The following is a 55,637-nucleotide window of genomic DNA, read 5'->3' as shown; positions in this document are numbered from 1 at the left end:
AAGCAGCTGTTCATCTCTGAGAACACCGTGAAGAACCACGTACGCAACATCCTGGACAAACTGCAGCTGCACTCGCGCATGGAAGCCGTCGTCTACGCGGTGCGCGAGCGCATGCTGGAGATCACCTGAGGCATCCGGGCCGCCTCCACCCGGGCAGGAAGTAGGGCCCCAGGCGGGCGCACCCCCTGGCGGCCGGGCACGACACCGGTGGAGGCGGCAGGGCCGCACGCGACCCGGGCCCCTCCACCCGCGCCCCGGCCCGAGGAGCCCCATGCCCGCCTGCCCCCGCCCCGCCGCTTCCCTCAGGCCCGAGGTTTCGGCCTGTGGAGCCGTTGCGCCCGTGCCGGCCCTTCCCGCCCGAGCCGCCGTGGTGGAGGCCGCTGCGGTCGCCCTGGTGGTTCCTGTGGCGGCCGCTCTGGTGGCCCTCACCGGCTGCTCCGCCGCCAACCCTCCGGCCCCGACCTCGGAGTCGGCGGGGTCGTCCGGTGCCACCGTGCAGGGTGGCGGCCCCGTCCGTTCCTCGGGGGAGAACCGCAGTCTGTCCGGTACGGCCGCGGACGGGCATGAGCTGGCCGCTTGCCGGGACGGGGAGTGCGAGGTCGTGGTGAAGGCCGGGGACGCCCTCGACCTGGACGGGCGGCACGGCGTGGACCAGCTCACCGTCGCATCCCTGGATGGAGACGGAGACGGCAACGGACACGGTGACGGCAACGGACACGGTGACGGCAACGGACACGGTGACGGCGACGGCGGGGTGCGGATCGAGTTGCGCGGGTCGTCGGGGTCGCTGAGCGTGCAGGGCACGGGCGTCAGCCTGAGCAGCGTCTGCGACGGCGGGCAGTGCCGCGACGTGGGCGCGCTGACCGTACGGCCGGACGCGCCCGCCAGGATCAACGGCCTGCGGCTGCGCCTGGGCGCCCGGACCGCCGACGGCGCGGTTCTCGTGCTGTCGCCGCGCTGACGGCCGCCGTCATGGCAGGGTCGGGAAGCGGCCCGAGAGGCCGGAGACGCGCAGCAGCCGCGTCATGAACGGGCGCAGCCCGGTCAGGGTGAGCGTGATGCCACGGGCCTTGGCGCGGCTCTGCGTGCCGATGAGCACGGCGAGCCCGCCGGCGTCGCAGAAGGTCACCTGTGACATGTCGAGGACGAGCACGCCGGTGCTGTGGTCGAGCGCGTTGAACAGGCGCTGACGCAGCGCCGGGCTGGTGAACAGGTCGATCTCACCGGACAGACGCAGGACGGTGGGAGCGGACGAGCCGACGCCGTTGATGGGGGCTGTGTTGATCGGGGTCGTGTTGATCGATGCTGTTTCGAGAAGCTGCATGGTGTCTCCGTTCGGAGATGCGAGATGGGATGAGCTGCCGGGAGCCGGAGAGCGGTTCGTCGCCCGGTCGGGCGATGCGCTCCATCCGGCTCTGAGGACGGCGCGGGCCTTCGTGGTGGCCCCTCAGCGGGCGGGCCGGTGAAACCCTGGTCTGCCGCAGCGAGTGGGACAGTCGTGGCGACGGCGTGCGCCGAGGTCCGGCGCGGGATGAGAAGTGAGCGTCGGCGTCATGCTCGCCTGCCCTGTCCGATCCCGCGGGGCGGGACCGATCGCGGTGCTTCGCCGGGGGCCTCGCCGACCTGGGTGCCAACGCGCGAGATGTCCTCGGTGCCTCCAGACTATCCCACGGTTCGGGAACCGGCCATTTCCGGGCGCCGGCGGCCCCGATCAGGCGCCGCCGGTCATCGTCAGCAGCGGGGCGAGCTCCGGGGGGTCGGTGCGCTCGACGCGGACGGCGTCGCAGCCCACCCATTCGGCCGCCGACCACAGGGCGTCGCGCAGCGCGTCGACCCACTTGGCGCTGGTCAGGCCGGGCTCCAGGCTGAGCTGGCGGGCGACCAGGGTGGAGCCTTCGCGGGCGGGGTCGACCCGGCCGATCAGGCGGCCCCCGGCCAGCACCGGCATGGTGAAGTAGCCGTGCACCCGCTTGTGCTTGGGCACGTACAGCTCCAGCTGGTAGTTGAAGCCGAAGACGCGCTCGGTGCGGCCCCGGTGCCAGATGAGCGAGTCGAACGGAGACACGAGCGTGGTGCGGTGGCGGCCACGGGTCTCGGACTCCAGGAGGGCGGGGTCGGCCCAGGCGTTGGGGGACCCGGCGGCCTTGGGGGCGGCGGGCCAGCCCGCGACGCGTACGGGGACCAGGCCGGCGGCGCCGCTGCGCAGGGCCTCGTCGAGGATGGCGCTGTGGCGGCCGGTGAGGCGGAGGAAGTCGATCAGGTCGCCGCGGGTCGCGACGCCGAGCGAGCGGCCGGCGACGGCGGCCAGGCGGGTGATGCACTCTTCGTCGGTGAGGTCCTGGTCGAGGAGCTCGGCGGGGACGACGCGCTCGGCGACGTCGTAGACGCGGCGCCAGCCGACCCGGCGGGCGCAGACTAGCTCGCCGATGTCGAGCAGCCACTCCAGGCCGATCTTGGACTCGGACCAGTCCCACCAGGGGCCGCCGTTCTTGGCGCCGCCGACGTCGCTGGTGGTCAGCGGGCCGGAGTCGCGGGCCTGCTGGAGCAGCTTGTCGACGTGGTCGGGCACCTCGTGCCAGCGGAAGCGGCGCTCACGGTAGGCGCGGCGGCGGAACGCGAACAGCGGCCAGTGCTCGATGGGCAGGATGCACGCGGCATGGCACCAGTATTCGAAGCTCTGGGCGGGATTGTGCCAGTAGGCCCGCTCGACGGTCTGCCGGCCGACCGCGCCGAGGCGGGCGTAGGCGACCAGCTCGTGGGAGCGGGCGAGCACCGAGATCGTGTCGAGCTGGATGGCGCCGAGCCGCCGCAGCATCGCGTGCGGCCCGCCCCGGCGCGCGTCCGCGCCCACGAAGCCCTGGGCACGCAGGATGAGCCGGCGCGCCTCGTCGGGGGTCAAGGCGGTCATCGGGGCGATTCCGTACGGCGAAGCATGCCGGAATGCTAGCGAGGGGCACCGACAGAAAGTTCGATGCCCGGTGCGGGGACGGATCGGCCCGAGGGAGGGGCCTCGGGCGTCAGCGGTGGTCTTCGGCGCGCATGCCCACCCGGGGGGCGTCGATCACGACGTCGGTGAAGATGTCGAACACCAGGGCGAGGATGCCTCCCACCACGAAGAGCCCGACGCCGACCCACACGATCGGCCAGTTGGCGGCGGTGAGACCGAAGCCGCCCACGATGGTGCCCACGAGCATCACCGTCACGGCGAGCCACGAGGACGCGCGGCCGCCGTGGCTGCCGAGGTTCTCCGTGTGCTCCGACTTCTTCCCCTCAACCATGACAAATCCTTCCTTTGCCGGAAATCCCGTTAATCGGTGCGAACCGGCTGTCAACCGGCATACTCTCTGCCTGACCCCCATTCTCCCAGACGTGGTCCGCGCCCTTGTCGTCACGGTGGCTGTGTCTGGTTGCAGAACCGCCTACGATGGCAACCGGGGAAGTTTGTCTCGGCCTCTCCTCCTGGCGGCGCCGCCGGGGTAGACCTGCGAGGAGCTTTACATAAAGTGGCAGCCATTCTCGACAAGATCCTACGTGCCGGCGAGGGCAAGACTCTGCGCAAGCTCAAGCGGATCGCAGACCAGGTCAACTCCATCGAGGACGACTTCACGAGCCTGTCCGACGCGGAGTTGCGCGCGATGACGGACGAGTTCAAGCAGCGCTACGCCGAGGGCGAGTCCCTTGACGATCTGCTTCCCGAAGCGTTCGCGACCGTACGCGAGGCGGCCCGCCGCGTGCTCGGTCAGCGGCACTTCGACGTGCAGATCATGGGCGGCGCTGCCCTGCACATGGGCAACATCTCCGAGATGAAGACGGGTGAGGGCAAGACCCTGACCTGTACTCTGCCCGCCTATCTCAACGCCATCTCCGGCAAAGGCGTGCACGTCATCACGGTCAACGACTACCTGGTCAAGGTCGGCGCCGAGAACATGGGGCGCGTCTACCGCTTCCTCGGCCTCGAGGTCGGCATGATCCTCTCCGGCCAGCAGCCCGACGAGCGCCGCAAGCAGTACCAGGCGGACATCACGTACGGCACCAACAACGAGTTCGGCTTCGACTACCTGCGCGACAACATGGCCTGGTCGCTCGACGAGTGCGTCCAGCGCGGCCACAACTACGCGATCGTCGACGAGGTCGACTCCATCCTCATCGACGAGGCCCGTACGCCGCTGATCATCTCCGGCCCCGGCGAGCAGTCCGGCAAGTGGTACGCCGAGTTCGCCAAGATCGTTCCGCGCCTCCGCAAGGGCGTCGAGGCCAAGAACCCCGGCGAGGAGAGCACCGGCGACTACATCGTCGACGAGAAGAAGCGCACCGTCGGCGTGCTGGAGGACGGCGTCGCCAAGGTCGAGGACTGGCTCGGCATCGACAACCTCTACAAGCCCGAGCACACCCACCTCGTCGGCTTCCTCAACAACGCGCTCAAGGCCAAAGAGCTCTTCAAGAAGGACAAGGACTACATCGTCTCCGACGGCGAGGTCCTGATCGTCGACGAGTTCACCGGCCGCATCCTGCACGGCCGCCGCTACAACGAGGGCATGCACCAGGCCATCGAGGCCAAGGAAGGCGTCAAGGTCAAGGACGAGAACCAGACCCTGGCGACCGTCACCCTGCAGAACTACTTCCGCCTGTACGACAAGCTCGCCGGCATGACGGGCACCGCCGTCACCGAGGCCAACGAGTTCCACCAGACGTACAAGCTCGGCGTGGTGCCCATCCCCACCAACCGGCCGATGATCCGCAAGGACCAGCCGGACGTCGTCTACAAGACCGAGGACGCCAAGTTCAACGCGGTCGTCGACGACATCAAGGAGCGCCACGAGGCCGGCCAGCCCGTCCTCGTCGGCACCACCTCCGTCGAGAAGTCCGAGCGGCTGTCCAAGGCGCTCAAGCGCCGCGGCGTCCCGCACGAGGTCCTCAACGCCAAGAACCACGCGCGTGAGGCCGCGATCGTCGCCGAGGCCGGCCGCAAGGGCGCCGTCACCGTCGCCACCAACATGGCCGGTCGAGGCACCGACATCATGCTCGGCGGCAACCCCGAGTTCCGCGCCGACGCCGAGCTGCGCCAGCGCGGCCTCGACCCGCTCGAAACCCCCGAGGAATACGAGAAGGCCTGGCCCGAGGCGCTGGAGAAGGCCAAGGCCCAGGTCAAGGCCGAGCACGACGAGGTCAGCGAGCTCGGCGGCCTGTACGTGCTCGGCACCGAACGCCACGAGTCGCGCCGCATCGACAACCAGCTCCGCGGCCGCTCCGGCCGCCAGGGCGACCCCGGCGAGTCGCGCTTCTACCTGTCGCTCGGCGACGACCTGATGCGCCTGTTCAACTCGGCCCGGGTCGAGATGATCATGACGCGCCTCAACATCCCTGACGACCAGCCGATCGAGTCCGGCATCGTCTCCAAGGCCATCGCCTCCGCCCAGCACCAGGTCGAGCAGCAGAACTTCGAGATCCGCAAGGAAGTTCTCAAGTACGACGAGGTGATGAACCGGCAGCGCAAGGTCATCTACGCCGAGCGCCACCGCGTCCTCGAAGGCGCCGACCTGCACGAGCAGGTGCGCGGCTTCATCGGCGACGTCATCGACGGCTACGTCGCCGGCGCCACCGCCGAGGGCTTCGCCGAGGAGTGGGACCTCGACAAGCTGTGGAAGGCCTTCGCCGGCCTCTACCCGGTCTCGCTCAAGCTCGAGGACCTGGTCGAGGAGGTCGGCTCCCGCGAGGAGCTCACCGCCGACATCATCAGCGAGCGGATCAAGGCCGACGCGCTGGAGGCGTACGCCAGGCGCGAGGAGGAGTGGGGCGCCGAGGCGACCCGCGACCTGGAGCGCCGCGTCATCCTCTCCGTCCTCGACCGCAAGTGGCGCGAGCACCTCTACGAGATGGACTACCTGCGCGAAGGCATCGGCATGCGGGCCTACGCGCAGAAGGACCCGCAGATCGAGTATCAGCGCGAGGGCTTCGAGATGTTCGCCGCGATGCTCGAAGGCATCAAGGAGGACTCGGTCGGGTTCCTGTTCAACCTTGAGGTGGAGGTTCAGGAGAACCCCATCGTCGAGGAGGTCGAGGACCCGATGATGACCGAGACCCGGTCCATCATCGCCCGCGGGCTCCGCGGCCCCGAGCGTCCGGCCGAGCTGGAGTACACGGCGCCGGGCGAGCAGGGTGACGTCGAGCGCACCCGGGTCAGCACCGCCGCCGAGCGCGCCGCCTACGGCAACGTCGAGCGCAACGCGCCGTGCCCGTGCGGGTCCGGCAAGAAGTACAAGCGCTGCCACGGCGACCCGAAGAACGCCGCCTGACGCACGACCTCGAGCAGCCCCCGCCCCTCCCGGGCGGGGGCTGCTCCGCGTCCGGGCCCACCCCGAAAGGCCGACGCCACCCCGGCCCGGGCCCGAGGCGTCCGAGCCCCGTGTCCCGGCCACGGGGCGGGGTTCGGGGGTGAGGGTCCGGAGGGTGGGGCTCCCTGGGGCGGGAGTTCCCACGAGCCGGATCCTGCGGGCGGTCCCCTTCAGGCGCCACCTGCGGGCCGGGCCCGTGGGCGCTCCCCCGTGGGTCGGGACCGGAGGGGAGCGCCCGCCTCTGGTTCGGAGAGGTGGGACGCGGTGGCTCAGGGGCAGTGCGGTCGCAGGCTGCCCCGGGGCGCCGGGTGGGGTCAGGCGGTTTCGAAGTCGGTGCAGAGCCATTGGACACCGCGGCGTTCCAGGCGGAGGGCCAGGACGCGGGCGCGGTCGCCGCAGTGGACGAGCAGGCACATCTCGATGGCCCCGTCCCGGGGCTCCTTGACGTGGGGGACGCCGACGAACGGCGGCCGGGGGGAGTCGATCATGCGGCCGGCCCGGACCAGTTCGCGGTAGGCGCGGTCGGTGAGGCGGTCGATGAGGGTCTCGGGCGGCCGGCGGCCGGCGAGGACCTCGGCGAGGGCCTGGCCGAGCTGCCGGAGCCGCCGCTCGTCGGGCAGGGCGCCGGGGGCGCCCCAGACCAGGGTGGTGAGGGCGAGCGATCCGTGGGTGTCGTGCGAGGGCATGGGTCCTCCATCAAGGGGGGCGACAGATCGGTACTAGGAGGTTTCGGCGCGGGCGGCAGATACATCGGCCGCCAACTTGTCCGGAGCGTGTCCGGGTATGGGGCGGCGGGCGTAGAAGGTCGCGGGAAGCTGGAGCGGTGCCGCAGCCTTTCGGGTCAGGCCGGGGGCCGGTCGGGGGTGTCCTCAACTTCGCGGCCGGGGGTGGGGAGCGACAGGGCGCGGATGAGGAAGGTGAACAGCGCGTAGTAGACGACGGCGTAGGCGAGCCCGGCCAGGATGATCAGGTCGATCCGGTGCGTGTTGGACTTGCTGGCGTTCAGGAGCAGGTCGATGGCGCCGCCGGAGAAGGTGAAGCCGAGGCGGGCGCCGAGTTCGGCCATGAGGGCCATCGACAGGCCGGTGAGTACGGCGTGCACGGCGAACAGGGCGGGCGCGACGAAGATGAACGCGAATTCCAGGGGTTCGGTGATGCCGGTGATGAACGAGGTGAGCCCGGCGGAGAGCATGATGCCGCCGACGGCCGCGCGGCGGTGGGGGAGGGCGGCGCGCCACATGGCGATGGCGGCGCCGAGCAGGCCGAACATCATGATGGGGAAGAAGCCGGTCATGAAGATGCCGGCGCCCTGCTCCCCGGCGAAGTAGCAGTTCAGGTCGCCTGCCGCGTCGCGGGTGGCGCCGTGCTGGCCGGCGCGGCATTCGGGGAGCGTGAACCAGACGATGGTGTTGAGCACGTGGTGCAGGCCGAAGGGGATGAGCAGCCGGTTGGCGAGGCCGTAGATGCCGGCTCCGGCGGTGCCGTGGGCGGAGAGCCAGTCGCCGGCGACGGCCAGCCAGTCGGCGACGGGCCGCCACAGGATGCCGAGGACGACGCCGAGCAGGAGGGCGGCGAGGGCGGTGATGATGGGGACGAACCGGCGCCCGCCGAAGAAGGCCAGCCAGGAGGGGAGCTTGATGCGGTAGAACCGCTCCCACAGGAGGGCGGCGGCCAGGCCGATGAGGATGCCGCCGAGGACGCCGGTGGGGTTGGCGGCGGCCAGGTCGAGGGCGGGGGCGGTGGCGCCGTCGCGCACGGTGGTGATCATGACCCGGTCGTAGACGGCGCCGCTGCCCGCTTCGAAGAACAGGGTCTTGGTGACGCGGTCGAAGACGAGGTAGCCGACGAGGGCGGCCAGGGCGGTGGAGCCGTCGGCCTTGCGGGCGAAGCCGATCGCGACGCCGATGGCGAACAGCAGCGGCAGGTTGTCGAAGAGCGCGCCGCCGGCCGCGGCGAGCACGTTCGCGACGGGGAGCAGCCAGGGCCAGGTGCCGCCGAGCCCGTCCTTGCCGAGCAGGTCGTCCTGGCCGAAGCGGAACAGCAGGCCGGCGGCGGGCAGGACGGCGATGGGCATCATGAGCGAGCGGCCGACGCGTTGCAGCACCGCGAACGCCGAGCCGCCCTTGCTGGTCATGCATCCCCCCGCACGTCACGGGGGTCGGTCGGTTCCTACCACGCGGGAGGGCGGGGAAAACGGCGCTAGGGGGCGCGGGGCTCGCCGGAGTCGACGTCGGGTTCCGGCTCGCGGCCAGGGGTCATGATGTCGAGCTTGCGGATGAGGAAGCTGAACACGACGTAGTAGACGACGCCGTAGACGACGCCGAGCAGGAGGATGCCGGGCACGTTCTGGGTGTTGGACTTGCTGGCGTTGAGCAGCATGTCGAGCAGTCCCGCGGAGAAGCCGAAGCCGAGTTGCCCGCCGATGAGCGTGGTGAGGGCCATGGCGAGGCCGGTGAGCACGGCGTGCACGACGAGCAGCACGGGGGCGACGAAGATGAACGCGAACTCGATGGGCTCGGTGATGCCGGTGACGAACGAGGCGAGGGCGGCGGTCAGCATGATGCCGCCCACGGCCGTGCGCCGGTGCGCCGGAGCGGCCCGCCACATGGCGAGCGCGGCGGCGGGCAGCGCGAACATCATGACGGGGAAGAACCCGGCCATGAACTCCCCGGCGGTGGGGTCGCCGGCGAAGTAGCAGTTCCAGTCGCCGCCGAGGGCGCGCCCGCCGACGTCGCACTGGGGCACCACGTGCCAGACGATGGAGTTGGCGAAGTGGTGCAGCCCGAGCGGGATGAGCAGCCGGTTGATCAGCCCGTAGATGCCGGTGCCGAGCGGACCGAGCGTGGTGAGCGCCTCGCCGGCGTGGCCGATCCACTCGCCGAGTATGGGCCACACCCAGCCGATGACCACGCCGAGCACCAGCGCGGCCAGCGTGGTGATGATCGGGACGAAGCGCCGCCCACCGAAGAAGGCGAGCCAGGAGGGCAGCTTGATCCGGTGGAAGCGCTGCCACAGCAGGGCGGTCACCAGGCCCATGAGGATGCCGCCGAGCACCTTGGTGGGGTTCTGCAGGCCGAAGTTGATGACCTCGGCGACGCCCTGGTCCTGGGCCTCCCGGATGATCACGGTGTCGCGGATGCCGGAGCCGGCGAACATCACCTTGGTGACCCGGTCGAAGACCAGGTAGCCGACGACGGCGGCCAGGCCGGTGGTGCCGTCGGCCTTGCGGGCGAAGCCGATGGCGACGCCGACGGCGAAGAGCATCGGCAGGTTCTCCAGCAGGGCGTCGCCGGCGGCCTCCATGACGAGGGCGACGTCGTTCATCCAGGCGAACCCGGCGACGTCGGCCAGGCCGCCGGGTTCGGCGCCGTTGGAGCCCAGCATGTCGGACTGGCCGAAGCGGACCATCAGCGCGGCCACGGGGAGGGCGGCGATGGGCAGCATGAGCGAACGGCCCATCCGCTGGAGCACGTTCATCACGCGTGCTAACGGCGAAGGCCGGGCGGCGGTGGTCTCGTTCACCGGGCGTCCCTCCGGGTCGGGCCCTCAACCCCGTCTTGCGGGCATTTCCAGAATGGTGCGGAGCTGGTAGCGGTCGGCGCGGTAGGTGGAGACGCCGAGTTCGGCGCAGACGCCGCCGGAGAACGAGCGCCGTTGCAGCAGCAGGACGGCGCCGCCGCGGGCCAGCTTGAGCAGGTCGGCATCGCTCGGGTCGGCGATGCCGCCGTCGATGGTGAGCTCGCCGGCGTCCATGACGAGGCCGTAGCGGCTCTCCAGCAGCTCGTAGAGCGAGCGGCCGGACAGGTCGTGCTCGGCGAGGTCGGGGGCGAGCTTGACCGGGATGTGCGCCCGTTCGATGGACAGCGGCTCGCCGTCGGCGGTGCGCAGCCGTTCGATGAAGTGGACCTCCTCGCCCGGCTGGATGCCGAGCTCCTTGGCCAGGTGGGCGCTGGCGCGCACGACGCGCCGGTCGAGGTCGCGCGAGCCGGGCACCATGCCGCGGGCGCGCATGTCCTCGGTGAAGGAGGTGAGCTGGAGCGCCAGCTCGATCTTGGGCCGGGCGACGAACGTGCCTTTGCCCGGCACCCGGTGCAGGCGCCCTTCGGACACGAGATGGTCGACGGCCTGCCGCACGGTCATGCGGGACAGGCCGAACCGCTGGCAGAGCTCGCGCTCGGACGGGATCGCGGCGCCGATGCTGAGCTCGTCGCTGTCGATGAGGTCGAGCAGGATCTCGCGCAGCTGGAAGTACTTGGGCACCGGGCTGTCCGGATCGATGTGTGCCACGGATCCTCCCCTCGATCTGACCTGGGTCATGGGCTATGGTTCGTACTGGTCTAGTCCGGACTAGACCACCACATGACGCAAAACAGGGTCAAGTCCGAACGGTAACAGTTGAGGGATGAACACGAGATGACCACCAAGATGCGCAGCGAGATCGCCGAGCAGCCCGAGGCGCTGCGGGCCACGCTCGACTCCCTGCTCCCCAGGGTCGGCGAGGTGAAGGCGCTGGGCGAGCAGACCCGCCAGCTGCTGTTCATCGCGCGTGGCACCTCCGACAACGCCGCCGTTTACGGCCGCTACCTGGTCGAGTCGCACGCCGGCAGGCTGTCCGCGCTCGCGGCGCCGTCGATCGCGACGACGTACAAGCGCAAGCTCGACCTCGACGGCGTGCTGGCCGTCGCGATCTCCCAGTCGGGGCGCACCGAGGAGATCGTCGAGACGCTGGCCTGGGCGAAGGACTGCGGCGCCCGTACCGTCGGGGTCACGAACGGCGGCGAGGACAGCCCGCTGGCGCAGGCGGCGGACCTGGCGCTGTGCACGCTCGCGGGCGAGGAGAAGGCCGTTCCGGCGACCAAGACCTACACCACGCAGCTCGCCGCGCTGGCCGTGCTGGCGCTGGGCCTGGGCGCCGAGGTGGACGCCGACGAACTGCGGCGGGTGCCGGAGGCGGTGGAGAAGCTGATCTCCGAGCCGGGCGACCTGGACGCGGTCGTGGAGGGGCTGGCGGACAAGCCGGGCGTGGTGGTCTCGGGGCGCGGGATGGCGTTCTCGACGGCGCTGGAGACCGCGCTCAAGCTCAAGGAGGCCTGCTACCTGCACGCGATGGGCCTGTCGTACGCGGACCTGCTGCACGGGCCGATCGCGGTGGTCGACGCCGACACCCCGGCGCTGCTGGTGGCGGCGGAGAACAGCCCGACGCTGCAGGGCACGGTGGCGCTGGCCGAGCGTGTCGTGGCGGCGGGCGCGGCGGCGTTCACGATCGGCGGCGGCGAGGGCCTGGCGCGGGCGGGCACGGCCGCGCTGAACGGCCCGGACCTGCCGGAGTGGCTGGCGCCGATGGGGCTCATCGTCCCCGGGCAGCTGCTGACCGAGGCGCTGGCCAGGCGGCTGGGCATCGACCCCGACGCGCCGCGCGGGCTCAACAAGGTGACCCAGACGGACTGATCACGCAGCGTCGTTTAGCCTGGTCGCAGAGTCATGACGAGGAGGACCGGATGGCGGCGGACGTGAACGCGATCATCGCCGGTCTAGGCGGTGCCGACAACATCATCGAGATCGAGCCCTGCATCACCCGGCTGCGCACGGAGGTCGCCGACGCCACGAAGGTGGACCAGGCCGCGCTCAGGGCGGCCGGCGTCCACGGTGTCATGGCCGCCGGCAACGTGGTGCAGGTCGTCGTAGGGCCGGAGGCCGACACCATCGCCAGCGACATCGAGGACATCATCGGCTAAGAGGGCGAGACCATGACGACTGTTCTCGCCCCGGTCGAGGGGGCGGCTGTGGGACTGGCGGCGGTGCCGGACCCCGTCTTCTCGGCAGGCATGGTGGGGCCGGGAACGGCGATCGACCCGTTGCGGGGCCCGGGGAAGGCTGTTGCCCCCATAGCTGGGAAAATCATGAAACTGCACCCGCATGCGTACGTCATCGTAGGAGATGACGGCAAAGGCGTGCTGGTGCATCTGGGCATCGACACGGTGCAGCTCAAGGGAAAGGGATTCCAGTTGCTGGCCGCCGAAGGCGACAGGGTGAGCGCCGGGCAGCCCGTGGTGTCCTGGGATCCGGCCGCCATCGAGGCGGGCGGGCGTTCGCCCGTCTGCCCGGTGGTGGCTCTCGACGCGGTCGCCGGAGCGGTGACGGACGTGGCACGGGGCGCCGTGCACGCGGGCGACGAGCTTTTTCGATGGACGTAGCAAGAGGGAAGGAAGGGTTCATGGGCGAGCGCAAGGCGACCGTGGCGGCGGAGGTGGGGCTGCATGCCCGGCCCGCGGCCACGTTCGTGCAGACGGCGATGAAAGCCCCGATGGACATCCGCGTCGCCAAGGTCACGGGCGGCGAGCCGGTCAACGGCAAGAGCATCCTGCAGATCATGGCGCTGGACGTCCGGCAGGGGGAGACCATCGTGATCACGGCCGAGGGCGAGGGTGCCGAGGAGGTTCTCGACCAGCTCGCCAGCATCGCCTCCACGCCGTGAACCTGCGGGGGGTGGGGGTCAGCCCGGGCATCGGGCACGGCCCCGCGTACCTCCTGACCGCCCGCGTGCCCGAACCCCCCGAGGGCGCCACACACGCGGGAGACGCGGATCAGGAGAAGGAACGCGCGGTCATGGCGCTCGCGCAGGTCGCGGGCGAGCTTGAGGCGCGCGGTGACCGGGCGGGCGGCGAGGCCCGCGAGATCCTCAAGGCACAGGCCCTGATGGCGGAGGACCCCGGGCTGGTCGTGAAGATCAGGTCGCTGATCGACCGGGGTACGGCCGCCCCCAGGGCCGTGCACGAGGCTTTCACCAAATATCGGGACGTGCTGGAGGGGGTCGGCGGCTACCTCGGTGAGCGGGCGGCCGACCTCGACGACCTCAGGGACCGGGTGATCGCCCAGCTCACCGGCCAGGAGCTCCCCGGCCTGCCGCCGCCGGGCGACACGCCGTACGTGCTGGTCGCGCACGATCTGGCGCCCGCCGACACCGCGCTGCTGTCCGGCCACGCGGTGGCCGCGTTCGTCACCGAGGAGGGCGGGCCGACCAGCCACACCGCGATCATGGCCAGGGCGCTGGGCGTGCCCGCCGTCGTGGCCTGCGCGGGCGCGACGACCCTGCGTCCCGGCGTCGAGGTGCTGGTCGACGGCACCTCAGGAGAGGTACGGGCGCGGCCGACGGAGTCCGACGTGGCCAGGGCGGAGAGCGTCGACACCGCCAGGCAGGCCGCCATCGACCGGGTCACGGGCCCGGGGCGGACGAAGGACGGCCACCCGGTGCCGCTCCTGGCGAACGTCGGCGGCCCGGCCGACCTCGAAGCGGCGCGCTCCTGCGGCGCCGAGGGCGTCGGCCTCTACCGCACCGAGTTCCTCTTCCTGGGCCGCGCCGAGCCCCCGGGCGCCGAGGAGCAGGAGCGCGCCTACCGGGCGGCGCTGGAGGCGTTCCCCGGCGGGCCGGTGATCGTGCGGACGCTCGACGCGGGCGCCGACAAGCCGCTGGCGGTCCTGCCGCCCGGCTCGGCCGAGCCGAACCCGGCGCTGGGCGAGCGCGGGCTGCGCCTGCTGCGGGCCCACCCGGAGGTGCTGGAGACGCAGCTCGACGCGCTCGCCACGGCGGGCGCGGGGAGCGGGGGGCGGCTGCGGGTGATGGCGCCGATGGTGACGACGGCCGAGGAGGCCCGGTGGTTCGCCGCCGCGTGCCGGGCCGCCGACCTGCCGGAGGCGGGCGTCATGATCGAGGTCCCGGCGGCGGCGCTGCGCGCCCGCGACCTGGTGGCGGAGGTGGACTTCGTCTCGGCCGGGACCAACGACCTGGCCCAGTACGCCTTCGCCGCCGACCGCGAGCTCGGCGCGCTGAGCGAGCTGCACGACCCGTGGCAGCCGGCGCTGCTCGACCTGCTCGCCGGCCTCCTGGCCGCCGCGGCGCAGGCGGGCAAGCCGGGCGGCGTGTGCGGCGAGGCGGCGGCCGATCCCGGGCTGGCCTGCGTGCTGGCGGGGCTCGGCGCGGCGTCCCTGTCGATGGGGCCGGCCGCGCTGCCCGCCGTACGGGCCGCGCTGGCGTACCACACGCTGGAGCAGTGCCGTGCGGCGGCGGAGTCGGCCAGGGCGGCGACGACGGCGGCCGGGGCCCGCGCGGCGGCCCGCGCCCACCTGACGGAGCTGGAGGCGCTGGGGCTGTAGCAACTTTTGGCCGTCGTCCGGCACGGGCACGTCGCCGCGTGGATACGGTGGTGTTCATGGTTCGACGGATCGGTGCGGCAAGCGTCCTGACGATCGCCCTGGCGGCGTGCAGCGGCGGCGGCGGGGCGGCGACCGCGGCGCCGCCGGCGCGGCAGTCCGCCCAGCAGTCCGCCCAGCCGCCCGCGACCGGTGGCGAGCCCGCCACCTCCGCGCCGCCGTCCGCCCAGGACCCGGTCAAGCGGGTCCTGGCGGGCCTGAGCACCGAGCAGAAGGTCGGCCAGCTCTTCATGCCCGTCCTGTACGGCGCCGCCGCCGACACCGTCTCCGGCGAGAACCAGGCCCGCTACGGCGCCCAGACGCCCGCCAAGGTGATCCGCAAATACCATCTCGGCGGCGTCATCCTGTTCCCCGCCAACGTCAGAACCACGGCCCAGGTCGTCGAGCTGACCAACGGCATGCAGCGCGCGTCCGGGCTGCCGCTGCTCGTCGGCACCGACCAGGAGAACGGCCTGGTGTCGCGGATGTCGGCGCTGATGACGCGCTTCCCCGGGGCCTCGCAGATCGGCGCGACCGGCGACACCGGCCTGTCGCGGGCCGTGGCCAGGGCCACCGGCGAGGAGCTGCGCGCCCTCGGCGTCAACCTCGACTTCGCGCCCGTCGCCGACGTCAACATCGACCCGAAGAACCCGGTCATCGGCCCGCGCGCCTTCGGCGACGATCCGGCGAAGGTGGCCAAGATGGTCGCCGCCGCCGTCAAGGGGTTCGGCGACGCGAAGGTGGCCTCCACCGCCAAGCACTTCCCTGGCCACGGCGACACCCGGATCGACAGCCACACCGGCCTGCCGGTGATCAAGCACACCCGCGCGCAGTGGGAGCGCCTGGACGCGCCGCCGTTCCGGGCGGCCATCGCGGCCGGGGTCGACGCGGTGATGAGCGCGCACATCGTCTTCCCCAAGCTCGACCCGTCGGGCGACCCGGCGACGCTGTCCAAGCCGATCCTGACCGGGCTGCTCAGGAAGGAGCTCGGCTTCAAGGGCGTCATCTCCACCGACGCGCTCAACATGGAGGGCGTGCGCAAGAAGTACGGCGACGGGGAGGTGGCCGTCCGCGCCGTCCTGGCCGGCGCCGACCTGCTGCTGATGCCGTACGACCTGCCGAAGGCCTACGGCGCCGTGCTGGCGGCGGTCAAGGACGGGCGGATCTCCGAGCAGCGGCTCGACCAGTCGGTCACCCGGCTGCTCAAGCTCAAGCAGGCTCGCGGCCTGCTCCAGGAGGCGCCGGTGGCGTCGGCGAAGCGGGCGGCCCAGGTGCTGCGTTCGCCGGAGCACCGCAAGCTGGCCGCCCGCGTCATCCGTTAGTGCTCGCCGTGCAGGCCGCTCGCCACGTACATGGCGGCGAGCATGGCGAACAGGTAGGCCTGCAGGAACTGGATGAACATCTCGAACGCGGTCAGCAGGATCGTCATGAGCACGCCGACCACGCCGATCCCGGCGCCGAGCGGCGTGAGCTTCTCGAACAGGAACCAGAAGCCCACGGAGCTGAAGAACGCCAGCAGGATGTGGCCGGCGAACATGTTCGCGAACAGCCGGATGAGGTGCGTGAACAGTGACAGGAAGAACACCTCGGCGAGGATGAGCGGCGCGTACAGCGGATAGGCCCAGCCGGGCAGCCCCGGCAGGATCACGATGCCCTTGAGGTAGCCGATCAGGCCGTGGTGCCGGACGCCGAGGTAGATCTTGATGCCGTACACGAGCAGCGCCAGCGTCGCCGGGAACGCGATGTGCGCGGCGACGGGGAACTGGACGAACGGGATGACGCCCATGAGGTTCCAGGCCATCACGGTCAGGAACAGGCTGAGCAGGAAGCCCATCCACCGGTCGGCGTCCTTGCCCAGGTTGGGCCGGGCCACCTGGTCGCGGACGAACTCGTAGACGTACTCGCCGTAGCTCTGCCAGCCGCGTGGCACGAGTTTCGGCCGGGCGAAGGCGGCCCACGACAGGGCGATGACGAGGACCGAGCAGAGCAGGGCGACCAGGACGGGTTTGGTGAGCCAGGCCGGTCCGCCGGCGAAGATCGGCGGGAGGTCGAAGAGCTCGAGTCCGGGAGCTCTGAACCGGTCGGGGGAGGTGATCAGGATCGTCGTACGCAACGGCGGTCCCTTCAGGGATCGGACAGGAATCTCACGATAAACAGGTGATTTGGTGATCCCTAACAGGGGGTTTATAACCGGCGAAACGCCCTGTGCGAGGCTCTACGCTGGAGTGCCGGACTGCCACGAGGAGGCGAATGTGGTCGCAGGTGTGCTGATCGACTGGGGCGGGGTGCTCACGACCAGCCTGACCGACTCCATCGCCAGGTGGATCGAGGCCGACCGCATCGACGGCGACCACTACCGTCAGGTCATGCGCGAGCTCGTCGAGGCCGCCTACGACGGCCAGGAGGAGAACGTCATCCACGCCCTGGAGCGCGGCGAGCTCGACGGATCGGCGTTCGAGCGCGACCTGGCGGCCCGGCTGCTGACCCTCGACGGCGCGCCGCCGGAGGCCGAGGGCCTGCTGGAGCGCATGTTCGCGGGCTTCGAACGCGTCGAGGCCATGTACGACATGCTGGCCGAGGTCAGGAAGGCCGGGCTGAAGACCTGCCTGCTGTCCAACTCGTGGTCCAACACCTACCCGCGCGACGGCTGGGACGAGGTGTTCGACGCGATCGTGATCTCCGGCGAGGTCGGCATGCGCAAGCCCGAGCCGCGCATCTTCGAGCACGCGCTCGGCGCGATCGGCCTGCCGGGGGAGTCGTGCGTGTTCATCGACGACATCGAGGCCAACATCGCGGCGGCGCGTACCCTGGGGATCACCGGAATCCACCACCGCGACGCGGACACGACCATCCGGGAACTCGAGTCCCTCCTCCGGCTGCCTCTGCGGCGGGCATGATGGGACCCTCGCACGCTGTGAAAGGTTCGTGATGCGCGTCTACCTGCCGTGCACCCTGCCCGCGCTGGCCAGGGCCGCCGAGGCCGGGGAGCTGGCCCCGGCCCCGCTGACCGGCTACGCGGTGACCCCTGCGCTGACCGAGTGGTACGCCTCGGGCGACACCGAGGAGCTCGAGTACGTGGCGCTCACCGAGGCGGCCCGCGCCTCGCTGCGCATGCTGGCCGCCGACCACGCCGACGGCGTGGCCGTCCCGGCGCGGCGGGTGGTCGTCGCGGCCGAGGTCGACGGGCCCGTGCCGCACAACGGCGCCGACCTCCAGGAGAAGGCCCGGGTCCGGCTGACCGAGCCGATCCCGCTGGCCAAGGTGGCCGCCGTGCACATCGACGACCTCTACGCGGTGCCCGACATCGAGGCGGCGATCGCCGCGCTGCCGGCGGCCGACAAGGGCGACGACGACGCCCGTTTCACGGTCGACGGCGCGGAGGCGCACGAGCTCATGTGGTACGCCACCCAGGAGATCCCGGACCTGCTGGCCGGATAAGCTGGACATGATGACCAAGCACATTGTCTGGGACTGGAACGGCACGCTCTTCCATGACATCGACGCCGTCGTCGGCGCGACCAACGAGCTCTTCCGGCCGTACGAGCTGCCCCCGCTGACGGCCGACGGGTTCCGCGCCGTCTACACCCGGCCCATCTGGGTGGCCTACGAGCGGATGCTCGGCCGCCCGCTCTCGGAGGGCGAGTGGGAGCGGCTCGACGTCGGCTTCCACGACCACTACTTCCGGCTGGCCGCGGAGTGCGGGCTGGCCGAGGGCGCGGAGCTGGCGCTGAGCGGCTGGACGGGCACGCAGTCGCTGTGCTCGATGGCCCCGCACGACCACCTGGTGCCGAAGGTCGACTCGTTCGGCATCAGCCGCCACTTCACCCGCATCGACGGCCTGATCGGGGTGACCGGAGGCGAGAAGGCGGCGCACATGGCCGCCCACATCCGGTCGGCCGGGGTCGACCCGCGCGAGGTGCTGGTGATCGGCGACAGCGTCGACGACGGCGTGGCCGCCCGCCACGTGGGCGCCCGCGCGGTGCTCTACACCGGCGGCATGTCCACCAGGGCCGAGCTGGAGTCGACCGGGTTCCCGGTCGTCGACACGCTCGCCGAAGCCCTGGATCATGCCTGATTCGACCGGTCACCCGCCGCCCGAGGGGGCGGTGGCCCTACTCTGGGGGCGGTTCGCAGTCAGGAGGCCGCCATCAACCGCCTAGTTCTCTGGAACGTCGACCTGACCCTGGTCGACGTCGCGATCGTGACGCGCGACGCCTACGCCGAGGCGTTCCGCGCGGTCACCGGGCGCCCGCTGGTCAAGCTGGTGCCGCCGATGGGCCGGCCCGACTCCGAGATCGTCTTCGAGACGCTCGCGGTCAACGGCGTCGAGGCCGAGGACGACCACCTGCCGCGCTTCCTGGCCGCGCTGGCCTCGGCCTTCGCCGACCGGCGCAAGCGGCTGCCCAAGGAGGGCAAGGTGATGCCCGGGGCCAAGGACGCGCTCAGGTCCGTGGCCCGGCTCGACGGGGTGATCCAGACCGTGCTCACCGGCACGATCAAGAGCAACGCGGTGCTCAAGCTCCAGGCGTTCGGCCTGGACCGCTACGTGGACTTCGAGCTCGGCGGCTACGGCGAGGAGGTCTACCCCAAGGCGTCGCTGCTGCAGGTCGCGCAGGGCCGGGCCAAGCAGCGGCTCGGCGTCCCGTTCACGCCGGCCAACACGGTGCTGATCGGCGACTCGGCCCGGGACGTGCAGGCGGCCAGGATCGGCGGGGCCGCGATGATCGCGGTGGCCTCGGGCCGGTCGACGGCCGCCGAGCTGCGCGAGGCCGGGGCCGACGTGGTGCTGCCGGACCTGTCCGACGCCGCCGAGGTGGTGGCCGCCGTGGCGGCGCTCACCACCCCGCTCGACCGCAAGGCGGGCTGATCAGCCCAGCTCGGCGAGGAAGCGGGCCGCGACCGGGGCCGCCACCGCCGAGCCGGCGCCGCCGCCCTCCACGATGACGGCGAAGGCCAGGTCGTCCTTGTAGCCGATGAACCACGAGTGCGCGGGCGGCTCCTTGCCCGACCCGTACTCGGCGGTGCCGGTCTTGCCGGCCGTCCCGCCGGGGAAGCGCACGGCGTGGGCGGTGCCCTCGCTGACGACGGCGGGCATGAGCGTGCGCAGCGCGCTCACCACGTCGGCGTCGAGCTTGCGGGGCCGCAGGTCGCCGGGCGCGATGTCGGCGCCGACCAGCCGGGGCGGACGCCAGGCGCCGTCGGCGACGGCGGCGGCGACCGAGGCCATGTTGAGCGGGCTGGCCAGCACCCGGCCCTGCCCGATGGAGGCGGAGGCCAGGTCGGTGGCGTCCTTGGGGGCGGGGAAGTCGGCCTTGACCGCCGGGACGCCGGGCTTGATCGGGGCGCCGAAGCCGAAGCTGGCGGCGACCTCGGCGAGCCGTTCGGCACCCAGGTCGCCGACGACCATCGCGCCGAACGTGGTGTTGCACGAGTGCGCGAAGGCGTCGCGGAAGGCGAGCGTGCCGTAGTCCTTGAAGCCGGCGTTGTGGAAGGGGAAGCCGCCGATGTTCTGCTCGGCCGGGCAGCTCACCCGCTCGTCCGGCCGGACCCCGTCGGCGACCAGCGCGGAGGCGGTGACGACCTTGAACGTCGAGCCCGGCGGGTACTTGCCAAGCAGCGCCCGGTTGAACCCGCCCGGCTTGTTGACCGCGGCCAGGATCTCGCCGGTCGAGGCGCGCACGGCCACCAGCGAGGCGGGCTTGTCCACGCCTTCCAGGGCGTCGGCGCCGGCCCGGTGCACCTTCAGGTCGAGGGTGGTCCTGATCGGCTTCCACTTCGGCGGGTCGAGCAGGTTCTTGACGACCTCGCCGTTCTCGACCAGCTCGATCCGGTCGCTGTCGCGCTCGGCGAACCAGTCGGGGTAGGTCTGCGCCAGGCCCGCGACGAGCTGCTGCACCGAGCCGGGCGCGTCCGGGGTGTCGATGCGGGTGCCGTCGGCGGCCTGCACCTCCAGGCCCTTGACCCGCTCGGTGACCAGCCGCACCGTGCGGTCGCGGGTCAGCGAGGGGTGCAGGGTGGCCGGGGTCCAGTCGATCTTCCAGGTGCGGTCGCGCTCGACGAACTTCAGGTCGCCGAAGTACTTCCAGTCGACGGCGCCGCTGAGGGTGGCGCCGAAGCTGACCTCGCCGGTGTCGGCGCCGTCGGCGGCGAAGACCCCGCCGGTGGTGATCCGGTGGAAGGTCTGCCGCTCGGCCTTGACGGCGGCGCTGAACTGCCGGTGCCGCTGCTCGAAGTCGGCCGGCGGATCGGCGACCAGCTCGCGCATGGCCCGGTAGTCCCCCGCGGACCAGGCCGACAGGTAGGCGTCGGCGACCTGCTCCGGCGATCCGGTGGTGCGCAGGATCCAGAACGTCCCGGCCGCCGCGACGACCGGGACGAGCACCCCGGCGACCCAGGGCCAGCGCCGCCTCCGTCTGGGCGGGTTCTCCGGCCGGAGATGTGCGTACATTGCCCCCGTTTGTGAAGCCATGCGTCAGAGGACAGCAGAGCCCCGGCCTGGCTGTCCAATACTGATATGGCCGGTTCATCGATATGGATTTGGCTATAGTCACTGCTCATGGACCTGGTCCGGCACTTGCGTTACTTCACCGTGGTCGCGGAGGAGCTGCACTTCGGCAACGCCGCGATCCGGCTCGGCATGGCCCAGCCCCCGCTCAGCCAGCGGATCAAGCGACTGGAGGAGGAGCTCGGCGTGCGGCTGTTCGACCGCTCGGCCCGGCAGGTCAGGCTCACCGAGGCGGGCCGGCTGCTGCTCGGCGAGGCCAGGGAGATCGTCGCCCGCGTCGACCGGCTGCACGAGGTGGTCCGCCACGGCCAGGCCGCCGTCCTCAAGGTCGGCGTCCCGCCCGACCTGGCCGCCGCCGTCCTGGCCGCCCTCGTCGAGGGCTTCCGCGAGAGCAACCCCGAGGTACGCCTCGCGCCCGCCGAGATCTGGACCGCCGACCAGGTCGGCGCGCTGGCCGAAGGCGTGATCGACGTGGGCGTGGTCCGACACCCGGTCACCGCCCCCGGCCTGCACTTCGGCCGGACGCTGGTGCAGGCGCAGGGCGTGCTGCTGGCCGCCGGCGACCCGCTCGCCGGATCGGGCGAGTTGCACCTGGCCGACCTGGCCGGCCGCGAGCTGCTCATGCCGCCCCGGGAGGGCGAGCCCGGCGCCCACGCCGAGCTGCTGGCCGAGTGCCGCCGCCACGGCTACGTGCCCGCGCAGGTCCACCAGGGCGCCGGGCTCGGCCTGGTGATGGCCGGGGCCGCCGTCGCGTTCGGGCCCAAGGCGGACGTGGCGGGGCTGGCCTGGCGTCCGCTGCTAGGCTCGCCCATCGCCTACCGGGTCTCCACCGCCTGGCGGGCGGCCACGGCGGCGGTGACCGACTTCTCCGCCGTGGCCGTACGGATCTTGAAGGAGCGCGCCGGGATGACCGACGAGGACGCGACGCCCGTGCGGCGGGTCAGCCGCAGGCCGGGGATGCTGGCATGAGCGGTCCGGACCTGGAGGCGGTGTTCCGCGCGGCCGGCGTGCGCGGCTGGCTGCTGGCCACCGACGTCGACACCGGCCGGGAGATCGGTCACGGGGCCGACGACCCGGTGCCCACCGCGTCGATCTTCAAGGTGCCGCTCATGGTGGAGTTCTGCCGGCAGGCCGACGCCGGGCTGCTCGACCCGGCCGGCCGCGTCACCGTGACCGGCCGCGACCGCGTCTCCGGGCCCACGGGTCTGTCCGCGATGCTGGACGACGTCACGATCTCGCTGCGCGACCTGGCCTACCTGATGATCGCCGTCAGCGACAACACCGCCGCCGACGCGCTGCTCGCCCGGGTCGGCAGGGAGGCGGTCAACGCCATGCTCGACGGGTTCGGCCTGACCGGCACCCGGGTGCTGCAGAGCGCCGGGGAGATCAACACGAGCATGGCCGACGACGCCGGGCACGGCTGGCCGTACCTCGAACCCGACGACCTGGCCCGGCTGCGCGTGCTCGACCCGGCCCGCACCAACCACAGCACCGCGCGGGAGCTGACCCGGCTGTTCGGGCTGATCTGGCGGGACGAGGCGGCCTCGCCCGGCTCCTGCGCGTGGATGCGCGGCGTGCTCAACCTCCAGGTGTGGCCGCACCGGCTGGCCTCCGGGTTCCCGTACGACGACGTGGCGGTCAGCGGCAAGACCGGGACGCTGCCGACGCTGCGCGGCGAGGCGGGCGTGGTCGAGTACCCCGACGGCGGGCGCTACGCGGTGGCCGTGATCACCCGCTCCTACTCCACCGCGCTCAACCAGCCACGCGCTGACGCGGTGATCGGCACGGCCGCGCGTATGGCGGTGGACCACCTGAGGAGATAGCAAGTTATGTGGGAGGTCGGGTATGACTTTCCGCCTACCGGCCGACAGGATGGGGCACATGGTTGCTGAAGGTGCACTGCTCTGGGAACCCACCGACGAGACCACCGGACGGGCGCGGCTGACGCGCTATCTGGAGTCGGTGGGCCGCGCCGGTGAGCCCTACGAGGACGTGTGGCGCTGGTCGGTCGAGCGGCCGGAGGAGTTCTGGACGTCGATCTGGGACTACTTCGAGGTCATCGGGGAGCGTGGCGACGGGCCCGTCATCTCCGGAACGATGCCCGGCGCCGAATGGTTCACCGGAAGCACGCTCAACTACGCCGAGAACGCGCTGCGCCGCACCGACGGCGTGGCCGTGGTGTTCGTCTCCGAGGACGGCGCCCGGCAGGAGATCAGCTACGCCGAGCTGCGCGAGGAGGTGGCGCGGGTGCGCGCCGGGCTGGTCCGGCTCGGGGTCGGGCGCGGCGACCGGGTGGCCGGCTACCTGCCGAACATCCCGCAGGCGCTGATCGCGTTCCTGGCCACCGCCTCTCTGGGGGCGATCTGGTCGGCCGGGTCGCCCGACTTCGGCGTGCCCAGCGTGGTCGACCGGTTCAAGCAGATCGAGCCCAAGGTGCTCATCGCGGTCGACGGCTACCACTACAACGGCAAGACCTACGACCGCTCGGCCGCCGTCAACGAGATCGCCGCCGCGCTGCCCGGCCTGCGCGCCACCGTGTGGATCCCGTACCTGGCCGCCGTGGACGAGGGGCGCGCGCCGCAGCAGGCCGAGCCCGCGCCCGGCCACGACGAGGAGCTGCCGCGCGGCGAGGTGATCGGCTGGGAGGGGCTGCGCGCGCAGAGCGCGCCGCTGGAGTTCGAGCGCGTGCCGTTCGGCCACCCGCTGTGGATCCTCTACTCCAGCGGCACCACCGGGCTGCCCAAGCCGATCGTGCACGGGCACGGCGGCGTGGTGCTGGAGCACCTGAAGTCGCTCACCTTCCACCAGGACCTGGGGGAGGGCGACGTGTTCTTCTGGTACACCACCACGGGCTGGATGATGTGGAACTACCTCATCGGCGCCCTGCTGGTCGGGGCCACGCCGGTGCTCTACGACGGCGCGGCCACGCATCCCTCGCCCGCCGCGCTGTGGCGCATCGCCGCCACCGAAGGGGTGACCTACTTCGGCGTGGGCGCGCCGTACATCATGGCCTCGCTGAAGGCGGGCCTGACGCCCGAAGGGCTGGAGCGGCTGCGCGGCATCGGCTCGACCGGGTCGCCGCTGCCGCCCGAAGGGTTCGCCTGGGTGGCGGAGAAGCTGCCCGGGGTGCCGCTCGGGTCGTTCTCCGGCGGCACCGACGTGTGCACCGGGTTCGTCGGCGCGACCGTGCTGCACCCGATCCGGGCGGGCGTCATCCCGTGCCGGTCGCTGGGCGCCCGGGTCGAGTCCTTCGACCCCTCGGGCAAACCGGTCTTCGGCGAGGTCGGGGAGCTGGTGCTGACCGCGCCGATGCCGTCGATGCCGGTGATGTTCTGGAACGACCCGACCGGCGAGCGCTACCGCGACAGCTACTTCGACGTCTACCCCGGCGTGTGGCGCCACGGCGACTGGATCAAGCTGGAGCGCGACGGGAGCTGCGTCATCTACGGCCGCTCCGACTCCACGCTCAACCGGGGCGGCGTCCGGATGGGCACCAGCGAGTTCTACCGGGTCGTCGAGCGCTTCGAGCCGATCGTCGACAGCCTCGTCATCGACACCGGCCGGCTCGGCCGCGAGGGCAGGCTGCTCCTGTACGTGACCCTCGCCGAGGGCGCCGAGCTGACCCCCGCCTTCGAGCAGGAGCTGCGCACGACGCTGCGCCGCGAGCTGTCGCCCCGGCACGTGCCCGACGAGATCCACGCGGTGCCCGGCATCCCCCGCACGCTGTCGGGCAAGAAGCTGGAGGTCCCGGTGCGCAAGATCCTGCTCGGCACCCCGGTCGAGGAGGCCGCCAACCCGGATGCGATGGCCAACCCGGAGGTGCTGCGCTACTTCACGCCCTGAGCGGGCGCAGCGCCCGGCTCCAGGAGACGAGCTGGTCGAGCATGACGGTGACGCGCTCCTCCTGGTGGGCCGCGGGCCTGAACTCGGAGAGGTTCTCGAAGTCGGCGAACAGCGAGAGCGTCACCTGGGCCTGGACGGTGGCGACCTGGAGCTGGCCGAGCACCTGCCGCAGGTGCTCGGCCGCCCGCACGCCCCCGTCGACGCCGTAGCTGACGAACGCCGCCGCCTTGTCGGCCCACTCGGCATAGAGGAAGTCGATCGCGTTCTTCAGCACGCCGCTGGTCGAGCGGTTGTATTCAGGCGTCACGAAGATGAAGCCGTCGAAGCGGGCGATCCGCTCCGACCACGCCAGCGTGTGCGGGTTCTCGTAGCTGCCCGCCGCTGCGGGCTGCGGCTCGTCCAGGTGCGGCAGCGCGTGCTCGTGCAGGTCCACGAGCTCGAACCGGGCGTCGTCACGCTTGGCGGCCAGGTCGTGCACCCAGCGGGCGACGTTCTCGCCGTTGCGTCCGGGACGGGTGCTGCCGATCACGATGCCGATGTCGATCACGAGTTCTCCAGGGTGATGAGGATCTTGCCACGGGTGCGACCGGCCTCGGCCCTGCGGTGCAGCTCGGTCAGGCCGGTCAGGGGATGGGTCTCGGCGATCTCGACGACGAGCTCGCCCTTGTCGATCAGGCCGGCGAGCTCGGTGAGCTGACCGGCGTCGGCGCGGCCGATGAAGTGGCGCGCGTTCGGCGCGTCGACCGGGGTGGCGATCGTGATGACGGTCCGGCCCAGCGGCGCCAGCGCCGCGGCCTGCTCCGGCGGCACGGCGGCCAGGTTGAGCACCACGTCCATGCCGCCGGGCAGCGGCGTGGTGGTGTAGTCGACCACCTCGTCGGCGCCCAGCCGGCGGACCGCCTCGGCGCTGCGCGGGCTCGCGGTGGCGATCACGGTCGCGCCCGCGAGCTTGGCGAGCTGGACGGCGAACAGGCCGACCCCGCCGCCCGCGCCGTTGACCAGCACGCGGGCGCCGCTTCCCGCCTGCCCGGTTCCCGCCTGCCCGATCCCCGCCTGCCCGATCCCCGCCTGTTCGTGGACCGCCTGCCACGCCGTCAGCCCGGCCACCGGGATCGCCGCCGCGTGCGCTAGCGGGATCGAGCGCGGCGCCGGGGCCAGCAGGTCCACGGGCGCGACCACGTACTCGGCGGCGGCCCCCGCGACCAGCCCGATGACCGGGTCACCCACCTCCAGGGCGGTGACGCCGGGGCCGAGCGCGGCCACGGTGCCCGCCACGTCCCAGCCCAGCGTGTGCGGCAGCGTGATGCCCAGCGCCTCGTGCAGGTACCCGGACCGCAGGCCCGCGTCCGACGGGTTGAACGAGGTCGCGGCCTGCCGCACGAGCACCTCGCCCGGGCCGGGCGACGGCACGGGGAGCTCGTCGTAGCGGATGACGTCCGGGCCGCCGTAGGCGTGCACCCGGGCGGCCCGCATGGTTCGGCTCACGTGGAGCTCCTTTCGGTTGATGCAACCGTAGGAGGCTCAGACGCGACATCCAATGCGTGAGTGACTGCCTTTTATACGCGATCGTCTTTCACGGTAGACTCTGGTCATGGACGTGCTCAGTGATGTGATCGCCGGCATGCGGGTCGGGCTGCCCAACTCCACGCGGATCGCCTGGCACGCGCCGTGGGGCCAGCGCTTCGCCTCAGGGCCCGGCTCGGCCGGGTTCCACGTGATCCTGGAGGGCTCCTGCTGGGTGATCCCCGACAAGGGCGAGCCCTTCCCGCTGGGCGTCGGCGACGTGATCTTCTTCCCTCGCGGCGACGGCTACGCGCTGGCCGACTCTCCCACCACGCCCATCACCCACACCGCCTGCGACCCGGGCGACGAGGCCCAGCTCTACGCCTCGGCCTCCGTCGGCGGGCCCGGGGCGGTCACGGTGACGCTCTGCGGCGGCTACCGGCTCGACGAGTCGCGCTCCCACCCGATCCTGCTCAACCTGCCCGGCCTGATCCACCTGCCCGCCCGGCTGGGCCACCATCCCGAGCTGCGCACCGCCGTCAGCCTGCTGGCCAGCGAGGTCGCCGACCCGCGCCTGGGGGCCGACACCGTCGTGGCGTCCCTGCTCGACATGCTGCTGCTCTACATCCTGCGCGCGCACATCGAGGCCGACCCCGAGCGGTGCGAGTCCCACGGCTGGGCGGCGGCGCTCGCCGACCCCGCCGTCAGCGTCGCGCTCGACGCCATCCACCGCGACCCGGCCCACCCGTGGACCGTGCAGTCGCTGGCCGCACGGGCCGGGCTGTCGCGGGCCGCCTTCTCACGCCGCTTCTCCATGCTGGTCGGGCAGCCGCCGCTGGGCTATCTCACCTGGTGGCGGCTCTCCACCGCAGCCCGGCTGCTCCGCTCGTCCGACGCGCCGCTGAGCGAGGTGGCCACCCGGGTCGGGTACGGGTCCGAGTTCGCCTTCGCGAACGCGTTCAAAAGGGAGCACGGCATGGCCCCGGGAAAGTACCGCCGCCTGAGTTGCCCGCTCCCGCAATCCCGATAATGGGGTGTTCTTCAGTTTGATCGCGGAAGTGGGAAAATATGCGTAATTGGCCGTTCTTCAATCTTTCAGTCACCACCCCCAGGATCGAACTGCGCTTCCCGTCGCTCGAGGATCTCGACGAACTCGCCGAGCGCGCCGCCGAGGGCGTGCACGAGGCCGGCGTCATGCCGTTCGTCCACCCGTGGAGCGAGGCCGCGCCCGCCGACCGGGCCCGCTCCACCATCCAGTACCACTTCCGCCAGTGGGCCGCGCTCACCCCCGACGACTGGTCGCTCAACTTCGTGGCCGTGTACGAAGGCCAGGTCGTCGGCACGCAGGGCATCATGGGCGCCGACTTCCCCGTCCTGCGCGAGGTGAAGTCCGGCTCCTGGCTCGGCCACCGCTTCCAGGGCATGGGCATCGGCACCGAGATGCGCGCCGCGATCCTGCACCTGGCCTTCGAAGGGCTCGGCGCCGCCCATGCCACCACCGAGGCGTTCGCCGACAACCCGTCGTCCCTGGCCGTGACCGGCAAGCTGGGCTACCACGACGACGGCGTCACCCTCTACAAGCGGCAGGGCAAGCCGGTCGTCTCCCGCAGGTTCCGGCTCCCCAGGGCCGACTGGACCCCGGTGCCCGGCATCGAGATCCACCACCTGGAGCCCTGCCTGCCCCTGCTCGGCCTCTAACCGGCGCGGGCCAGCCGCAGCGCGAGGGCCGGGCACATGCCGACCGCGCGGCTGGCCTCCTTCACCATCCAGCCCGGCACCGTCCGGAACGACGGGAAGCCGTAGTCGTCCAGCTCCACGAACTCCGGCAGCAGGTGCGCGCACAGGCCGTGGCCCTGGCAGCGGGTCCAGTCCACGTCCAGGCGATACTCGGGCTCGTCCTCCGGCTCCGGCAGCGGCAGCACGCCGCGCACCGGCCGGCCGCACGAGCCGTGCTCCAGGTGCAGGGCGATGTCGCTCTCGAACGCGTCCAGCGACGACAGCACGAACCTGGCCGTGCCGTCCGGATGGAAGCACGCGCCCCGCCTCTCGACCGAGCGCACCGAACGCCGTACCGCGTCGATCGAGCCCGTGCCCTCCACCAGGGCGCCGAGCGCCCGCGCCACGTCCGGGAGGCCGAGCCGGCACGGGCCGCACTGGCCCGACGACTGCGCGGCCAGGTACGCGGCGACCCGGGCGGCCTCGCCGACCGGGCAGGTCGACTCGCCGAGCGGCACCACGATGCCGGCGCCGAGGCTGCCGCCCGCCAGCTTCATGCCCTCGCGCGAGACGACGGCGGAGACCGCGGTCTCGGCGTCCAGCCAGGCGCCGTGGTAGCCGCCGATCAGCACCCCGTCGCCGATCTCCGCCTCGCACAGGTCGAGCACGTCGATCAGCGGCGTGCCGGTCGGCGCCTCCACGACCGCCGCCGTCGCCGCCCCGCCGCTCACGCTGAGCAGCACGGTGCCGGGCTCCCTGCTGGTGCCCGTCTTGGCGTACTGCTCGGGGCCGAGCTCGGCGAGCACGGCGAGCTGGGCGAACGTCTCGGTGTTGGACAGCAGCGTGGGCAGTCCGTCGACGCCGCTCTCGCTGGCTCGCCGCTTGCGGCCGGGCGGCACCGGGTCCATGCCGTTGACCGCCCGCACCAGCGCGCCGCCCTCGCCGGAGATGAACCGCTCCCGCAGGCCGACGACCCTGATGCCGATGCGGCTCTCGGCCGCGCCCGCCACGTTGGCGGCGCGCCGCTCGGCGACGGCGGCGGTGATCGACGCCTCCGCGACCTCGCCCTCGACCGTGGCGACGACCACCTCGCGGGCGTTCAACGCCTCGGCCGCGAGCACCGCGCCGTCGAGCACCAGGTGCGGGTTGCGGACCAGCAGCATCGCGTCCTTGGAGCTGGCGGGCTCGCCCTCGGCGCCGTTGACCAGCACCACGCTCTCCCGCCCGCGGCGGGCGTCGGCGACCGCCCGCAGCTTGCGCGCGAACGGGAACGCCGCGCCGCCCCGCCCGCGCATGTCCACCTCCTCCACCTGGGCGATGATGTCGTCGAGGGTGCGCGGCACCTGGTCGCCGTGCAGCGTGCGGTGCGCCGGCAGGTCGAGCCGCCGGGTGTGGTCGAGGCCGGCGGTGAGCCGGGCCGGTCCCATGCGCAGCACGCGCGGCACCGAATGCGGGATCAAGGCCACTCCTGCTCTGTCCTGTGCGGGTTCATCCCGCTTCCCGGTACTTCCGCCGGGCCTCGGCGAGGCTCACCGGCGCGTCCATCCGCTCGGCCGGCTCGGCCGGAGCGGCACTGACCGCAGGCGCGTCCACCTGCTCGGCCATCAGCGGCGGCCGCAGCATGGTGGCCAGCAGCCGCACGAGCAGGGCCGACGCCACGGCCGCCAGGCTGGCCATGTACGACCAGGCCACCCAGCTCGCCGCCCACCGGCCCGCCGTCAGCCCGTGCAGGATGGCGACCGGCCACGACACGTACGCCGTGGCGTGCATCAGCCGCCACATCCACGGCCTGCCGGTCACCGCGAACCGGCCCCGGGCGATCCCCGTCACCACGACGACGATCATCAGGTCGAAGGCCAGCGTGCCCAGGCCCACCCAGATCCCCGCCATCGGGATCAGCAGCGCGGCCGGCGGCACGTGCCCCAGCGAGACCATCAGCGCCACGTGCGTGAGCAGGAACGCCGTGCCCGCGAACGCCGCCGCCCGGTGGGCGAGCTGCGCGCGGACCCGGTTCGCCGGCGACAGGAACACGCGCTCGGTGGTGAGCAGCCCGAGCGCCACCGTCGCCGTCAGCGACACCAGCGCGAACACGCCGGCGAAGTACTCAAGGAAGGCCACCCCGCGGCCGAGCAGCTCGATCCCGCGTTCCGTCATGGTCAGGGCGATCCCCGACAGCAGGACGGCGGCGATCGACGCGCTCACCCCGAGCCGGACGTTCCTGGCGTCCAGGCCGCCCGGGGCGTGCCGCGGCTGTCTTCTGTGGAGCATCGGTTCCCTCCAAGGTCGGGTGAGGGTGCGACTCGGGAGGGTCGCCGGGTCAGCAGCGCCGGCCGCGGTTGATGCAGTTGACGGCGAACGACATCAGGCGGTCGGGCATCACGTTCACGAAGTCCGCGTGGTCCGTGACCGGGTTGTGCAGCTGTTCGGGGAAGGCGTCCACGGCGAACGAGCGGCCCGGCGGCACCGAGTACGTCAGCGTCATCCGCAACTGCGGGACCGCCCTGGTGCCCTGCGGGCAGGCGCCGCCCTCGTCGGGGAAGACGATGTGGTCGCGATGGTTGGCGCTGTCGGTGTTCTGGCCGTCCCAGCAGCTCGGGAAGTCCAGGATGCGGGCCACCTGGCTGCCGCGCGGGCACAGCGGGTACTTGTCCGGGCTGATCCGGTTGGTGAAGCCGGTGCAGCTCCAGCCTGCGCGGGCGTTGGCGCCGCCGTTCGTCGCGGCCTTGGCGTCGCCCATGATGATCCGCAGGAAGCGGGGCATGGCCGTCACGCGGGAGGTCGCGTTGCCACGGAACTGCAGCGTCACCGAGCGCGGCCGGAGCACCTGGCCCACGTTGCCGTCCGGGTCGTCGGCGTTGGCGTCCACCTGGCGGTTGCGGAGCACCGGCCAGTAGTAGGTGGACTTGTCGCCCAGGCGGCAGGTGGTGCCGGACGCCTCCAGGCTCTCGTCGGTCGAGAAGGCGTCGGCCGACAGGTTGCCCACGTAGTCGTGCAGGTGGTGTGCGCCGTTGCGGACTCCGGGGGCGACGATGAAGTTGTCCGGGTTGTGGTGGCCTTCGCCGTTCGTCCCGCAGCGGGAGACGAACGAGCCTCGGGAGCCGGTCCGGCCGAGGCGCGCGTCGCCCTGGGACGGCGGGACCTGCCGGATGTCGACGAAGTCGGCGGGGAAGGGGCCGACGTCGGTGCAGTCGCTCTCCTCACCGGTGGGGGAGGGGGAGGGCGACGGGGACTCGGTGGGCTCCTCGGTGGGCTGGCCGGTGGGCTCCTCTGTGGGCTCGTCCGTGGGCTGCTGGGTGGGCTGCTGGGTGGGCTGCTGGGTGGGGGTGCGGGTGGGGCGGCCCCGGCGGCCGAAGGTCTCCGCGGTGGGCTCCTCGACGGGCTCCAGCGCCGGCGCGACGCCCCCGCCCTGGACGAACACGTCGCCGTCGTCCTGCTGCTGCCCCCGGTCCCGGTCCTGGTTCTGGTCCTGGTCCTGGTCCTGGTCCTGGTCCTGAGGGGCTTGCGGGTCCTGGGGTTCCTGCGGGTCCTGGGGGGCCTGGTCGTCGGGGTCCTGCGGCACCTGCTCCTCGGGGTCCTGCGGGGCCTGGTCCTGGCGCTGGTCCGGGGGTCGCTGATTGTCGACCTCGCACTGGTCCGCGCTGGCTGGTGGCGCGCTGCCGATGACGGCCGCGGACACCAGCCCGCCGGCCACCATGGCCAGGGCGGACATGGCCGCGGCCATGCGTCTGGATCTCAAGGTTGTCTCCTTGGGTCGGCCGCCGCGGGGGCGGGTGCTGCGGGTACGGGCATCGGGGGTTCGGGCAGCTCGTCGAAGTCGACGAGCCCGGTGGACTCCAGCAGCGTCATGTGGCGCATGACCACCGTCACCGCCGTCTGGGCGAACTTTCTGATCTCCGTGTTGCGGGTGCCGGCTCGGACGTCCGCCACGACGGCGAACACCTTGCCGTGCGCGGCGCGCAGCAGCCTGGCGAAGTCCCGGTCGAACGCCGGACCGGTCTCGGCGGCCAGTTGAGCCATCCACCGTTGCTGGTCCGGGCTCGGCCGGTCGGGCAGCGGCACGGCGAGCCGTGCAGCCAACCGGCGGACCTGGGCGTCGAGCTTCTTGTGGTCCTCCACGAGGTGCGCTCCGACGTCCTTGACCCGCGCGGAGTCGCCTCGTTGCTGGGCCCACTGCCCGACGGGGATCTCCCAGAGACCCGCCTGCCGTACCTTGACCAGGAAGTCGCGGTCGGCCGGCCCGAGGGGGCCGGCGGCCGTCTGGGTGACCTCGGTCAGGACGGCGGTGTTCGCCTGCGGCATGATCAGCAGAATCGTGAGCGATGCCGCGAGTGCGAAGCCGCCGAACATCACTACTTCGCCGCGCAAAAGCCTGTGCATGGTCGAAGGTACGCGGTCTTTTCCCGACTGGTTCAGCTATGCCCAGAGATAGTTAGAAATGACTGGAGTTATCGGAGTGGCTGCCAGAGTGATAACGAAGGTGTAAAGATGTGCCCCGTGCTAGGTCACCTCGACGGCAGGTTCGAGAGTGCGGATGCCGAGGCCGAGCACCGCATCGCGGTGCTTTACCAAGAGTTCGGCGGCCCTCTACTGCGCCACGTACGCAAGTCGACCGGTAACGATCTTCAATGGGCCGAGGACGTGGTGCAGGAGACGATCGTCCGAGCTTGGCGTAACTCGGCAAGACTGCAATGGGAACCGGGCCTCATCTGGGCGTGGCTGCTGACAGTAGCCCGCAGAATCGTCATCGACGGACGTCGGCGCAGGAGCGTGAGACCTCACGAGGTCGAGCCGCCTGAGGTCGACATGCTCGCGGTGCCGGACGGCTCCGAGCGCGCGTTGTCGGCCATCGTGGTCGCCGATGCGCTCCGTAGCCTTTCGGACGAACACCGTGAAGTCATTGAACAGACCTACCTTCGGGACCGTACGATAAGTGAAGCGGCGGAGATTCTGGGGATCCCGCCGGGCACGGTGAAGTCCCGGCTCTACTACGGCATCCGGGCGCTCCGTGAACTTTTGCGGGACAAGGGGGTAGCCGGCTGATGCATGACGGGGTGGCCGCCTACGTTCTCGGCGTCCTCGACGACGAGGAGCACGAGGCGTTCGAGCGTCACCTCGACGTGTGCGCACGGTGCCAGGCCGAGCTGGTCGAGCTCGCCGGGGTTCCCGACCGGCTCGACGAGCTCAAACGCGAGCCCTCCGCCTCCTCTGGAGACGATCCGCCGATGTCGATGTCGCGTTGACGTATTTCCCCTTTTCGGGTGATATCGGTACGGCGAGGCGTACGCCCGGTCACCCAGGACCGGGCGGTCAGGGGAGGTGTTCGGTGGGCATCGGCGAAGATGCGGCCGCCCCTCGCGACCGCCAGTTCGGTGAGGAGGGCGGCCGCCTGTCCTACGGCGGCTACCTGCGCCTGCCCGAGCTGCTCGACCAGCAGCGCCCCGAGTCGCAGGCGCCCGACGAGCTGCTGTTCATCACCATCCACCAGGTCTACGAGCTGTGGTTCAAGCTGCTGCTGCACGAGCTGGAGGTGGCCAGGACCGCCATGTTCGACGGTGAGCTGTGGCGGGCTCGGCACCAGTTCAAGCGGGTGCACGCGGTGGAGCGGGTGCTGATCGAGCAGGTCGAGGTCCTGGAGACGATGACGCCCCAGGACTTCCTGGCGTTCCGGTCCAAGCTGGCGCCGGCCAGCGGGTTCCAGTCCGTGCAGTTCCGCGAGCTGGAGTTCCTGTCAGGCGCCAAGGACGCCCGCTACCTCGCTCGGCTCCGCGACGCCGACGACACCGAGATCGCCCGGCTGAGACGGCGACTGGAGGAGCCCACGCTGTGGGATGCTTATCTGACCGCCCTCTCCCAGCGTGGCCTGCCGGTCTCCGACGATGACGAGATCATGGGCTCGCTGCTGGCCGTGGCGAGGGATCGCCGGTCGTACGACGACCTGTGGCAACTGGCCGAAGACCTGCTGACGCATGACGAGACCACCGCACAGTGGCGCATGCGCCACGTGCAGATGGTCGAACGGCAGATCGGTACGAAATCGGGCACCGGCGGCTCGACGGGCGCACCCTACCTGCGGGGACGCGTCCGACTGCACTACTTCCCGCAGCTGTGGGAACTCAGAGCCTGGCTGTGAGAAGTCCAGGCGAACCCTCACAAAGGAGTGAGAGCGAAATGCCGCTCGACGAGGCCAAGGATGAGCTGCTCCAAAGAGCCGCGCAACGGTGCGCGGTGAGCAGCGATCATGTGAGCCCCGATGAGGCACTGTCCTTCCTGCGCGTCTACTACCGGCACGTCGCGCCGGAGGACCTGCTCGATCGCAACCCCGTCGACGTGTACGGCCCGGCGATGTCCCAGCGCCAGCTCGCCGAGACGCGCCCCCAGGGCAGAGCCGTCGTCCGTGCCTACACCCCCACCCTGGACGAGAACGGGTGGGACCCGGGCCACTCCGTCGTGGAGGTCGTCACCGACGACATGCCGTTCCTCGTCGACTCCGTGACCATGGAGCTCGACCGGCACGGCATCGGCATGCACCTGGTGGTCCACCCGCAGATGCGGGTGCGCCGCGACATGACGGGCAGGATGCTCGGCCGCGGCCAGGAGGACGTCACCGGCCAGATGCTGGTCGAGTCCTGGATGCACATCGAGATCGACAGGCAGCCGGACCCCGAGGTCCTGCGGAGCCTGGAGACCGACCTGCAGCGGGTGCTCACCGACGTGCGCCACGCGGTCGAGGACTTCGCCAAGATGCGCGCGCTGGCCGTGCAGACCGCCGAGGACCTGAGCGTCAACCCGCCGCCGCTGGAGCCCGCCGAGGTCGAGGACAGCCTCGACCTGCTGCGCTGGCTCGCCGACGGGCACTTCACCTTCCTCGGCTACCGCGAGTACCGGCTGGAGGAGACCGAGCAGGGCGAGGCGCTGCGCGCGCTGCCCGGCGCCGCGCTCGGCATCCTGCGCCACGACAAGATCGGCTCGGAGAGCTTCTCGGTGCTGCCGCCCGAGGTGCGCGCCAAGGCCCGCGAGAAGCAGCTCCTGATCATCACCAAGGCCAACTCGCGCGCCACCGTCCACCGCGCCGCCTACCTGGACTACATCGGCGTCAAGCTGTTCTCGCCCGACGGCGAGGTGATCGGCGAGCGCCGTTTCCTCGGCCTGTTCACGCACGTCGCCTACAACGAGTCGATCTCGCGCATCCCGGTGCTGCGCCGCAAGCTCGCCGACGTGCTGCAACTGGCCGGGCTGACCCCCGACAGCCACGACGGCAAGGACCTCATCGAGATCCTGGAGACGTTCCCGCGTGACGAGCTGTTCCAGACCTCGATCGACCAGCTCCTGCCGATCGCGATGGGCGTGCTGCGGCTGCGCGAGCGCAAGCAGGTCAAGCTGTTCCTGCGCCGCGACGACTACGGGCGCTACATCTCCTGCCTGATCTACCTGCCGCGCGACCGCTACACCACGGACGTGCGGCTGCGGATGCAGGAGGTGCTGCTCAAGGCGCTGGGCGGGCGGACGCTCGACTACAGCGCGATGATCGGCGAGTCCGCGCTGGCCCGGCTGCACGTGGTGATCCGCGGCGAGCGCGGCAAGCAACTCCCGCCGCCGGGCGTGGACGTGGAGGAGCTGGAGGCGCGGCTGGCCGCGATCACCCGCTCGTGGACCGACGACCTGGGCTCGGCGCTGCTGGAGCTGACCTCCGAGGAGGAGGCCCCGGCCCTCCTGAGGCGCTACCAGTCCGCCTTCCCCGAGGGTTACAAGGCCGACTTCCCGCCCAAGATGGCGGTCAACGACCTGCGCCGCCTGGAGCAGGTCGCCGCCGACGGCGAGATCGAGATCAACCTGTACGAGCCGTACGACGCGGCCGAGGGCGAGCGGCGCCTGAAGATCTACAAGGTCGGCTCGCCGATCTCCCTGTCCCAGGTGCTGCCGCTCATCCAGCGCCTCGGCGTCGAGGTCGTCGACGAGCGGCCGTACGAGATCGACCGCGACAACGACCCGCGCACCAAGAACGCCTGGATCTACGACTTCGGGCTGCGCTACACGCCCTCTCCTGAGGTCGACCGCGACGCGTTCAAGCAGCTCTTCCAGGACGGGCTCATGGCCCTGTGGCGGGGCGACGTGCAGGCCGACAACTTCAACGCGCTCATCCTGAAGGCCGGGCTGACCTGGGAGCAGGTCGAGATCCTGCGCGTCTACGCGCAGTACCTGCGCCAGGCGGGCAGCACCTTCTCCCAGCGCTACATGGAGCGGGTGGTGCTGGGCAACATCCGGCTGGCCCGGCTGCTCGTCAAGCTGTTCGAGGCCCGGCTGGACCCGCGGCGCACCGACGAGTCGCGGTTCGACCTGGCCGAGGCGCTGCACGAGGAGATCCTGGGCGCGCTCGACGAGGTCGCCTCGCTCGACGAGGACCGGATCCTGCGCGCGTACCTGGAGATGATCCAGGCGACGCTGCGCACCAACTACTTCCAGACGGTCGACGGGCGGCGCAAGCCGTACATCTCGCTGAAGGTCGACCCGCAGGCGATCAGCGTGCTGCCGCTGCCCCGGCCGAAGTTCGAGATCTTCGTCTACTCGCCCCGCGTGGAGGGCGTGCACCTGCGGTTCGGGAAGGTGGCCCGGGGCGGGCTGCGCTGGTCGGACCGCATGGAGGACTTCCGGACGGAGATCCTCGGCCTGGTCAAGGCCCAGATGGTGAAGAACACCGTGATCGTGCCGACCGGCTCCAAGGGCGGCTTCGTCGTCAAGCGGCCGCCCGTGGGCGGGTCGCGCGAGGAACTGCTCGCCGAGGGCGTCGCCTGCTACCGGATGTTCATCTCCGGCCTGCTCGACGTCACCGACAACCTCGTCGACGGCAAGGTCGTGCCCCCGCCGGACGTCGTCAGGCACGACGGCGACGACACCTACCTGGTCGTGGCCGCCGACAAGGGCACCGCGACGTTCTCCGACATCGCCAACGGCGTCGCCAAGGAGTACGGCTTCTGGCTCGGCGACGCCTTCGCCTCCGGCGGCTCGATCGGCTACGACCACAAGGCCATGGGCATCACCGCCCGGGGCGCCTGGGAATCGGTCAAGTACCACTTCCGCACCACCGGCGTGGACGTGCAGACGACCGACTTCACCGTGGCCGGCATCGGCGACATGTCGGGCGACGTGTTCGGCAACGGCATGCTGCTGTCGCAGCACATCCGGCTGGTGGCCGCCTTCGACCACCGCCACGTCTTCGTCGACCCCGACCCCGACGCCGCCCGCTCCTACGCCGAGCGGCGCCGCCTGTTCGAGCTGCCCCGCAGCTCCTGGGCCGACTACGACCCCGAGCTGATCTCGGCGGGCGGCGGCGTCTTCCCGCGCACCGCCAAGTCCGTCCAGATCACCCCGCAGATGCGCGAGGCGCTCGGCATCCCCGCCGACGTCACCTCGCTGGCGCCCAACGACCTCATCAGCGCCATCCTGCGCGCCCCCGTCGACCTGCTGTGGAACGGCGGCATCGGCACGTACGTCAAGGCGTCGTCCGAGTCGAACGCCGACGTCGGCGACAAGGCCAACGACCCGCTGCGCGTCGCCGCCGCCGACCTGCGCTGCAAGGTCATCGGCGAGGGCGGCAACCTGGGCTTCACCCAGCTCGCCCGCATAGAGTTCGCGCTCAACGGCGGCCTGGTCAACACCGACTTCATCGACAACTCGGCCGGGGTCGACACCTCCGACCACGAGGTCAACATCAAGATCCTGCTCGACCAGGTCGTCCGCGACGGCGAGCTGACCGACAAGCAGCGCAACCAGGTGTTCACGTCCATGACGGACGAGGTCGCCGAGCTGGTGCTGCGCGACAACCACGCGCAGAACGTGGTGCTGGCCGCCGCCCGCGCCCAGTCGGTCGAGATGCTCCACATCCACGCCCGCTACCTGCGCCGCCTGGAGCGGGACGGGCTGGTCAACCGGGAGCTGGAGTTCCTGCCGTCGGACAAGGTGCTCGCCGAGCGCCGCCAGGCCAGGGAGGGGCTGACCGCCCCCGAGTTCTCGGTGCTGCTCGCCTACACCAAGCTGGTGGCCGACGCCGAGCTGCTCGGCAGCGACCTGCCGGACGACCCGTATCTCGCCTCCTGGCTCGTGTCGTACTTCCCGTCGGCGCTGCGCGACCGGTTCAGGACGTACATGGACGTGCACCCGCTGCGGCGCGAGATCATCACCACCGGCGTGGTGAACGAGCTCGTCAACTCGATGGGCACCACGTTCATGTTCCGCGTCGGGGAGGAGACGGGCGCGTCCACGCCCGACATCGCCCGCGCCTACCTGGTCGCCCGCGAGGTCTTCGACTTCGCCAGCTTCTACCGGCAGATCGACGCCCTGGACAACCAGGTCGACAACGCCACCCAGCTCGCCATGCTCCTGGAGGCGCGCAAGCTCGCCGAGCGCGGCACCCGGTGGCTGCTCACCAACCGGCGGCCCCCGCTGGACCTGGCGGGCTCGATCGGCTTCTTCGTCAAGGGCGTCAACGGGCTGCTCACCCACATGCCCAAGCTGCTGACCGGGCCCGACCTGGCCGCCTTCGAGGAGCGCCGCGACTCGTTCGTGGCGCGGGGCGTCCCGGCCGACCTCGCCGAGCGGGTCGCGGCCATGGTGCCCGCCTACTCGACGTTCGACCTGGTCGAGGTCGCGTCGGTGACCGGGCGGCCGGTCAACGAGGTGGCCGAGGTCTACTGGGACCTGGCCGACCGCCTCCAGCTCGCCCGGCTGCGCGAGCGGGTCATCGCGCTGCCCCGCGACAACCGGTGGAACGCGATGGCGCGGGCCGCCCTGCGCGACGACCTGTACGCGGCGCACGCCTCGCTCACCCGTGACGTGCTGGCCCACAGCACGCCGGGGCTGCCTCCGGAGGAGCGGCTGGCCCGCTGGTCGGAGGCCAACTCGGCGGCGGTCGGACGCTCGCGGCAGACGCTGTCGGAGATCTGGGAGAGCGACAACTTCGACCTGGCCACCCTGTCGGTCGCGCTGCGCGCCATCCGCACGCTCGTCTCGGCGAGCAGCCTGCCCCGCGCGGAGGCATAGCCCGGCGACCCGGCGTGGGCGTCTCCTCCGGGGGCGCCTGCGCCGGCGTCAGCCTGCCTGCTGGATGCGCACCAGGTTGCCCGCCGGGTCGCGGAAGGCGCAGTCGCGCATCCCGTACGGCTGGTCGGTCGGCTCCTGCACCACCTCGGCCCCGCTGGCGGCCACCCGCTCGAACGTGCCGTCCAGGTCGGGCGTGGCCAGCAGAATCCACCCGTACGTGCCCTTGGCCATCATCTCCGCGATCGTGCGGCGCTCGTCCTCGGTCACGCCAGGATCGGCGGCCGGCGGCGCCAGCAGGATGGACGTGCCCGGCTGCCCGGCCGGCCCCACCGTGATCCAGCGCATCCGGCCCTGCCCGACGTCGGAGCGCACCTCGAAGCCGAGTGCGTCACGCCAGAAGGCCAGCGAGGCGTCCGGATCGTCATGCGGCAGGAAACTGGAGTGAATCGTGATGTCCATGACGGTTACGGTAGTTGCGGCTCGGTCATCGACGCCCCCCGATTCCTGACCGGTCTGGTCACCTGTTTCGCCACGCACGACGGCATGCCCTCCGTCGCGCCCGCCGCCTGCCGCCTGTAGACGCTCGGCGGCACGCCCACGAGCTGGGCGAAGTGGCTGCTGAACGTGCCCAGCGACGAGCAGCCGACCGCGAAGCACACCTCCGTGACGCTCAGCTCGCCGCGCCGCAGCAGCGCCATCGCCCGCTCGATCCGGCGCGTCATCAGGTAGGAGTACGGAGACTCGCCGTACGCCTGACGGAACCGGCGGCTCAGGTGCCCGGCCGACATGTGCGCGCCCCGGGCCAGCGCCTCCACGTTCAGCGGCTGGGCGTACTCGCGGTCGATCCGGTCCTTGACCCGGCGCAGCCGCGTCAGGTCGTCCTGGACCCGCACCGGGGCGGCGAGGTCCGCGCGCCCCCAGCCGGGGCGGCACACTACGCCGTCTCCCACAGGTAGCCGTCCGGGTCGGCGAAGGCACCCGCGTCGGCGCCGACCACGAGCCGGTGCGAACCGGAGCCGTCGGGGGACACGCCGGCGACCTTCGCCAGCCCCTTGCGCTTGTACAGCGCCAGCTTGACCGGGCTCGAACCGGCGGCGAACTCGACGTACTTGCTGCCGAAGCTCTTGCCCACGGTGAGGCCGCGCTCCACGTAGAACCGCTTGCTCTCGGCCATGTCGGCCACGCCCAGCAGCAGCACGAACTCGTCGACCTGCCGGGCGGCCGGGCCGGTGTCCTTCTTCGACGACGACGCCACCTGCCAGACCGTCCCGTCGGGGGCCCGCAGCACGCCGCCGTAGCCCCACAGCGACTTGGCCGCCGGCTTCAGGGCCGTCGCTCCCGCCTCCACGGCGGCGTCGAAGAAGGCGTTCACGTTGGCGGGCTGGGAGACGACGAGCGACAGCGTGAAGCCGCGGAAGCCGGTCGCCGGCGCCTCCGAGGGCCGCAGGCGAAGCTGCTCGCACGGGCCGAAGGCGGCGGAGTAGAACTTCTCGGCGGCGGCGAGGTCGTCCACCTCAAGGGTGACGGAGTCGATGGATGTCATGTCGCCGACGCTAGTGGCGGGCCCCGCCCGGAGGCTTCTCGATTCCTGACCGGTACGGGGGCCGCGCCGCGTCAGTCGCCGCCGGCGCGGACGAGGGAGCCGTCGTGGGCGATGACCTCGGCGGCCTTACGGGTCGTGGAGGCGGGGACGGAGGTGACGTACTGGTGCACCTCGGAGAGGCGGAGGGTGCGGCGGACGACGGGGGCGGAGATGGCCCAGCGGGCGGAGGACGGGACCGGGATGTAGTCGTCCTCGGCCGTCTTCGTGGTCGTCGTGGTGGTGCGCGAGAGCGCGTACTGGATCAGGGCGCCGCCGTCGGCGGTGCGCAGGCCGTAGACGGGGAAGTCGTTGGCCGTGAAGATCGAGTCGTAGCTGAAGCCGTTCTTCTTGGCCTTCTCGCGGTCGGCGGTGATCTGGGTGGCGACCTCGGTGGTGTGGGGGCCCGCGGCGATGAGGCCGGCGGCCACGCCGTCGCCGCCGGTCTCGGCGACGGTGGCGTGCAGGGGGCCCAGGTATTGCGGGCTGACGGTGATGGCCTTGTCGTCGGCGGGGATCGCCGTGGCGTAGCCGTTGGGGTCGAGCGCGACGGGCGGCAGCTCCCGGCCGGGCAGGAGCCGGGCGGCGGCGCCGAGCCGCCAGTCGCCGGCCTTGGCGAAGGTCAGCACCGTGGGGTGGCCGTCGCGGGTGGCCACCACGCTGAACCAGGGCGCCCGCTCGCCTGCCGGGAAGCGGGGGACGTACAGCGTGGGGGAGCCCCAGGCGCGGGTCGGCGGCTTGCCGGAGGTCGACAGGAACGCGGCGGCGGTGAGCCGCGCCTCGGCGTCGCGGGTCAGCTCCATGTCGAGCCGCTGGTCACCGGCCGCGCGCAGCAGGTTGTCGGTGGCGGTGAAGGTGGCGAACACCTCGGCCGCCTCCTCCGGCGTCACGGCGGTGACGGGCGCCGTCGGGGAGGCCGTGGGCGAGGGCGTGGGCGTGGCGCCCCGGGGTGTCGCCGCCGGGCCGGGAGCCGGGGCGGCAGCGCTGGAACAGCCGGCCGCCCCCGTCAGCAAGGCGACGGTGAGTGCCAGCGCCTTCAGCCGACCGTGTACACGCACCTCGCCATGTTATTCGGGCACGCGAGGGTCGCGTACCCTAGGGAGACGTGGCAGTCATCGATCCGGCAGAAGAGATCAACGAGCTCGCGGGCACGCTGCGCAGCATCCAGGACGTGCTCGACCTCGACGGCATGCGCAAGCAGATCGAGGAGCTGGAGGAGCAGGTGGCCGCCCCCGACCTGTGGGACGAGCCCGACAAGGCGCAGAAGGTCACCAGCAGGCTCTCCCACATGCAGGGCGAGCTCAACCGCGTGGAGGGGCTGGTGCGCCGCCTCGACGACCTGTCGGTGCTCTTCGAGCTGGCGGCCGAGGAGAGCGACGACGACACGCGGGCCGAGGCCGACCGCGAGCTCGCCTCGCTGCGCTCCGACATCGGCGCGCTGGAGGTGCGCACGCTGCTGTCGGGCGAGTACGACGCGCGTGAGGCCCTGGTGACGATCAACTCCCAGGCCGGCGGCGTCGACGCGGCCGACTGGGCCGAGATGCTGCTGCGCATGTACCTGCGCTGGGCCGAGCGGAAGAACTACTCCACCGAGGTCTACGAGACCTCCTACGCCGAAGAGGCCGGGATCAAGTCGGCCACGTTCGCCGTCAAGGCCCCCTACGCCTACGGCACGCTCCGCGGCGAGCACGGCACCCACCGGCTGGTGCGCATCAGCCCGTTCGACAACCAGGGCCGCCGGCAGACGTCGTTCGCGGGCGTGGACGTGGTGCCGGTCGTGGAGCAGACCGACCACATCGACATCAACGAGGACGAGATCCGCGTCGACGTCTACCGCTCGTCGGGCCCCGGCGGCCAGGGCGTCAACACGACCGACTCGGCCGTCCGCATCACCCACCTGCCGTCCGGCATCGTGGTCTCCTGCCAGAACGAGCGTTCGCAGCTCCAGAACCGCGCCACGGCGATGAACGTGCTGCAGGCCAAGCTGCTGGAGCGCAAGCGCCAGGAGGAGGCCGAGAAGATGTCGGAGCTGCGCGGCGCCACGACCACGTCATGGGGCACCCAGATCCGCAACTACGTGCTGCACCCGTACCAGATCGTGAAGGACCTGCGCACGGGCACGGAGGCGGGCAACCCGTCGGCGGTGCTCGACGGCGACCTCGACGGCTTCATCGAGTCGGAGATCCGCTGGATGCGCCGCCAGGAGTCAGAGCCCGCCTAGGTGCCGCAGGGCCAGGGCCGCGAACAGCAGCACGACCAGCAGCGTGACGATGAGGGCGGGTGACAGCCCGGCGAAGCCGTGGCCGTGCATCCGCTCCCGGTTGGCGCGGCACAGAGCGCACCGGCCCTCGATGACTGGGTGGGCGCACTGCGCGCATACGAGGTGTTGGCAACTCATGTCAGCCCCAAGTCTAGCCGCACAATCGTTTTGTTTCCGTTATGGACGTTCCATGCCAGTCTTCCCCCTAGACTGTGCTCTGGCCAATCGGAACGTCGATCATCGGTAAAGATGGGCGTCCCCGATCGGCGTGCGGCGGGAAGTGGGCATGTGCCACCCTCGCTCCGTCCTGACCCCTAGACTGGCATGCCGTGATGCTCTCGTGATCCATTTCGATAATGTCACCAAGGTCTACGCGAACCAGAACCGGCCCGCTCTCGACCACGTCTCCGTCGACGTGGACAAGGGCGAGTTCGTGTTCCTCGTCGGCCCTTCGGGGTCAGGCAAGTCCACGTTCCTGCGACTGATCCTCAAGGAGGAGCGGCCCAACTCCGGCGCGATCCACGTCGCCGGCAAGGACCTGGCCCGCCTCTCCAACTTCAAGGTGCCGCACCTGCGCCGCCGCATCGGCTGCGTCTTCCAGGACTTCAGGCTGCTGCCCAACAAGAACGTCTACGAGAACGTGGCGTTCGCCCTCGAGGTCATCGGCAAGCCCCGGCGGTTCATCCGCAAGGTCGTGCCGGAGGTCATCGAGCTCGTCGGCCTGGAGGGCAAGGCCCACCGGATGCCCGACGAGCTCTCCGGCGGCGAGCAGCAGCGCGTCGCCATGGCCCGCGCGTTCGTCAACCGCCCGATGATCCTGCTGGCGGACGAGCCCACGGGCAACATCGACCCCGCGACGAGCATCGGCATCATGAAGGTGCTCGACCGGATCAACAGGACCGGCACCACGGTCGTCATGGCCACGCACGACGCGGCCATCGTCGACTCCATGCGCAAGCGTGTCGTGGAGCTGGAGGACGGCAAGATCGTCCGCGACCAGTCGCGTGGCGTCTACGGCCAGGCGTACTGACAGGGAGCAGCTGACACATCATGCGGGCGAACTTCATCTTCTCCGAGGTCTGGATCGGCCTCCGTCGCAATCTGACCATGACGATCGCGGTCATCATCACCGTGGCTGTCGGCATGGCGATGCTGGGCGTCGGCTTGATGATCAACGCCCAGGTCACGATGATGCAGGGCTACTGGTACGACAAGGTCGAGGTGTCGGTCTTCCTCTGCGCCAAGAACAGCCAGATACCCGCCTGCAACGGCAAGGCCATCACCGACGCCCAGACGAAGGCGCTGGAGCAGCAGATCAAGGCCATGCCCGGCGTCGAGAAGGTCTACTTCGAGGACCAGGCCAAGGCCTACGAGAACTTCCAGGACTCCGCCGCCAACAACCCGCTGGTCAACGCGACCAAGGTCGAGGACATGCCGACCTCGTTCCGCGTCAAGCTGGCCGATCCCGACAAGTACCAACCGGTGATCGACGCCTTGAACGGCCAGCCGGGCGTCGCCCAGGCGATGAACCAGAAAGAGCTGATCGAGAAGTTCTTCGTGATGCTCGACAAACTACGTGGCGGCGCGCTGGCGGTCGCCATCATCTTGGTGCTCGCGGCGGCCCTGCTGATCGGCAACACGGTGCGGCTGTCGGCGTTCAACCGGCGGCGCGAAACGGGCATCATGCGGCTGGTCGGCGCCTCCAACCTCTACATCCAGCTCCCCTTCGTCATGGAGGGCATGATCGCCGGCCTGGTCGGCGGCGTGTTCGCGGCCGTGATGCTGATCGTGGCCAAGGTCTTCCTGTTCGAGGAGATCGGCCGCTACCTGGCGCTAGGGGCGCAGATCGGCTGGAACGACGTCGCCTCCGTGATCACCCTGACCATGGTCATCGGCGTGCTGATCTGTGTGCTGGCGTCGTTCGTCACGCTTCGCCGCTACCTCAGGGTCTGACGAAACGCCGGTAAGGTCGAAGCATGCCACGTGAGACCGGGCGGAAGGTCATCGCCCAGAACAAGCGTGCCCGGCACGACTACCACGTCGAGGACACCTTCGAGGCGGGGCTCGTGCTGCAGGGCACCGAGGTGAAGTCGCTGCGTGAGGGCCGCGCCTCGCTCGTCGACGGCTACGCCACGATCGACAACGGCGAAGCGTGGCTGATGAACGTCCACATCCCCGAATACACCCAGGGGACGTGGACCAACCACGCCGCCCGCCGCAAGCGCAAGCTGCTGCTGCACCGCAAGGAGATCGACAAGCTCGCCGCCAAGACCAAGGAGGGCGGGCTCACGATCGTGCCGCTGTCGCTGTACTTCAAGGACGGCCGCGCCAAGATCGAGATCGGCCTGGCGCGCGGAAAGAAGGACTGGGACAAGCGGCAGTCGCTGGCCGAGCAGCAGGCCAAGCGGGAGATGGCCCGGGCGCTCCGGCACCGCAACCGATGAGCCGAGTCCGCCGTACACTCGCCGCGACCGTCACGCTGGCGGTCGCGAGCATGACGCTGACCGGCTGTTTCGAGGAGGCGTCACCGCACGACGCGGTGCGCGACTTCCTGGTGGGCTGGCAGGCCGGCGACTACGAGCTGGCCGCCGGCCGCACCGACGCCGATCCGGCCGCGGTGAGCAAGGCGCTGTCCGAGGTCAAGCTGCAGCTCGACGCCGCCTCGTTCCGGTTCAGGATCAAGAGCGTGAAGGTGACCGGCGAGGAGTCGCGGGCCGACTTCGCCGCCGAGGTCGACCTGGGCGACAACAACCCGCTGTGGACCTACGACGGCGTGCTGCCGCTGCACCTCGTCGACGGGGCCTGGAAGGTGCGCTGGTCGCCGTCCGTGCTGCACCCGCAGCTCCAGGAGGGGCAGCGGTTCGCGGTCAAGACCGAGCCGCGCTCGCGCCAGCCCGTCCTCGACCGGGACGGCAACGCGCTGCAGGAGCAGACCTACCTGTACGTGGCGGGCGTGGTGCCGTCGCAGCTCGGCGACCGCGCCGAAGCGGTCGTCAAGCAGCTCTCCCAGGTCACCGGCTACGCCGAGGACCGGCTGCTGAGCCGGATCCGCTCGGCGCCGCCGAACGTCACCGTGCCGCTCGTGACGTTCGGCCGCACCCGCTACCTGTCGATCAAGGCCAAGCTCGACGCGATCCCCGAGATCTCGACCGTGCCGCAGGAGCAGCCGGTCGACCCGGACGATCCCAAGCAGATCGTCGGCAAGGTCAGCGCGCTCACCCCGGAGACCGAGCAGAAGCTCGGCGGCCCGCAGCGGGCCGGCGACTCCATCGGGCAGAGCGGCCTCCAGCAGGCCTACCAGGCCTACCTCACCGGCTCCACCAGCACCCGGGTCATCACGCTCGACCTCAAGTCCGGCCGGGAGATGGCCTCGCTGAAGGAGTGGCCGGGCAGGCAGAACGTCTCCGTCGAAACCACGATCGACAGCTCCGTGCAGGCCGCGGCCGAGCACGCGGTGTCGGCCACCCGGACGAGTGCGATCGTGGCGGTCAACTCGCGCACCGGCGAGATCCTCGCGGTCGGCGCCAAGGGCATGCACCAGGAGAAGGACGCGCTGGCGGGCCGGTTCCCGGCGGGCACCGCGTTCTCCGTCGTGGCCGCCGACGCGCTCGTCAACGCCGGCGTGCGCACCACGCAGCGGCTGCCGTGCCCGCCCGAGCGGTCGGTCGGCGGGGCGCGGTTCGCCAACACCAGCCAGATGACCGGGGCCACGCCGACGTTCCAGGAGAACTTCGCCAAGGGCTGCGTCACCGCGCTCGCCTCGCTGGCCCGCCGGGTGAACGCCACCGACCTGGCCAAGAGCGCCGAGGACTTCGGCATCGGCCGGCCCTGGCAGCTTCCGCTCAAGTCGTTCAGCGGCGAGCTGCCCAAGCTGGCCAGCGACGCCGACAAGGCCAGGGCCATCGCCGGGCAGAGCGTGCTCGTGAGCCCGCTCAGCATGGCGCTGGTCGCGGGCGCGGTCGCCTCCGGCACCTGGCACCCGCCGGTCCTGGTCACCAAGCCCAGCTCGCCCGACCCCACGGCCGAGATGACGCCACAGCCGCCGCTCCAGCCGGTGCCCGTCGACCCGGCCGTGCGCAAGGCGCTGGTGTCGATGATGAAGGCGGGAGCCCAGGGCACCCCGGCACAGGCGGGACGCGGCCGCGTCTACGGGGTCCGCGCGACGGCCGTCGACAAGGACAAGCAGCTGGGCTGGTTCGTCGGCTGGCAGGGCGAGATCGCCATCGCGGCGCTGACCAGGAACCACGACCCGTCGGCCGTGGCAGGCAGCTTCTTCGCGGCGCTCAATGACTCTCCGTGATTTGTTGTGACACAGAGCAACCATTGGGCGGTGCGGCTGCGTCTTACAGGATGACTGTGCCCGCTCGGGGGGTTGCGGGTTCAGTCGCCGTGATGGGACAGGACTTCATCTCGGGGGAAGTCCTGCCGTCCGGACCGGCTCGACCCTGCCGGTCGACCCCCGGGAACGCGAGCAGCTGTGCCACGTTCCCGGGGGTTTCGGCATGCCGGGAATTGAGTTGGCATCCTCGGTGTTGTGAGAGGTATCGTCGTCATGCGCGATCTCCTCGGGTTCCATCCGAGGGCTCGTGTTGACAACTGCACAGGGGGTGACTGGCTTCGACTTCGACTTTGCAAGTCAGGTGAAGCGGGCCGAGGACTGCGGACATAACCTCGTTAATCCTGTGACCGCAAACAACAAGTGCCAATTCCAAGCGCACTGAGGTCAGCCAGGGTTCCCTGGCTCTCGCTGCCTAAGTAGCGAAACCTCTGTCAGCCCGGGAGTGCCTTCGGCCCGGGATCTGGCATCGCTAGAAGGCTCAACCGATCAACCCGGCCACGGGGGTGATCGGGAAACCAAACAGTGGCTGAGCCCGTCGGCGACTCGCCTGCGTGATCGCCGGGGCTGAGAAAAGCACAGCAGGCTGCGCCCGGAGAAGCCCTGCCTTGGGGTTGAAGGACGCGGGTTCGATTCCCGCCACCTCCACATCTGTGGTCTCGCCCTCCGCGCCTTCGGGCGCGGGGGGCGAGTCTTTTGTGACGGCTCCCGCTTCGGCGGGGGCCGTTTTTTCGTTGGTACGGGTGCCGCTTTTGTCGGGTGTTTGCCTGACATGCGTCGGGGGCGGTGGGTCGTAGGCTCGCGGACTGCCATGCCTGGAGAACGGGCGCGTGCCGAGCCCTGCGAAAGGTCGTCGAGTGTCCACCCCCTTCCCGCCACCTCCCGGACCGATGCCCGCCCGGCCGCCGGGGCCGTCCGGGTGGCAGCCCGGCGGCCCGCAGCCGAACCCGCAGGGGCCGCCATACGGGCCGGCAGGGCCGGGCGGGCCTGGGGGACCGTGGCCGCCTCGGGCGCCCCGGCGTAAGGGCGGGGGGCCGGGGCCGCTGATCGTGGTGCTGGCCGTGGTGGGGGTCGTGGTCGTGGTCGGCGGGCTGGCCGGAGGGTGGCTGCTGCTCAACCAGGACCGCGGCGAGCCGCGGGGCAGGGTGGGGGCCGTGGACGACGACCGGCGGGGGCGGACCCGGTCGCCGTCGCCCGTGGCCGAGGCGGTGAAGCTGCGGGCGGTCACCGGGGACCAGATCTGCGCCGTCGTCCCGGACGCCCTGCGCAAGAGCCTGGTCGCCGACGGCAGGTACGCGAGCGAGGACGCCTCGACGCAGGCGGCCACCGAACGCGAGAAGCGGGCCGCGTGCGCGTGGCGCAACAGCAAGATGGACGTCGGCGGCGGCGTCATCGGCTACCGCCATATGAGCATCACCGTGGCAGCCCGCGCCGCCGAGGGCCGCGACGCGCTCGCGTACGCCAAGGAGCGCTTCGGCAAGGACAAGGAGGCCGCCGGGCGGCGGGTCAACGTCCGCGACGGCAAGCGGGTCGACGGCCGGACGTCCGGCTCGGCGTTCGGCGAGATCAAGGAGCTGACGTACGGCGACGCCTCCTACAGCCAGTCGTCCATCGGGCACGGCGGGCTGAAGGCCGAGGTGTTCGTCCGGCAGGGGCCGTGGCTGATCGAGGTCGAGTACGGCGGCGACAACCGGACCGGGGCCAAGTACCCCGAAGGCGACGAGGTGCGCGCGGCGGCGAACAAGGTCGCCGGGCTGGTCGCCGCCGAGATGGCCAAGGGCGCCGGCGGGGTGAAGCTCACCGGCCCGTGCGCGATCCTGGCCGCCCGCGACGTGGAGGCTGCGTTCTTCCCGGCGGCCGAGGGCCCGGCCGTCGGCGGGAGCGACGGCAGGATCAAGCAGACCACCTGTACGTGGACCGTCGCCGAGCGGGTCGAGCACGAGCCCGGCCAGGAGTACGCCGCCCGGGGCGGCCGGTTGGGCGTCCACGTGACCGAGTGGGGCGGCGGCGACACGGGGGCGGCGTTCCAGTTCGACAGGGACGCCAGGAAGTACGACCGCTACCGGGCCAAGGGCGGCATCGGCAACGACGTCACGCACACCACCTACGAGCCCCGGCAGCAGGTCGCCGGGCTCGGCGACCGGGCGTTCGCGGTGGTCTCCGCGACGACGGACCCGAAGGACCCGGAGAAGCCGCCCCGGATGGAGCTGCTGATCAAGGTGCTGGCCGGTGACCGTACGGTCGAGTTCACGTTCCGGGGGACGACGACGGGCGGCGGCGTGGTCGGCGCCGACGGCTACCGGGAGCCGGTCTTCGACCCGTCGGTGGCGCGCAAGGGGCTGGAGAAGCTGGCCAGGTCGTTCATGGCCGGTGCCGGATGATGCCCGCGACCCCGGGCATTGCCTGCACCGTGCGTTTGACCTGCTCGGCGACGGCGGGATCGGTGAGGACGACATGGAAGAACTCAGGATGGGTGAGGTCCAGGTCCCTGAGGAGCACCCGGTCGGCGTTCTTGGTCGCGTGTTCGCTGCTCTCCAGGTAGATGGCGCCCACGCCGTCGATGGCCCGGAGAGCTTGGTAGACGGCGGTCCTTTCCTGAACGGTGGTGTCGCGATCCTCGCACGCGTCCTCCGCGGAGAGCGCCAGGCAGAGGCGGATGCCGAGGTCGGCCTTGTCGGCCCAGAAGCTTGCCCCGTTCACGTGCACGCTGGTCACTCCGGGGAGCGCTTCCAGGCGGTCCGTCCGGACGCCGGGTGTGGTGAGGTTCGCGCGGTACGACTCCGGCATGTCATCCACGCGAATCTCGGCGGTCCAGGCATCGCCGCTCTCCTTGAGCCTCTGATACATCGCCGGCTGGGATTCGAAGCGCACGTCTGACACTTCCGGCATGTCGCGGAGAGTCTGTTCGATCACGCGGCGCTCGGCCTCGGTGGGGGCGCCCTTCTCGCACGGTTCGGCGGTGGGGGTGGACGAGCACAGGAAGACCGCGAGGGTGCCCGTCGTGGGCCAGGGGCCGGCGGGGGGCGGGAGGGGGCCGTCCGGGGGGCGGAGGAGGGCCCAGGTTCCGATGCCGAGCCCGGCCGTGAGGAGGGCGAGGCCGGCCACGAGCGCGGGAAGTTTCCGGCGGGACATGGCGAGATCATCGCAGACTTGACTTATCCGTGTATTGGGCGAAACGTCACTCCTGTCACACTTTGCTGATCTACGGTGTGTCGCATCTCTGGTTCCGGATGTGTGAGGAGATGTGATGTTCCGTCGAGCTCTGGGGGCTCTGGTCGCCGCGGGGGCACTGGTCCTGATGGCGGCTCCCGCGTCGGCGGCCGGGGCGCAGCCGCTGCCACGGGCGCACGCGCACAACGACTACGAGCACGACCGCCCCCTGCTGGACGCCCTCGACCACGGGTTCACCAGCGTCGAGGCGGACATCTACCTGGTGGACGGGGAACTGCTCGTCGGGCACGACCCGGAGGACCTGCGTCCCGGCCGCACCCTCCAGGCGCTCTACCTCGACCCGCTGGCCCGGCGCGTACGGGACAACCACGGGCACGTCTACCCGCGCAGCCGGCAGCAGCTCCAGCTCCTCGTGGACATCAAGAACAACGGCGCCGCCACCTACACCGAGCTCGACCAGGTGCTGAGCTCCTACCGCAAGATGCTGACCACCTACCACAAGGGCAAGGTCAAGCCCGGCGCGGTGACGGTCGTGATCAGCGGGGACCGGCCGCGTGACCTGATGGCGGGCCAGGAGCGGCGGTCGGCGTTCTACGACGGCCGTCTGTCGGACCTGGGCCAGGGCGGCGCGTCGCTGGTCCCGCTGATCAGCGACAACTGGACCAACCACTTCACCTGGCGCGGCGAGGGCCCGATGCCGGAGGCGGAGCGGGCCAAGCTGCGTGACATCGTGGCGACGGCCCACCGGGACGGGCAGCGGGTCCGCTTCTGGGCGACGCCGGACGTGGCCGGTCCCGCCCGGGACGCGCTCTGGCGCGAGCTGGTCGCGGCGGACGTGGACCACGTCAACACCGACGACCTGGCCGGGCTGCAGCGGTTCCTGCTGGAGCACGACGGCGAACGTGCGGCGGCCTGACGAGGCGGTTAATTCGTCGCGTAGGTGTGGATGATTCGGTAAGTTCCGGATCAGGCTGACCGCGGGACTCCGGTGCGACTTCCGGAAACCGCCTTTACCGCGATGCTTCGCAGCTCGTGCCCTCATTCCCCGGTCAGCCCCACCGTCATCCGGGGGCCTCATGGACACCTATGCCGACCTGATCGAGTGCGAGGACGTGCTGCTCTTCGCCAACGCGGCGATCACCGCCACCGGGCAGCGCGAGTTCCACGGCGGGGCGGGCGAGCAGCGGCTCTCGCTCGACTTCCTGCACCGCTACGTGCACGGCAACTATCCCGGCCTCTACGCGGCCACGCTGGCGCTCGACGTCAACGACCACAACGCCGCACTGATCATCGCCACCGTGCTCAGGGAGCGCAGCGCCGCCGACGGGCGGCTGATCGCCCGGCGGCTGGCCCGGATGAGCCCGGCCCGCGTCTACCGGCTGTTCAGGCAGCTCCAGCGCGACGGCGTGAACAACAGGCGCACCAGGGCGATCGTGCGCGACTGGCTGCTCGCCCGCCCCGACCTGGCCTTCGACGCGGTCAAGTACCGCTCGGCGGTCAAGGCGGCGGTGCGGCACGCGCATCTGACGCCGCCGGGCGAGCTGGGCGACTTCCTGTTCGCGCCGCGCCGCCGCGCCCGCTTCCAGACCCCGGTGCTGGAGGCGTGGCGGCGGGCGCACTACGACAAGAACGCCCTGTACGAGCTGCCGTACACGGTCGCGGAGGGCTTCGCCGCCCGGCACGGGATCAGCCGGGCGGTGTTCCTGGAGCGGATCGCGCCCCGGCTGACGAGGCTGGAGCGGCTGCGGCTGACCGGCGCGGCACGCGGGAGCGGCGTCGAGACCGGCGCCGACCTGGCCGCGCTGCCGCTGGTCCGCGCGGCCTCGTACGTGCTGTCGCTGCCCGTGGACGAGCGGCGGCAGCACGTCGCGGCGCTGCGCGCGGGCGCGCGGCGGGTCGCGGGGGCGCGGGCGGGCACGTGGGGGAGCGTCACGGCGGTGCTGGACGACAGCTTCTCCTCCTACGGCTCGCCGGTGAAGCGGCGCCGGCCGCTCGCGGTCGCGCTGGCCTGCCACTACCTGCTGGAGGCGCTGGCCTCCCGCTACACCGGGCTGTGGCTGTCGGGGCGGGCCGAGCCCGTGGCCGCGCGACCGGCCGGGGCGACGCCGCTCGGGCTGCGCGTCCTCGACGCGCTGGAGACGCGGCCCGACCGGCTGGTGATCGTCTCCGACGGCTGGGACAACGCGCCGCCCGGGCTGGCCGCCGAGGTGCTGCGCGTGTGGCGGCGCAAGCTCGACCCCGCGGGCGAGGTACGGGTCGCGCACCTCAACCCGGTGTACGACGCCGACCGGTTCGACGTGCGGCGGCTCTCGCCCCTGGTGCCGACGGCCGGGATCCGCGACGCCGAGGACCTGCCCGCGCTGGTTGAGCTGGCCCGCTTCGCCGAGGGGCGCACCGGGCTGGGCGAGCTGCGGGCGTACCTGGAGGAGCGGGCATGCTCGATCTGACCGGCCTGGTCACCATGCCCGCCCAGACCTGGGGCAGCGTGCGGCTGGTGCCGCTGGTGCGGCCCGAGCCGATCGTGGACCTGCGGCTGCACGCCCGGGTGTACGGCGACGAGCTGTCCATGGCGCTCCTGCCGGACCGGACCGTCTACACCGCGTACGTGCCGCACGCGTTCGTGGCGTCGTGGACCGGCGACGGCACGCCCGCCGCGGCCTACGGGACGCAGCTCGGCGAGCCGCTGCGGCACGTGCCCATCAGGACGCACCGCCGCCTGGTCCAGCGGGAGGCGAAGAACCGGCTGCGTATCCTGCCCCTGCACCTGGCCCTGGAGGGTTACCTGGCGCTGCACTACGACCTGCCGGGGATCGCCTGGGAGGAGTGGACCCGGGTGGCGGTCGCCGGCGGGCTATCGCCGCGCGTCGAGGCCGCCTACTCCGGCGCGCACGTGCGCGGGCTGGACGACGCGCTGCGGGTCTTCGAGTTCCACGCGGGGCAGTGCGGGCTGCTCCTGTACGTGGGCGACACGCTGGCCAGCGCGTTCGTGACGCCGCACCCGGAGGACTACCGGGCGTTGCACCCGACGCTGATCCGCGACCTGTACGGGGAGCTGATCTACGAGTACGCCCTGCACTACCCGGTGCGCGACTTCCGCGCGGCCATCGACGACAGCCGGGTGGACACGCTCGCCGACCTGCGGCGCGAGGCCGAGCGGCAGGGGGAGGAGTGGGCCGCGTTCCACGACTCCGTCATGGCGGGGGGCCTGCGGGCGCCGAACGTGCGGGACGTCTACCGGCTCGGGCGCTTCACGCTCCAGCGGTTCCTGCCCGTCTTCGACCGGTTCGCCGAGAACCACATCGGTGAGATGATCACCGACGACCAGGGGCGGACGGCGTACCTGAAGACGTTCCGGCTCTCGCAGGCACAGGTCAGGCGGGGCTACCTGCTGAGCAGGCTGGCCGAGAACCAGTGGAGTCTCCCGGACACCGCCGCCGCGCTCGGCGTCACGACCGGTGAGCTCCGCGCGCGGATGGACAGGGCGGGGTTCGGCCACCTGCTGCGACCGGAGTCCAGAGTCGGCGGACATATCCGGACCTGACTACTCTGTCTGCGGTGAGCGGTGATCGGGTCATCGGCGGGTACACGCTGCGGCGCGTGCTGGGCCGGGGCGGCATGGGTGAGGTGCACCTGGCCGCCACGCCCACCGGCGGCTTGGCGGCCGTGAAGCTGATTCACCCCTCGCTGGCCGGGGACCCGGCCTTCCGCCGCAGGTTCGAGCGGGAGGTCGCCGCCGCCCGGCGGGTGGCGCGGTTCTGCACGGCTCCGGTGCTCGACGCGGGCATCGACGGGGACGTCGCCTATCTCGTCACCGAATACGTCAAAGGCCCCGACCTGGCCCGGGCCGTACGGGAACAGGGACCGCTGTCCGGCGGCAACCTCGACGCGCTGGCCGTGGGTATCGCGACCGCGCTCAGCGCCATCCACGCCGCCGGGGTCGTCCACCGCGACCTCAAGCCGTCCAACGTGCTGCTCTCGCCGCTCGGGCCCAAGGTGATCGACTTCGGCATCGCGCAGCTCGCCGGCTCCGACGGCCAGGCCAGCCAGGCGATCCTCGGGACGCCCGTGTACATGGCCCCCGAGCAGGCGCGCGGCGAGCCGGTCACGCCCGCCACCGACGTGTACGCGTGGGGCGGGGTGATCGCGTTCGCCGGGACGGGACGGGCCCCGTTCGGCGAGGGCGCGCCCGGCGAGGTGCTGTACCGGATCGTCGCCGAGGAGCCCCGGCTCGACGGGCTGGACGAGGGCATCCGCGACCTGGTGGCGCGGGCGCTGGCCAAGGACCCGCGCGAGCGGCCCACCGTCCAGGGGCTCCTCGCGGGGCTGCTCGGCGGCACGGACGTGAGCGCCGCCTCGGCCACCCAGGTCGTCGAACGCACCTGGACGAACCCGGCGCCCCATGCCCCCGAGCGGGGCCGCCGCCGGTGGGGCTGGGCGGTCGCGGGGGTCGCCGGGATCGCCGTGCTGGCCGTCGCCGCGGTGCTCGGGCTGCGGGGGACGCAGGCCGCGACCTGGCCGTACGAGGCGGGCTTCGGCTCGTGGGAGGTCGGCGCGTCCGAGGGCGGGAACGTGCGCCTCGACGGCTCCGCGTACGAGCTGACCGTCAAGGACGGGTGGCGGCTGTGGAAGTCGGCGCCCAGGCGCGAGCCGGACGGCGGCGTGGTCGTGAGCGCGAAGGCGACCCTGGAGGAGGGACGCGGCGAGTACGGCGTGTGGTGCCGCGGCGACGGCGGCGACCGCTACGAGTTCGCCGTGAGCGGGTCGGGCGAGGTCGCCATCGTCAAGCGCCGCGCCGGGCGGGAGGGCGCCGTCCTGTACGGTCCCCTGCGGGTGAAGACCGGCCAGGCGAACCGCGTCGTGGCCGAGTGCGCCGGAAGCGGGGACGAGGTGAAGCTGCGCATGTGGCTGAACGAGAGCCTCGTCGCCGAGGCCGCCGACGCCGACGACCCCTACGGGCCGGGCAGCGCCGGGGTGCACGCGGCGCCCGACTCGGGGGCGGCGGTGCGGGTGCGGTTCGAGTCGTTCGCGCTGCGGCCCGCGCAGGGGTGAGCGGCGTGCGGTTCCGGGTGCTGGGCCCGCTGCGGGTCGAGGACGGGCAGGGGCCGGGCCCGGCCAAGCACCGGGCGCTGCTGGCGGCCCTGCTGCTGTCGGCGGGCCGGGCGGTGCCGGTC

54 protein-coding genes and 1 other RNA gene (2 of these 55 cut by a window edge) are annotated in these 55,637 nt (G+C 71.5%); 34 read left to right on the top strand and 21 right to left on the bottom strand.

What is annotated here, in order from left to right; translation table 11 throughout:
- Positions 1 to 129: the 3' portion of a response regulator transcription factor gene (locus tag AB0G11_RS04900; protein WP_219499605.1), read on the top strand. Its footprint begins 570 nt before the window's first position; the window shows 129 of its 699 coding nt (coding positions 571-699); its start codon lies off the left edge, out of view; it ends in the stop codon at positions 127 to 129.
- 211 nt (positions 130 to 340) lie between these two features.
- Positions 341 to 961: a hypothetical protein gene (locus tag AB0G11_RS04895; RefSeq protein WP_357584024.1), complete on the top strand. Its 621-nt coding sequence runs from the start codon at positions 341 to 343 to the stop codon at positions 959 to 961.
- 9 nt (positions 962 to 970) lie between these two features.
- Here the strand turns inward: AB0G11_RS04895 and AB0G11_RS04890 are convergent, their stop codons facing one another.
- The 3 genes from AB0G11_RS04890 to AB0G11_RS04880 all read right to left on the bottom strand — a co-directional run bounded on the left by AB0G11_RS04890 (position 971) and on the right by AB0G11_RS04880 (position 3,278).
- A complete protein-coding gene (locus tag AB0G11_RS04890) occupies positions 971 to 1,324 on the bottom strand; it encodes an STAS domain-containing protein (RefSeq protein ID WP_219499601.1) in 354 nt (117 codons plus the stop codon).
- Positions 1,325 to 1,711: 387 nt separating this feature from the next.
- Positions 1,712 to 2,908, bottom strand: coding sequence for a crosslink repair DNA glycosylase YcaQ family protein (locus AB0G11_RS04885; RefSeq protein WP_219499599.1), 1,197 nt, complete (start codon positions 2,906 to 2,908; stop codon positions 1,712 to 1,714).
- A gap of 109 nt (positions 2,909 to 3,017) precedes the next feature.
- On the bottom strand, positions 3,018 to 3,278 hold the full coding sequence (locus tag AB0G11_RS04880) for an HGxxPAAW family protein (protein WP_219499584.1): 261 nt from the start codon (positions 3,276 to 3,278) through the stop codon (positions 3,018 to 3,020).
- A 225-nt stretch (positions 3,279 to 3,503) separates the two neighbouring features.
- Here AB0G11_RS04880 and secA point away from each other — a divergent pair, with 225 nt between their 5' ends.
- Complete coding sequence (secA, locus tag AB0G11_RS04875; protein ID WP_357584022.1) at positions 3,504 to 6,293, top strand: preprotein translocase subunit SecA; 2,790 nt, start codon at positions 3,504 to 3,506, stop codon at positions 6,291 to 6,293.
- A 353-nt stretch (positions 6,294 to 6,646) separates the two neighbouring features.
- On the opposite strand, the gene AB0G11_RS04870 is transcribed toward secA, so the two are convergent.
- The 4 genes from AB0G11_RS04870 to AB0G11_RS04855 form a co-directional block, all read right to left on the bottom strand.
- A complete protein-coding gene (locus AB0G11_RS04870; RefSeq protein ID WP_219499580.1) occupies positions 6,647 to 7,018 on the bottom strand; it encodes an Rv3235 family protein in 372 nt (123 codons plus the stop codon).
- A 155-nt stretch (positions 7,019 to 7,173) separates the two neighbouring features.
- Positions 7,174 to 8,466 carry a PTS transporter subunit EIIC gene (locus tag AB0G11_RS04865; RefSeq protein ID WP_357584020.1) on the bottom strand — a complete coding sequence of 431 codons (1,293 nt, stop codon included), beginning with the start codon at positions 8,464 to 8,466 and terminating at the stop codon, positions 7,174 to 7,176.
- 65 nt (positions 8,467 to 8,531) lie between these two features.
- Entirely contained in the window at positions 8,532 to 9,809 is a 1,278-nt protein-coding gene (locus tag AB0G11_RS04860; protein WP_219499946.1) for a PTS transporter subunit EIIC, read from the bottom strand.
- A gap of 69 nt (positions 9,810 to 9,878) precedes the next feature.
- Positions 9,879 to 10,619: a GntR family transcriptional regulator gene (locus tag AB0G11_RS04855; RefSeq protein WP_308125580.1), complete on the bottom strand. Its 741-nt coding sequence runs from the start codon at positions 10,617 to 10,619 to the stop codon at positions 9,879 to 9,881.
- A gap of 126 nt (positions 10,620 to 10,745) precedes the next feature.
- Here AB0G11_RS04855 and AB0G11_RS04850 point away from each other — a divergent pair, with 126 nt between their 5' ends.
- Genes AB0G11_RS04850 through nagZ form a run of 6 tightly spaced genes read left to right on the top strand, consistent with a single transcriptional unit; the run spans position 10,746 to position 15,841 of the window.
- On the top strand, positions 10,746 to 11,780 hold the full coding sequence (locus tag AB0G11_RS04850) for an SIS domain-containing protein (RefSeq protein ID WP_219499574.1): 1,035 nt from the start codon (positions 10,746 to 10,748) through the stop codon (positions 11,778 to 11,780).
- Between the two features lie 50 nt (positions 11,781 to 11,830).
- Positions 11,831 to 12,067: a PTS glucose/sucrose transporter subunit IIB gene (locus AB0G11_RS04845; protein WP_049564709.1), complete on the top strand. Its 237-nt coding sequence runs from the start codon at positions 11,831 to 11,833 to the stop codon at positions 12,065 to 12,067.
- 12 nt (positions 12,068 to 12,079) lie between these two features.
- Positions 12,080 to 12,526, top strand: a complete 447-nt coding sequence (locus AB0G11_RS04840) for a PTS glucose transporter subunit IIA (protein ID WP_049564710.1) — start codon at positions 12,080 to 12,082, stop codon at positions 12,524 to 12,526.
- A 20-nt stretch (positions 12,527 to 12,546) separates the two neighbouring features.
- Positions 12,547 to 12,807: an HPr family phosphocarrier protein gene (locus AB0G11_RS04835; protein ID WP_219499565.1), complete on the top strand. Its 261-nt coding sequence runs from the start codon at positions 12,547 to 12,549 to the stop codon at positions 12,805 to 12,807.
- A complete protein-coding gene (ptsP, locus tag AB0G11_RS04830; protein WP_357584018.1) occupies positions 12,804 to 14,483 on the top strand; it encodes a phosphoenolpyruvate--protein phosphotransferase in 1,680 nt (559 codons plus the stop codon). The genes AB0G11_RS04835 and ptsP overlap by 4 nt, the downstream gene beginning before the upstream one ends.
- 56 nt (positions 14,484 to 14,539) lie before the next feature.
- Positions 14,540 to 15,841 (top strand): beta-N-acetylhexosaminidase, encoded by a 1,302-nt coding sequence (gene nagZ / locus AB0G11_RS04825; RefSeq protein ID WP_357584016.1) that lies wholly within the window; start codon positions 14,540 to 14,542, stop codon positions 15,839 to 15,841.
- On the opposite strand, the gene atpB is transcribed toward nagZ, so the two are convergent.
- Positions 15,838 to 16,632, bottom strand: coding sequence for a F0F1 ATP synthase subunit A (gene atpB / locus AB0G11_RS04820; RefSeq protein WP_357584015.1), 795 nt, complete (start codon positions 16,630 to 16,632; stop codon positions 15,838 to 15,840). The two genes, nagZ and atpB, sit on opposite strands and share 4 nt — an antisense overlap.
- A gap of 139 nt (positions 16,633 to 16,771) precedes the next feature.
- On the opposite strand from atpB, the gene AB0G11_RS04815 reads away from it, so the two are divergent.
- The 4 genes from AB0G11_RS04815 (at position 16,772) to AB0G11_RS04800 (ending at position 19,386) form a co-directional block, all read left to right on the top strand.
- On the top strand, positions 16,772 to 17,416 hold the full coding sequence (locus tag AB0G11_RS04815) for an HAD family phosphatase (protein ID WP_219499559.1): 645 nt from the start codon (positions 16,772 to 16,774) through the stop codon (positions 17,414 to 17,416).
- 31 nt (positions 17,417 to 17,447) lie between these two features.
- Positions 17,448 to 17,957 (top strand): hypothetical protein, encoded by a 510-nt coding sequence (locus AB0G11_RS04810; protein ID WP_219499557.1) that lies wholly within the window; start codon positions 17,448 to 17,450, stop codon positions 17,955 to 17,957.
- A gap of 10 nt (positions 17,958 to 17,967) precedes the next feature.
- On the top strand, positions 17,968 to 18,594 hold the full coding sequence (locus AB0G11_RS04805) for an HAD family hydrolase (protein WP_219499556.1): 627 nt from the start codon (positions 17,968 to 17,970) through the stop codon (positions 18,592 to 18,594).
- Between the two features lie 72 nt (positions 18,595 to 18,666).
- On the top strand, positions 18,667 to 19,386 hold the full coding sequence (locus tag AB0G11_RS04800) for a haloacid dehalogenase-like hydrolase (RefSeq protein WP_219499944.1): 720 nt from the start codon (positions 18,667 to 18,669) through the stop codon (positions 19,384 to 19,386).
- Here the strand turns inward: AB0G11_RS04800 and AB0G11_RS04795 are convergent, their stop codons facing one another.
- Positions 19,387 to 20,967 (bottom strand): penicillin-binding transpeptidase domain-containing protein, encoded by a 1,581-nt coding sequence (locus AB0G11_RS04795; protein WP_357584013.1) that lies wholly within the window; start codon positions 20,965 to 20,967, stop codon positions 19,387 to 19,389.
- 108 nt (positions 20,968 to 21,075) lie between these two features.
- Between AB0G11_RS04795 and AB0G11_RS04790 the strand changes: the two genes are divergently transcribed.
- The 3 genes from AB0G11_RS04790 to AB0G11_RS04780 are packed head-to-tail and all read left to right on the top strand — an operon-like array spanning position 21,076 to position 24,867.
- Positions 21,076 to 21,993 (top strand): LysR family transcriptional regulator, encoded by a 918-nt coding sequence (locus AB0G11_RS04790; RefSeq protein WP_357584011.1) that lies wholly within the window; start codon positions 21,076 to 21,078, stop codon positions 21,991 to 21,993.
- Entirely contained in the window at positions 21,990 to 22,847 is an 858-nt protein-coding gene (locus AB0G11_RS04785; protein ID WP_357584009.1) for a serine hydrolase, read from the top strand. Before AB0G11_RS04790 ends, AB0G11_RS04785 begins: the two co-directional genes overlap by 4 nt.
- 58 nt (positions 22,848 to 22,905) lie before the next feature.
- Entirely contained in the window at positions 22,906 to 24,867 is a 1,962-nt protein-coding gene (locus AB0G11_RS04780; protein ID WP_219499548.1) for an acetoacetate--CoA ligase, read from the top strand.
- On the opposite strand, the gene AB0G11_RS04775 is transcribed toward AB0G11_RS04780, so the two are convergent.
- Together AB0G11_RS04775 and AB0G11_RS04770 are read right to left on the bottom strand one after the other, a co-directional pair.
- Positions 24,857 to 25,414 carry an NAD(P)H-dependent oxidoreductase gene (locus AB0G11_RS04775; protein ID WP_219499546.1) on the bottom strand — a complete coding sequence of 186 codons (558 nt, stop codon included), beginning with the start codon at positions 25,412 to 25,414 and terminating at the stop codon, positions 24,857 to 24,859. The genes AB0G11_RS04780 and AB0G11_RS04775 overlap by 11 nt on opposite strands.
- Entirely contained in the window at positions 25,411 to 26,352 is a 942-nt protein-coding gene (locus AB0G11_RS04770; RefSeq protein WP_357584007.1) for an NADP-dependent oxidoreductase, read from the bottom strand. Before AB0G11_RS04770 ends, AB0G11_RS04775 begins: the two co-directional genes overlap by 4 nt.
- 106 nt (positions 26,353 to 26,458) lie before the next feature.
- On the opposite strand from AB0G11_RS04770, the gene AB0G11_RS04765 reads away from it, so the two are divergent.
- Positions 26,459 to 27,400 carry an AraC family transcriptional regulator gene (locus AB0G11_RS04765; protein WP_219499544.1) on the top strand — a complete coding sequence of 314 codons (942 nt, stop codon included), beginning with the start codon at positions 26,459 to 26,461 and terminating at the stop codon, positions 27,398 to 27,400.
- Positions 27,401 to 27,438: 38 nt separating this feature from the next.
- Entirely contained in the window at positions 27,439 to 28,068 is a 630-nt protein-coding gene (locus tag AB0G11_RS04760; protein ID WP_219499542.1) for a GNAT family protein, read from the top strand.
- Here AB0G11_RS04760 and AB0G11_RS04755 read toward each other — a convergent pair.
- Genes AB0G11_RS04755 through AB0G11_RS04740 form a run of 4 tightly spaced genes read right to left on the bottom strand, consistent with a single transcriptional unit; the run spans position 28,065 to position 32,463 of the window.
- On the bottom strand, positions 28,065 to 29,546 hold the full coding sequence (locus tag AB0G11_RS04755; protein WP_308125577.1) for an NADH-ubiquinone oxidoreductase-F iron-sulfur binding region domain-containing protein: 1,482 nt from the start codon (positions 29,544 to 29,546) through the stop codon (positions 28,065 to 28,067). The two genes, AB0G11_RS04760 and AB0G11_RS04755, sit on opposite strands and share 4 nt — an antisense overlap.
- 28 nt (positions 29,547 to 29,574) lie before the next feature.
- Positions 29,575 to 30,354: a hypothetical protein gene (locus AB0G11_RS04750; RefSeq protein ID WP_219499541.1), complete on the bottom strand. Its 780-nt coding sequence runs from the start codon at positions 30,352 to 30,354 to the stop codon at positions 29,575 to 29,577.
- Between the two features lie 49 nt (positions 30,355 to 30,403).
- Positions 30,404 to 31,822, bottom strand: a complete 1,419-nt coding sequence (locus tag AB0G11_RS04745) for a DUF1996 domain-containing protein (RefSeq protein ID WP_357584005.1) — start codon at positions 31,820 to 31,822, stop codon at positions 30,404 to 30,406.
- The gene (locus tag AB0G11_RS04740; RefSeq protein ID WP_219499539.1) at positions 31,819 to 32,463 is read right to left on the bottom strand and encodes a DUF4142 domain-containing protein; all 645 of its coding nucleotides are present in this window, start codon (positions 32,461 to 32,463) and stop codon (positions 31,819 to 31,821) included. The genes AB0G11_RS04745 and AB0G11_RS04740 overlap by 4 nt, the downstream gene beginning before the upstream one ends.
- A 117-nt stretch (positions 32,464 to 32,580) precedes the next feature.
- On the opposite strand from AB0G11_RS04740, the gene AB0G11_RS04735 reads away from it, so the two are divergent.
- From AB0G11_RS04735 to AB0G11_RS04720, 4 genes are all read left to right on the top strand, one after another.
- Entirely contained in the window at positions 32,581 to 33,126 is a 546-nt protein-coding gene (locus tag AB0G11_RS04735; RefSeq protein WP_219499940.1) for a sigma-70 family RNA polymerase sigma factor, read from the top strand.
- Positions 33,126 to 33,326, top strand: coding sequence for a zf-HC2 domain-containing protein (locus tag AB0G11_RS04730; protein WP_219499537.1), 201 nt, complete (start codon positions 33,126 to 33,128; stop codon positions 33,324 to 33,326). Before AB0G11_RS04735 ends, AB0G11_RS04730 begins: the two co-directional genes overlap by 1 nt.
- Before the next feature lie 83 nt (positions 33,327 to 33,409).
- The gene (locus AB0G11_RS04725) at positions 33,410 to 34,216 is read left to right on the top strand and encodes a tryptophan 2,3-dioxygenase family protein (protein WP_219499535.1); all 807 of its coding nucleotides are present in this window, start codon (positions 33,410 to 33,412) and stop codon (positions 34,214 to 34,216) included.
- Between the two features lie 38 nt (positions 34,217 to 34,254).
- Positions 34,255 to 39,120, top strand: coding sequence for an NAD-glutamate dehydrogenase (locus tag AB0G11_RS04720; protein WP_357584003.1), 4,866 nt, complete (start codon positions 34,255 to 34,257; stop codon positions 39,118 to 39,120).
- 48 nt (positions 39,121 to 39,168) lie between these two features.
- On the opposite strand, the gene AB0G11_RS04715 is transcribed toward AB0G11_RS04720, so the two are convergent.
- The 4 genes from AB0G11_RS04715 to AB0G11_RS04700 form a co-directional block, all read right to left on the bottom strand.
- Positions 39,169 to 39,579, bottom strand: a complete 411-nt coding sequence (locus AB0G11_RS04715) for a VOC family protein (protein WP_219499531.1) — start codon at positions 39,577 to 39,579, stop codon at positions 39,169 to 39,171.
- Positions 39,580 to 39,584: 5 nt separating this feature from the next.
- A complete protein-coding gene (locus tag AB0G11_RS04710; protein ID WP_219499937.1) occupies positions 39,585 to 40,013 on the bottom strand; it encodes a helix-turn-helix transcriptional regulator in 429 nt (142 codons plus the stop codon).
- A 41-nt stretch (positions 40,014 to 40,054) separates the two neighbouring features.
- The gene (locus AB0G11_RS04705) at positions 40,055 to 40,663 is read right to left on the bottom strand and encodes a glyoxalase (RefSeq protein ID WP_219499528.1); all 609 of its coding nucleotides are present in this window, start codon (positions 40,661 to 40,663) and stop codon (positions 40,055 to 40,057) included.
- Between the two features lie 71 nt (positions 40,664 to 40,734).
- On the bottom strand, positions 40,735 to 41,757 hold the full coding sequence (locus AB0G11_RS04700) for a hypothetical protein (RefSeq protein ID WP_357584001.1): 1,023 nt from the start codon (positions 41,755 to 41,757) through the stop codon (positions 40,735 to 40,737).
- A gap of 47 nt (positions 41,758 to 41,804) precedes the next feature.
- On the opposite strand from AB0G11_RS04700, the gene prfB reads away from it, so the two are divergent.
- Entirely contained in the window at positions 41,805 to 42,920 is a 1,116-nt protein-coding gene (gene prfB / locus AB0G11_RS04695) for a peptide chain release factor 2 (RefSeq protein WP_357583999.1), read from the top strand.
- Here prfB and AB0G11_RS04690 read toward each other — a convergent pair.
- Positions 42,906 to 43,097, bottom strand: coding sequence for a hypothetical protein (locus AB0G11_RS04690; protein WP_219499522.1), 192 nt, complete (start codon positions 43,095 to 43,097; stop codon positions 42,906 to 42,908). The genes prfB and AB0G11_RS04690 overlap by 15 nt on opposite strands.
- A 202-nt stretch (positions 43,098 to 43,299) precedes the next feature.
- Here AB0G11_RS04690 and ftsE point away from each other — a divergent pair, with 202 nt between their 5' ends.
- From ftsE to AB0G11_RS04660, 6 genes are all read left to right on the top strand, one after another.
- Entirely contained in the window at positions 43,300 to 43,989 is a 690-nt protein-coding gene (ftsE, locus tag AB0G11_RS04685; protein WP_091079803.1) for a cell division ATP-binding protein FtsE, read from the top strand.
- A gap of 20 nt (positions 43,990 to 44,009) precedes the next feature.
- Entirely contained in the window at positions 44,010 to 44,912 is a 903-nt protein-coding gene (ftsX, locus tag AB0G11_RS04680) for a permease-like cell division protein FtsX (protein WP_219499519.1), read from the top strand.
- 23 nt (positions 44,913 to 44,935) lie between these two features.
- The gene (gene smpB, locus AB0G11_RS04675; RefSeq protein ID WP_219499517.1) at positions 44,936 to 45,403 is read left to right on the top strand and encodes an SsrA-binding protein SmpB; all 468 of its coding nucleotides are present in this window, start codon (positions 44,936 to 44,938) and stop codon (positions 45,401 to 45,403) included.
- On the top strand, positions 45,400 to 47,259 hold the full coding sequence (locus AB0G11_RS04670) for a penicillin-binding transpeptidase domain-containing protein (protein ID WP_357583997.1): 1,860 nt from the start codon (positions 45,400 to 45,402) through the stop codon (positions 47,257 to 47,259). Before smpB ends, AB0G11_RS04670 begins: the two co-directional genes overlap by 4 nt.
- Positions 47,260 to 47,562: 303 nt before the next feature.
- Positions 47,563 to 47,946: a transfer-messenger RNA gene (gene ssrA, locus AB0G11_RS04665) on the top strand.
- A gap of 410 nt (positions 47,947 to 48,356) precedes the next feature.
- Positions 48,357 to 49,676 (top strand): hypothetical protein, encoded by a 1,320-nt coding sequence (locus AB0G11_RS04660; RefSeq protein ID WP_357583995.1) that lies wholly within the window; start codon positions 48,357 to 48,359, stop codon positions 49,674 to 49,676.
- Here AB0G11_RS04660 and AB0G11_RS04655 read toward each other — a convergent pair.
- Complete coding sequence (locus AB0G11_RS04655; RefSeq protein ID WP_357583994.1) at positions 49,657 to 50,427, bottom strand: permease-like cell division protein FtsX; 771 nt, start codon at positions 50,425 to 50,427, stop codon at positions 49,657 to 49,659. The genes AB0G11_RS04660 and AB0G11_RS04655 overlap by 20 nt on opposite strands.
- 115 nt (positions 50,428 to 50,542) lie before the next feature.
- Between AB0G11_RS04655 and AB0G11_RS04650 the strand changes: the two genes are divergently transcribed.
- From AB0G11_RS04650 to AB0G11_RS04630, 5 genes are all read left to right on the top strand, one after another.
- A complete protein-coding gene (locus AB0G11_RS04650) occupies positions 50,543 to 51,382 on the top strand; it encodes a phosphatidylinositol-specific phospholipase C/glycerophosphodiester phosphodiesterase family protein (protein WP_357583992.1) in 840 nt (279 codons plus the stop codon).
- Between the two features lie 160 nt (positions 51,383 to 51,542).
- Positions 51,543 to 52,913: a hypothetical protein gene (locus AB0G11_RS04645; protein ID WP_357583990.1), complete on the top strand. Its 1,371-nt coding sequence runs from the start codon at positions 51,543 to 51,545 to the stop codon at positions 52,911 to 52,913.
- Complete coding sequence (locus AB0G11_RS04640) at positions 52,901 to 54,007, top strand: hypothetical protein (protein WP_357583988.1); 1,107 nt, start codon at positions 52,901 to 52,903, stop codon at positions 54,005 to 54,007. The genes AB0G11_RS04645 and AB0G11_RS04640 overlap by 13 nt, the downstream gene beginning before the upstream one ends.
- A 14-nt stretch (positions 54,008 to 54,021) precedes the next feature.
- Complete coding sequence (locus AB0G11_RS04635) at positions 54,022 to 55,515, top strand: serine/threonine-protein kinase (protein WP_357583986.1); 1,494 nt, start codon at positions 54,022 to 54,024, stop codon at positions 55,513 to 55,515.
- A 5-nt stretch (positions 55,516 to 55,520) separates the two neighbouring features.
- Positions 55,521 to 55,637: the beginning of a BTAD domain-containing putative transcriptional regulator gene (locus tag AB0G11_RS04630; protein ID WP_357583984.1), read on the top strand. The gene runs 2,886 nt beyond the window's last position; 117 of the gene's 3,003 nt are visible here — the first part of the coding sequence; it begins with the start codon at positions 55,521 to 55,523; its stop codon lies beyond the right edge, outside the window.

The organism is Nonomuraea sp. NPDC023979, assembly GCF_040639085.1.
GTDB lineage: Bacteria > Actinomycetota > Actinomycetes > Streptosporangiales > Streptosporangiaceae > Nonomuraea > Nonomuraea ceibae.
The sequence above is the reverse complement of the archived record's forward strand: the minus strand, read 5'-3'. Positions and strand labels throughout refer to the sequence as shown.

Excerpts from the sequence above, each read along its gene's own strand:
- AB0G11_RS04890 (WP_219499601.1), bottom strand. The coding sequence starts at position 1,324 with ATGCAGCTTCTCGAAACAGCATCGATCAACACGACCCCGATCAACACA.
- AB0G11_RS04885 (WP_219499599.1), bottom strand. The coding sequence starts at position 2,908 with ATGACCGCCTTGACCCCCGACGAGGCGCGCCGGCTCATCCTGCGTGCC.
- AB0G11_RS04880 (WP_219499584.1), bottom strand. The coding sequence starts at position 3,278 with ATGGTTGAGGGGAAGAAGTCGGAGCACACGGAGAACCTCGGCAGCCAC.
- AB0G11_RS04870 (WP_219499580.1), bottom strand. The coding sequence starts at position 7,018 with ATGCCCTCGCACGACACCCACGGATCGCTCGCCCTCACCACCCTGGTC.
- AB0G11_RS04865 (WP_357584020.1), bottom strand. The coding sequence starts at position 8,466 with ATGACCAGCAAGGGCGGCTCGGCGTTCGCGGTGCTGCAACGCGTCGGC.
- AB0G11_RS04860 (WP_219499946.1), bottom strand. The coding sequence starts at position 9,809 with ATGAACGTGCTCCAGCGGATGGGCCGTTCGCTCATGCTGCCCATCGCC.
- AB0G11_RS04850 (WP_219499574.1), top strand. The coding sequence starts at position 10,746 with ATGACCACCAAGATGCGCAGCGAGATCGCCGAGCAGCCCGAGGCGCTG.
- AB0G11_RS04845 (WP_049564709.1), top strand. The coding sequence starts at position 11,831 with ATGGCGGCGGACGTGAACGCGATCATCGCCGGTCTAGGCGGTGCCGAC.
- AB0G11_RS04840 (WP_049564710.1), top strand. The coding sequence starts at position 12,080 with ATGACGACTGTTCTCGCCCCGGTCGAGGGGGCGGCTGTGGGACTGGCG.
- AB0G11_RS04835 (WP_219499565.1), top strand. The coding sequence starts at position 12,547 with ATGGGCGAGCGCAAGGCGACCGTGGCGGCGGAGGTGGGGCTGCATGCC.
- nagZ (WP_357584016.1), top strand. The coding sequence starts at position 14,540 with ATGGTTCGACGGATCGGTGCGGCAAGCGTCCTGACGATCGCCCTGGCG.
- AB0G11_RS04810 (WP_219499557.1), top strand. The coding sequence starts at position 17,448 with ATGCGCGTCTACCTGCCGTGCACCCTGCCCGCGCTGGCCAGGGCCGCC.
- AB0G11_RS04805 (WP_219499556.1), top strand. The coding sequence starts at position 17,968 with ATGACCAAGCACATTGTCTGGGACTGGAACGGCACGCTCTTCCATGAC.
- AB0G11_RS04795 (WP_357584013.1), bottom strand. The coding sequence starts at position 20,967 with ATGTACGCACATCTCCGGCCGGAGAACCCGCCCAGACGGAGGCGGCGC.
- AB0G11_RS04790 (WP_357584011.1), top strand. The coding sequence starts at position 21,076 with ATGGACCTGGTCCGGCACTTGCGTTACTTCACCGTGGTCGCGGAGGAG.
- AB0G11_RS04785 (WP_357584009.1), top strand. The coding sequence starts at position 21,990 with ATGAGCGGTCCGGACCTGGAGGCGGTGTTCCGCGCGGCCGGCGTGCGC.
- AB0G11_RS04780 (WP_219499548.1), top strand. The coding sequence starts at position 22,906 with ATGGTTGCTGAAGGTGCACTGCTCTGGGAACCCACCGACGAGACCACC.
- AB0G11_RS04765 (WP_219499544.1), top strand. The coding sequence starts at position 26,459 with ATGGACGTGCTCAGTGATGTGATCGCCGGCATGCGGGTCGGGCTGCCC.
- AB0G11_RS04760 (WP_219499542.1), top strand. The coding sequence starts at position 27,439 with ATGCGTAATTGGCCGTTCTTCAATCTTTCAGTCACCACCCCCAGGATC.
- AB0G11_RS04750 (WP_219499541.1), bottom strand. The coding sequence starts at position 30,354 with ATGCTCCACAGAAGACAGCCGCGGCACGCCCCGGGCGGCCTGGACGCC.
- AB0G11_RS04740 (WP_219499539.1), bottom strand. The coding sequence starts at position 32,463 with ATGCACAGGCTTTTGCGCGGCGAAGTAGTGATGTTCGGCGGCTTCGCA.
- AB0G11_RS04730 (WP_219499537.1), top strand. The coding sequence starts at position 33,126 with ATGCATGACGGGGTGGCCGCCTACGTTCTCGGCGTCCTCGACGACGAG.
- AB0G11_RS04720 (WP_357584003.1), top strand. The coding sequence starts at position 34,255 with ATGCCGCTCGACGAGGCCAAGGATGAGCTGCTCCAAAGAGCCGCGCAA.
- AB0G11_RS04715 (WP_219499531.1), bottom strand. The coding sequence starts at position 39,579 with ATGGACATCACGATTCACTCCAGTTTCCTGCCGCATGACGATCCGGAC.
- AB0G11_RS04705 (WP_219499528.1), bottom strand. The coding sequence starts at position 40,663 with ATGACATCCATCGACTCCGTCACCCTTGAGGTGGACGACCTCGCCGCC.
- AB0G11_RS04690 (WP_219499522.1), bottom strand. The coding sequence starts at position 43,097 with ATGAGTTGCCAACACCTCGTATGCGCGCAGTGCGCCCACCCAGTCATC.
- ftsX (WP_219499519.1), top strand. The coding sequence starts at position 44,010 with ATGCGGGCGAACTTCATCTTCTCCGAGGTCTGGATCGGCCTCCGTCGC.
- smpB (WP_219499517.1), top strand. The coding sequence starts at position 44,936 with ATGCCACGTGAGACCGGGCGGAAGGTCATCGCCCAGAACAAGCGTGCC.
- AB0G11_RS04670 (WP_357583997.1), top strand. The coding sequence starts at position 45,400 with ATGAGCCGAGTCCGCCGTACACTCGCCGCGACCGTCACGCTGGCGGTC.
- AB0G11_RS04655 (WP_357583994.1), bottom strand. The coding sequence starts at position 50,427 with ATGTCCCGCCGGAAACTTCCCGCGCTCGTGGCCGGCCTCGCCCTCCTC.
- AB0G11_RS04650 (WP_357583992.1), top strand. The coding sequence starts at position 50,543 with ATGTTCCGTCGAGCTCTGGGGGCTCTGGTCGCCGCGGGGGCACTGGTC.
- AB0G11_RS04645 (WP_357583990.1), top strand. The coding sequence starts at position 51,543 with ATGGACACCTATGCCGACCTGATCGAGTGCGAGGACGTGCTGCTCTTC.
- AB0G11_RS04640 (WP_357583988.1), top strand. The coding sequence starts at position 52,901 with ATGCTCGATCTGACCGGCCTGGTCACCATGCCCGCCCAGACCTGGGGC.